We start from the raw sequence: 45108 nt of genomic DNA, 5'->3' as shown, positions 1-45108 counted from the left end.
CCGCCAACGCTTCGGGCAAAGACACCGTAGGCAACCTGGCCCATTGTAGCCACGAGACCCTCATTGGTCACCGTCACCGCGCCGCCGGTCCCACCGGTGCCCCCGGAGCCGCCGACCGCCACCGCGACCGAAACCGTAAGGCCGCCCTGGCTGCCGCCGGAATAGGACGCTGCCGTGCTGTCGCCACCCGTGCCGCCGCCGCCGCCGATCGATTGCGCCATCACCCCGATGGCGCCGTCACCGGCCGTGGTGATCAGCCCCGAATTGTCGAGTGAGACCTTGCCGCCGGTGTTGCCCGTCCCGCCCTGGCCGCCCGTCGCCACCGAGATCGAGATGGCGGGGACATACTTGCTCGGCGAGAGATCGACCGCCCGCGCAGCCGCGGCCCCTCCCGTTCCGCCCCCGCCACCGATGCTCTGAATGAGGATTCCGGTGGCATCCGCGCCGTAGGTCGTGACCTGGCCGCTGTTGTTGACGAACACGTTCCCCGCCGGGCCGCCGCTGCCGCCGCGGCCACCGACCGCGACCGCCACGGCCGGAAGGACGCCGGCGGTAAAGGTGAACGCCGCGCCCCCCTTCCCGCCGCCGCCGCCGATGCTTTGCGCCTGGATGCCGGCCGCATGATCGCCATAGCTGGTGATCAGCGACTTGTTGGCGACGCTGACCAGGCCGCCGACGCCGCCGCCGCCGGCGTCGCCGCCGATCGTCATCGAAAAGAAGCCGACGCCCGTCGAGGCCGCGCTGCCGCCGGCCCCACCGGACCCGCCGATGCTCTGGGCCAGGATGCCCGCGCCGCCGAGCGTGCTGGTGGAGGCGAACACGCCCCCGGCCAGGTCCATACTGACCACTCCGCCGTTGCCGCCGAGACCGCCATTGCCGCCGATGGCAATCTGGGTGCCGATCGAGATGTCGTTGGTGTCGCCGCCCACGCCGCCGCCGCCGCCGACACTTTGCGCCACCATCGCGATGGCGTTCTTGCCGGTGGCGATCACCGAGCCGTTGGGCGCCTTGACCACGGCTGCGCCGCCATTCCCGCCTGCTGCCCCGGCGCCGCCATCGGCGTTGAAACTCGCATTGCCGCCATTGCCGCCGGCACCGCCGACACTCTGCACCAGGGTGCCATGGGCGAAAGCCCCCGAGGTTCGTACGGCGCCCTGGCTCGCGGTGTTGCCCAGGATCAAGGTGGCACCGCCGCCGGCGCCGGCGAATCCGCCGCCGCCCGCCTGGCCGACAATTCCACCCGCATCGGAACCGGCCCCGCCGGCGCCGCCGTTGGACTGAACCAGGACGCCCTGGCCCTGGCCGCCGATCTCGGTGGAATAGGTGACCGAGCCGAGAACGGTGGCGCTGGCATTCCCGCCACCCCCGCCATTCCCGCCGCTGCCGCCGTCCTCCGAAATCCCGGTGCTATCGGTTCCGCCGTTGCCACCATCGCCGCCGATGGTCGAGACATAGAGGCCGGCGCCCGCCGAACGGGGCGGGGCCAGGGTGACGGTGACCGCGCCGCCGGTGAGCAACAGGCTGGCTGCCCCGCCATTGCCGCCCGCACCGCCATCGCCCCCCGTGCTGCCTTCTCCCGAACCTGCATTGCCCCCGGAGCCGCCGGCCCCGCCATCGGCGATGGCAAGCAAACCGAATCCCGAGGTGGTGACGGTGCCGCTCAACCAATTCAGCGTCACTGACCCCGCCTGACCGCCATTGCCGCCATCGCCGCCCAGCGTGGTGTCGAGCTTGTCTTCGGAGTCGGAATCGCCTCCGGTCCCGCCCGAACCGCCGCCGGACTGCGCCAGAACGCCGGCATAATCCGCCCGGATAGAACCGCTTGCCGTGAGCGCGACCGAGCCGCCGGCCCCCCCTGGCCCGCCAGCGCCCGCCTGCTTGTAAAAGGTCCCCGAATAGCCGGACTTTCCGCCGTTGCCGCCAGCGGCGCCGGCGGACGACACGTAGAGCCCGTAAGACGCCGGATCGTTCTGCGAATCCGGAACGAAGGTGCCGTTAAACCCGATGGTAATGTTGCCGCCCACCCCGCCGGCGCCGCCATCGCCGCCCTGAATGCCGTCCGACCAGGTCGAGCCGGCTTGACCGCCATCGCCACCACTTCCGCCCACGCTGGCGATGTACGCGCCGAAGGTCGAAATGCCGCCGACAGACTCGGCGCCACCGATGATGGTCAGGGCAGTGTTGGTGCCGCTGATCTGCCCACCCGCCTGTCCCGGACTGCCATCGACGCCGGATTCGTCGAAGCCTCCATCAGGCCCGACGCAGCCGGTGATACCCTGCGAGATCACCTGATAAGGGTTACTTGGGCCGAAGGTTTGGTTCGAGAAGCTCGCCGTGTGCCCAGGCGCCGGAGGCGGATTGCTGCTCGAGTTGCACTGTGCCTGCGCCGCGGTGGGGACCGCGATCTGGGCGAAGGCGATGCCGCCGAACGCCAGGCCGATGACGTCTCTTCGAGTGCTGCCCATTTGCTTCACCAGGTCCGCCGGAAGACCGCCCTGAGCTGATGGTTGTCGGTGCTGCCACCGACTTCGCCGTCGTAGCCGACCGACAGGGAGGTGTTGTCGGCGATCTCCGTTGCGGCGGAGAAGCCGATCACGGCGCTGTCGCGCGCCGCCGTGGCGCCGGACACCGTGAACCGCGGACCGAATGCCTCGTCGAAGGCCGCCGTGATCGGCCGGTCCGTATCGGCGAATTCGTGCATCCACCCCACCCGCACGCCGACATCCAGCGGCCAGCCGCCGCCGAGATCGAAGCCGGCGGCGAGGTCGGCGCCGAACGTCGTGCGCACCGAGGTGGTGGTCTGCGCCTCGACGTCGAGATTGAAGTCGCTCCGGCCCTTCTCGGTGAAGCCATCCTGATGGACCGAGGCGATCTGCAGGCGGCCGAAGGGGGTGACCGACGTGTCGGCCGGGAAGCCCAGCCCGATCCTGTAACCGGTCTCGATCTGGCCGAGGAACTGGTCGGCGCTGGTGTCGCCGCTGGCGCTGCCACTCTCCATCCCCGGAAGGGAGACTTTGCGCTGCATGTCGTTGGAGGCATTGGCGTAGCCCGCCAGCGCATCGGCATAGAAGGCGCCCTGGGTGAAGGAGCCGTAGAGAGCGACGCTCAGCGCATCGGTGTGGCCGTCGCCCCGGAAGCCGTCGACCGACTGCGAGCCGCCGACGTAGCCGCCGGCGATGCCGAGCAGGAGGCGCGGGTCGAGGCGATAGTCGACGCCGAAGGCGGTGCCGCCCAGCGTGTAGGAGAGGTCGGCGGCATTGCCGTCGCCGTCGACGCCGCCGGTGCTGCCGATGCCGCCCAGCCAGGCGGAGAAGCGCGACGATGTGACGGCATCGGCGTCGCAGGCGACCTCGCACGCCTCGGCCAGCGCCACGCTCGGAGGCGCGCCGAGGCCGGCGCCGCGGTTGGCCGCCATCTGGCGACCGACCGCATTCATGAACAGTCGGCTCGCCTGCACGTTCACCGTGCCGAAATCGGCATAGGGCTGGCCGCTCAGCGCCTGCAATGCCGCCGCGCCCTGTGACGGTTGCAGGTTGGCCATCGTCGTGACGAGGCCGCCGACATCGCCGCCGGCGGCGATGGCATCGAGCGCGCCGCCGACCGCCTGCTGGTTGTCGGTCCGGCCGGCCGAGCGGAAGGCGTCGGACGGCAGCGCCAGGGTGAGGTAGATGCTGTGCAGATCGGGATCGAGCGAAGCCTCCGGCTTCAGGAACCCGACGCCGCCGGCCAGCTCGCCGACCCAGACGTTGCCGCCGGCCTCGGTCGTGATGATCGTGTATTTCGTGCCGGGTGTGTAGGTGCCGGCGTGCGGGACGACCAGCAGCGTGCCGGTATGGATCCTCACCGCGTGGCCGGCGCCGACCACGCTGACGCGGTCGCTGTCGCCCTGGGGATCGACCTCGACCTCGTAGGTGCCGCCGTTGAAGGTGAAGTTGCCGTTGACCGTCAGATGGCCGATCGAGTTGCCCGGGCTGATCGTGCCGCCATTGTTGGTGATGTCGCCGGTGATGTTGCCGGTGCCGCTGAGCGTGCCGCCCTTGTTGAGCGTGACGTTGCTGGCCAGGTGACCGTTGACGGCAAAGCCGCCGGCATTGATGGTCGTGCCGCCGCCGACGCTGCTGGTGCCGGTGAGATTGAGCTTGCCGGTGCCGTTCTTGGTGAGCGTGCCGGAGCCGGTCATGTTGCCGGCGTAAGTGCCGTCGAAGGCTTGGTCGAAGATCACCGCGGCGTTGTTCGCGATGGCGCCCTGCAGGCTCTTGCTCGTGCCCTGCAAGGTCCCTGCCGAGACCGTGGTGCCGGTGCTGTAGCTGTTGTCGCCGCCCAGGATCAGCGTGCCGGTGCCGATCTTGGCCAGGCTGCCGATGCCGATGATGGTGCCGGCAAAGCTGCCGTCCGCGGCCTGGTCGAACGTGACCGATCGCGCGATCGTGTTCTGCGCATTGGCATCGAAGGCGATGTTGCCGAGCAGGGTCGAGGTGTTGCCCTGCAGCGTGCCGCCGTTCTGGAAGACGGTCCCGGTATAGCTGCTGGTGCCCGCCAGGACGAGCGTGCCGGCGCCGATCTTGGTGATGCTGCTTCCTTCGGCGACCTGGAGGGTCCCGCTCAGGGTGAGGGTCTGGCCGGCGTCGACCTGGAACGCGCCGCCCCCGTTCTGCAGCGTGATGGGCCGCGGGGTGGCGAAGGTCCCGGCTGCCCAGAGGTTACCCCCGTTGATCAGGGTGATGGGCGTCCCCGCCAGGCCGAGCTTGTCGTCGGAGGCGATCTGCAGCGTACCCTGCGCCACGAATGTGCCGCCGTTGTAGGTATTGGTCAGTCCCGAGAGCGTCAGCACGCCGAGGCCGCCCTTGATCAACTGGCCATTGCCGGTGATGTTGCCGGCCCAGGTGAGAGGATTGACCCCGAGGGTGATGGCGCCCCGATCGGCCAGGACGATGGGGCGGCCCATCGTGAGGCCCGCGACCGCATCCTTGGTCGGTCCAATCTGCCCGCCATTCTCCAGCGTGATGATCGTGCCGGCCGCGCCCAGATTGGCGTCGGAGGTGAACGACAGGGTGCCGCCGCCGACGACCGTGCCGCCGGAATAGGTGTTGACCCCGGACAGGATCAGCGTGCCAAGGCCGGTCTTGCCCAGCCTGCCGCCGCTGATCTGGCCGCTCCAGGTCACAGGGTTCGACACATTGTCTCCAACGGAGATCCCTCCGGTGTCGGTGATCGTGACGGGTCGGCTGAAGACCTGTCCTCCCTCCCCTGCACCAACCCCGATCGTGCCGTTGTTGAGACTGATGCCATTGCCCGCGGCGCCCAGGTTGGCATCGGAGCTGAACAACAGAGTGCCGCCGTTGCTGACCGTCGTGGTTCCCGAATAGGTGTTGGTTCCACTGAATGTGACGGCACCGGAGCCGCGCACGGTGAGGGCGCCGGTGCCCGACAGGTTGCCGGCATAGGTGCCGGCGCCGGCCTGGTCGAAGACCACGCTGGCGTTGTTCAGGATGTTGCCCTGCAGGCCGGCGGTGCTGCCCTGCAGGACACCGGCCTTGAGCGTGATTCCGCCGGAATAGGCGTTGGCCCCGGTCAGGATCGTTGTCCCCGCGCCGTCCTTCACCAGCGACCAGCTGCCGGCATTGGCGCCGGTGCCGCCGGCGCCGGTCTGATCGACAATGGCGTCGCTGATCACCTGGGACAGCCCGGCACCGGGAGTCAGGTTCAGCGTCCCGTTGCCGCCGAGAAAGAGTCCCGATCCGACGCCTGCGCCGGACTGGCCGCGGGTGTGGCCGGATCCGCCGCTGCCACCGGCGACCGTGTTTCCGGAAACGTTGATCGAGCTGGCCAGGCTCAGGGTTCCGCCTTGCTGGACGAAGATCGCACCGCCAAGTCCACCGCCGCCGCCGCCGCCACCGCCGAGGCCGGATGCGCCGGCGCCGCCCGTGCCGCCCCCGAAGCCACCGGGCATCGTGGTGGCACCGCTGCCGCCACCACCGCCGCCACCGAACCCGCCGGTGCCGCCGAAGACGCTGGCGCTGCCGCCCCCGCCGCCGCCAAATCCGCCGTTGGCTCCGCTTTGATTCTGGAAGCCGTCGCCGCCGCCGCCAGTGCCGCCGCCGCCGCTCGCGAAGAAGCCGGCGTCGCCGCCATCGGATCCGGCGATCCAGTACCCGCCACCGCCACCGCTGGTACTGCCGGTGCCGGTGCCGCTGTTGCCGCCATTGCCGCCGCGCGCCGAGCCGTTCTGCGCGCTGACATTGCTCACCGTCACCTGGGCGCCGGTGGCGACGAACAGCGCGCCACCAAGTCCGCCGCCGCCGCCGCCGGCGCCGCCCTCTTCGCCGTTTCCGCCTCTGCCGCCCTGGGCGACCGCATCCTTGATGGCGAGATCGTTGATCGCGACCGTGCCGGACTGCACGAACAGGCCGCGATACTTGTTGTCGCCCGACAGGGTGAAGAGTCCGCCGTTGACGGTCACGTTCTTGGTCACCGTCGGCAGGTTGCTGCCGAGGGTGATGTTGCCGATGAAGGTGATGGTGTCGCCATTCCCGGCGCTGCTGATGGCGCTCCTCAGCTGGCCGTCATTGGCGACGTTGAAGTTTGCGGCAAATGCGGGGCCGGCCGGCCACGAGACGCCCGCGGCGAGGCCCATGGCGAGCAGCGCGGCCGGCGCCAGGCGCTTGACGGGGGCCGAGAGACAAGTGCCGTCAAGGAGTGCCCGCATCGTTGCGCGGCCGTGACTCTGCAAACCGATAATCAATTCCGCCCCCACTCAGGTGCACTTTCCCAGGCCATATCTGCCGCAGTGCAGGCGGGAACAGCACCCTTCGCGTTTGGAACGCGCCGGAATTCTTTGTCTTTTCCAGGAATATGCCAATATGGCGTCGGAAATCGGCAAGCGTCCCGTCAGCAGGAAACTCGAGTGGCACGAGACATCGATCGGAAGTTTCGTCTCACCGCGGCCGTACTGGGTGTGGCCACGCACAAGGATCTCGCCGCCGCCTTTCGGCGCATCAATCCGGCGACGCCGTTCGATGTCGACCGCGCCTACAAATGGCTGCAGGGCCGTGCCCAGCCGCGCGAGCGGCAGATCTACGAGGACTGGTCCAAGGTGCTCGGCCTGGATCGGCCCGGCCAATGGATCGCGGACTGCGACGCCGAGGCGTTCCTCGACGAGGTCTGTGTCCGCCACGGCCGTGACCGCGAGGATCTGCTGCACCACCTCGAGGAGTCCGCCAGCCGCCGCAACAAATCGGGATCCGTCGAACTGGCCGGCACGTTCGTCTGCTACTCACACGCCTGGTCGCCCTATTTTCGCGGTCGGCTCATCCGGAGCGAGCTGACCGTCGGTGTCGAATCGAGTCCCGATCGGCTGCCGGTCTCCTACACCGAGGTGCTGCCCACCGGCGCTCTGGCGCTCAAGGGCGCCATGTTCGTCTCCAAGCGGGGTTTGCATATCCAGGTCGGCGACGTAGCGGGCGACACGCAAGTCATCACCTTCAGCCTGTTCCCGGCGGCTCCGCCCGCCAGCGTCCTGGGCGGATTGATGTTCGGCACGACCCTGATCAGCCCCGATGCCCAACCCTCGGTGACACGCATCGTCCTGGTGCGGCTGCCCGCGGCGAACCCGCGGCTGCGTTCGATCGATGCCTATCTTCCGCGGCAAGGTTCGGTGGCCGAAGACCTGGCTCAGTTCGGCCTGCACGTCGGCGACGCCAGGGCCGTCGACCTCCGTCTTGCCGAGTTCCTCAACGGAAGCAGCGACGGCTTCGACCAGATTCCCGTGTCGGCGTACCGCGCGCTGGCGGACCTTTTCGATCGCGATTGGCTTACCTTGGCGCGGCGCCCCGGATCGCTGCGCGTCATCGCCGGCGGCGCGTGATTGCGCCGCGCGATTTTCACGCTCAATCCTCGGTCAGGTCCTTTGCCATGTGATGCGCGGCCTGGCTGAAGCGCGCCGTAACGAGACAGACCCGCGGCGATCCGCAACCGGACAACTGCGGTATCGGAAGCGATGAGCACAACACCAAACGTCCACGTCAGCACTATTCTGACCAGCAAGGATTCGATTTAGGCCCGCAGCCGCCGATTCTTACGGTTTATGAAAGTCGCCTTCACCCATAGCGGATGCGCGGATCCAGCCACGCGAGCAGCAGGTCTGACAGCAGCGTCCCGATCACGGTCAGCACGCTCAGCATCATGATGAAGCTGCCGGCGAGATACATGTCCTGCGCGATCAGCGCGCGCAGCAGCAGCGGTCCCGTCATCGGCAGGTTCAGCACCACCGCCGTGATGGTGGCGCCGGAGACCAGGGTCGGCAGGATCCAGCCGACCGTGCTGACGAAGGGGTTGAGCGCGATCCGCACCGGATACTTCAGGAGCAGGCGCCGCTCCGGCAGGCCATAGGCGCGCGCGGTGGTGACATAGGGCTTGCCCAGCTCGTCGATGAGATTGGCCCGCAGGATGCGGATCAGGGCGGCGGTGCCGCCGGTGCCGAGCACGATCGTCGGGATGACGAGATGGCTGGCGAGATCCGCCACCTTGCCCCAGCTCCAGGGCGCGTTCTCGTATTCCGGCGAGAACAGCCCGCCGATGCCCTGCCCGAAATAGCGGAAAGCGACATACATCAGCACCAGCGCGAACAGGAAGTTCGGGATGGCGAGCCCGATCACCCCGATGAAGGTGGCGAGGTAGTCGCCGACCGTCCGGCGCCGCACCGCGGTGTAGACGCCGATCGGGAACGACACCGCCCAGATGAACAGCAGCGTGACGAAGGCGAGGACGAAGGTCAGGCCCAGCCGGTTCCACAGCAGATCGGCGACCGGGCGGCGCCATTCCAGGGAATAGCCGAAATCGCCATGCAGGATGATGTTCGAGATCCATTTCCAGTATTGCACGTAGATCGGATCGTCGAGGCCGTAGCGGGCCCGCATTGCCGCCATCGCCCCGGGGTCGATGGTGGTGCCCTGGAGGTTCAGCTCGCTCACCATCGCGGTGACGAAGTCGCCCGGCGGCAGCTGGATGATGATGAAGGTCATGACCGAGATGGCCGCGACCGTCAGCACCATGTGGACCAGACGATGGGCGATGAACGAGACCATGGCCGTTCCTCCAGATCCGATCAGCCGGCCCTCCCCTCGCCCGCAGGCCGAGGGGAGGGCCGGTCCGGCGGCGCTCTACGGTGCTGTGAAGTAGAACTGTTCCGGGTTCGCCGCGCCGGGATGGGTGTATTCGGTGCTGGCGAGCAGGACCGGCGGCACGTTCTTCAGCCGCTTGTTGATGATCCCGTAATCCGTCGTCGGCTGCATGATGCCGATGGTGTAGAACTGCTCCGCCGTGATCGCCATGAGCTGCTTCATGAGGTCGAGGCGCTTCGCGGGATCGATGGTGGCCATGATCTCGTCGTACAGCGCCATCTGCCGCCTGGCGGGCTCCGGCGGCTCCTCCGGATGCGCGTCCTTCGAATACCACTGGCCCCAGGTCGTGGCGTAGAAGGAGGCCCAGGAGGACGGGAAGAAGTACTTCGGATCGAACAGCGTGTCGGCGCCGCCGGAGGCCGACCACACGGCCGCTTCATGGTCGTTGTTCTCGACCCGCTGGTTCAGCGCCGTGGTGTCCGAGGTGTTGATGAAGAGCTCGACGCCGACCGCCTTCCAATAGCGCTTGATCAGCTCCGCGGTGTCGATCCAGGGTTGGCGCAGCACCGAGATGTCGATGGTGACCTGGATCGGCTTGCCGTCCGGGCCGAGCCGGATGCCGTTCGCATCCTTCTTGTCGAACCCGGCCTTGTCGAGCAGGGCGTTCGCGGCCGCCGGGTCGTACTGCGTGAACTGGGTCGCCATCTTCTCGTCGAACAGCGGCGATTCCGGCCGTTCCACCACCTGGTACGGGCGCCCTTGGCCGAGATAGACGAGCTCGATGATCTCGTCCCGGTTGATCGCCATCGACAGCGCGTGGCGGAAGTCGATGTTGCCGAAGACTTGCCGCTTCACCGGGTCCTTGTCGGTCAGGTTGAGCGAGACGATCATCAGGTTGGCGCGGTTCGGCAGCACGTCGTAGAAATCGTAGTTGCCGCGTTCCTGGTTGTCGTAGAAGACGGCCTTGTTCTCCGGCGTTGTGACGAAGCCGATATAGCTGTCCACCATGTCGAAATCGCCGTTGGCGGCCTTCAGCAGCATGACCTGCGGGTCAGCCACGATGTCGATCGTCGCCTCGTCCATGTAGGGCAGCTGGTTCCCTTCGGGATCGACCTTGAAATAATAGGGGTTGCGGCGGGCGACCACCTTGTTGCCGCTGCCCTGGCCGATGCCGGCCGAGACGATCCAGGGGTTCAGCCGTGGCAGGTCCGGGTTGCGCCAGGCATCGGCCTTGGAATGGAAGAAGCCGACCCAGTTCTGCTGCCCGGCCGCCTGCGCCGCCTGCTCCACATCCGGGGCGTATTTCTTGTGGAACTGCTGCAGGTAGTGCCGCGGATAGGCCGTCGGCACATTGGCCTCCTCGTCATTGGCCGGCGTCGCCAGCCATTGCAGCAGAAGCCCGTTCGGCTCGGCGAACTTGAAGGCGACGGTAGTGTCGTCGATCTTCTCGACGACGAGCGGCTTGCCGCCGCGCACCGACCAGGTGGGCTTGGTCGGCAGCAGTTCCTGGTTCGAGTACACGTCCTCGTACCAGAACATGACGTCGTCGGCGGTGTAGGGCTGGCCGTCGGACCATTTCATCCCCGGCCGGAGGTGGAAGGTGTAGACCTTGCCGTCCTCGCTGATGTCGACCGATTTGGCGACGTTCATCTCGACCTCGGGCACGATGTCCTTCTGCGCGACATCCGGCGACCAGGTCTTCCAGCGGGTGAAGTTCTCGTAGCCGATGGTGCGGACGAGACTGCTGATGTCGCTGGCGCTGGCCATCGACAGCCGCCAGGTCCCGCCGTAACGGCCGATGTCCTTGTAGGGCTTCACCACCATCGGCTCGGCCGGCAGCCGTTCGGCGACGGGCGGCAGCGTGCCGGCCTTCACCTGTTCGGCCAGGATCGGCGCCTCCTTGTAGGCTTGCGCCGCCGCCGGGCCGGCGGCCAGCAGCAGGACGGCCAGGCCGGCGGCGCAGGACAGGCGCCATGCGGCCCTCAACGTCGCGAAGATCGTCATCTCACGTCTCCCTGGGGCTTCCCTCGTTGCTGTCGATGGCAAGACCGTCCTCCCTCCCTGTCTTGGCCCCCGGACGCGCCGGGCGGCGCGTCCGGGGGCGGCTTCATTCCGAAACCTCGATCGAGATCGCTTCGAAGGCGCCGAGCGGCGGCAGCGCGAGCCAGATCCGATCCGCCTCCCCGGTCGCCGCCTCCGGCGCCAGTTCGCGATCCACGCCCAGCGCCCGGACCCGGCCGACCGTCCCGGTCCGTATGCCGAGGCGGAGGCCGTGGATCGCCGCCGGGTCCTCGTAGAGGTTGTTCCGCTGGCCGCTGAAATTGACGAGATGCACCAGCCAACGGCCGGTGGTCGCCTGCCGGTGGACCGTCAGCTCCACCGGCCCGGCCCCGTCCAGCACGACGGGCGCCGGCGGCGCGTTCCGGCGGATCAGATCGGCGATCAGCTCGCGGTGATCGGGCAGGCTGTCGCGGTGGTAGAGCCAGTCCGGCAGCCAGGGCAGATAGACGCCCCGGCCCCGGCCATGGGGAGCGCTGACGACCCCGGGCAGGTCGGACTCGATGTCGGGGAAGCACAGCTCCGGCGGCCCGAAGCGCTGCGGCGGGACCAGCCGGAGCATGGTCTCGGCCCCGTCCCTGACGGTCGGGTGGAGGTAGCGGCCGTCGAGATAAAGCAACCCGGTGTCCGGCAGCGACGGCAGCTCGCCCGCGCCGATCCGGAAATAGGCGCCCCGCATGTCGCGGCGCCGGGCGCGTAGATCCGAGACCGGCAGCGCGGCCAGCGCCTGTCCCGGCCGCGCCACGCCGCGCTCGTCATAGAAGCCGGTCTCGCCGGTGGCGACGAGCACGCCGCCCGCCTCGACATAGGCGTCGAGCGCGGCGGCCTCGGCATCGCCGATGCAGGCGACGTTCGGCATCAGGATCACGTCGTAGCGCGCGAGGAGAGCCTGGCCGCCGGCGACGCGCTCGTCGGAGACCATGTCGAACGGGATCCGCGCCTCCAGCAGCGCCCGGTAGGCGCCGCGGAACGGCGCGTTGCCGAGATCCGCCGTCTCGGTGGCGCCGCGATGGAGCCCGGTCTTGAAGGTGTGATAGAGCCCGACCCGCGCGGCCGACTTCAGATCCGCGTAGTGGCTCTCGTTCTTGCGGTGCCAGTGGAACAGGCGGCTGATGGCCGGGAACGACTTCCGGTCGTCCTGGTCGAAGGTCCCGACAAGGTAGTGGTCGAGCGAGGCGCCGTTCGCCAGCTGCTGGGCGAAGCGGAGCTCGTGGCAGGCGCCGGTCTCGGAGACGAAGCGCCAGGCGAAGTCGATGAAGGCGGCCGAGGTCGAGGAGAAGGTCTTGCCCTGCCCGTGGGCCGCCGCCCACCGCGCCTGCTCGCCGGCCTGGTAGGGCCATTCCGGCTGCGGCCGGTCGACCGCGCGCTGCACCTCCATCCGGATGAGGTCGGAGGCGTTGCGGTGCCCGGTCATGGCGACCGCGGGATTCACCGCCTTGATCGTGCGGTAGATGTCGTCGGCGAGGGCCGCGGTGGTCCGGTCCTGGAACTCCAGATAGTCGCGATAGGCCGGGTCGGCGAAGCTCTCCTCCATCGGCAGGTCCCGGCCATGCATCTCCCGGAACCGGTCGCGGCAGTTCCGGCAGACGCAGATGCCGTGATAGTGACCGCTGTAGTCGACGCTGCGATAGCCGAACATGTTGAAGAAGACGCCGTCGACCTCGTAGCGGCCGAGCGCCTCGCGCAGGATCCGGTGCGCGTAGTCCTGGTACCAGCCGCCATTGACGCAGGCCTGGTAGGTGCCGTTGTAGACGATCGCCTTGCCGGCGCGGTTGTGGACGAACCAGTCGGGATGCGCCTCGTAGGCCCGGCGGGTGGCCTTCGACATGTCGAAGCGGCCGACCAGCTTCAGCCCCTCCGCCCGCACCGCCGCCAGCATCTCGCCGAGCAGGTCGCCGCGGAGATAGGGGTTGCGCTCCTGCAGCTCGAGATCGGTCGGGTAGAAGGCGTAGATGCCGCCGATGTTGAACAGCAGGATGTCGGCGCCGAACTCGCGGGTCTGCCGGGCGACCGCCTTCGGATCAAGCGCCGCGTCCGTCTGGCGCAGATTGGTCTGCACCATCCGGTAGGGCTTCCGCCACCACGGCCTATCGCCCGCCGGCGACGTCGCGACCTGGGGAAAATCCTCGTTCTTGTCGGGCCGCATCGGCCATCACTCCCTTGTGATCCAGCGTTTCCGCGTGGTGACAGGCGACCTGATGCCCCGAGACGACCCGCGGGGCGGGATCCTCGACGCGGCAGAGATCGGTGGCGAAGGGGCAGCGCGGATGGAACGCGCAGCCGGTGGGGCGGTTGGCCGGGTCGGCCACCTCGCCGCCGAGCCGCAGGCGGCGCGGGGCGCGGGCCATGCGCGGATCGGGCCGCGGCACCGCGGCGAGCAGCGCGGCGGTGTAGGGGTGGCGGGGCCGGGCGAACAGCGGCTCGGTCTCGGCGAGCTCGACGATCCGGCCGGCATACATCACCGCCACCCGGTCGGAGATGTATTCGACGACGCTGAGGTCGTGCGAGATGAAGAGGTAGGTAAGGTCGAACTCCTCCTGCAGGTCCTGCAGCAGGTTCAGCGTCTGCGCCCGGACCGAGACGTCCAGCGCCGAGACGCATTCATCCGCGACCACCAGCTTCGGCCGTGGCGCCAGCGCCCGGGCGATGCCGATCCGCTGCCGTTCGCCGCCGGAGAAGGCATAGGGGTAGCGCGACATGTATTCCGGGCGGAGGCCGACCTTGCCGAGCAGGGCCGCGACGCGCGCCTCGACCTCCGCCTCGTCGGTCACGCCGAAATTGCGCAGGCCCTCGCCGATGATGTCGATCACCCGCCGGCGCGGATTGAGCGAGGCGAAGGGGTCCTGGAAGATCATCCGGATCTCGGAGCGATAGGGCCGCAGCGCGGCCTCGCCGAGATGTGCGAGATCGACCGGGTCGCCCGCGCCGCGGTGGTAGAGGATCCGGCCGTCCGTCGGTTCGATGACGCGGACGAGCGCCTGGCCCAGCGTGGTCTTGCCGCAGCCGGATTCGCCGACCAGGCTCAGCGTCTCCCCCGGCCGGATCGCGAGCGAGATGCCGTCCACCGCGCGGACATGCCCGACGACGCGCTTCAGGAAGCCCTTGCGGATCGGGAAATGCACCCGGACGTTCTGGGCCTGCAGCAGGGAGGACCGACTGCCGGTCGTCGCCAAATCCGCCATCATCCCGCCTGCCCCGCCGGCCCGCGCAGATGGCAGGCGCCGAAATGGCCCGGCGACAGCTCCCGCATCTCGGGGTCGACCCGATCGCAGAGGCCCGCCACCGCTTCCGGGCACCGCGTGTTGAAGGGGCAGCCGGGCGGCCGGTTCAGCGGATGCGGCACCATGCCGGCGATGGCGTCGAGCCGCCGGCCCCGTTCCCGCCGGCCGCCAAGCTTCGGGATCGAGCGCAGCAGCGCCAGCGTGTAGGGGTGCTGCGGGTCGGCGAAGATCCGGTCGGCGCTGCCCCGCTCGACCACCCGGCCCAGATACATCACCGCCACCTCGTCGGCGATCTCGGCGACGACGCCGAGATCATGGGTGATGAACATGACGGCCATCCCCGTCTCGTCCTGCAGCGCCTTGATCAGCTCGAGAATGTTGGCCTGGGTCGTGACGTCGAGCGCGGTCGTCGGCTCGTCGGCGATCAGCAGCGCGGGGCGGCAGGCCAGCGCCATCGCGATCATCACCCGCTGGCGCATGCCGCCCGACAGCTCGAACGGATAGCTGGACAGTCGGCGGCGCGGATCGGGAATGCCGACCCGGTCGAGCGCCTGGGCCGCGCGGTCGACCGCGGCCTTCCGGCCGATCCGATGGTGCAGCAGGATCTTCTCGATCAGCTGGTTGCCGATCGAATGCACGGGGCTCAGCGAATTCATCGGCTCCTGGAAGATCATCGCGATGTCGCGGCCGCGGATGGCGCGGATCTCGGCGCCCCTGGGATCGAGCGGCGCGATGTCGACCGCGGGGCGCCCGTCGCGGGCGAAGCGGATCGAGCCGGCAACGATCCGGCCGGGGCGCGAGACGATCTGCAGGATCGATCGCGCCATCATCGACTTGCCGGAGCCGGACTCGCCGACGACGCAGAGGGTGCTTCCCCTGTGCACCTCGAGATCGATGCCGTCGACGGCGCGAACGACGCCCTCAGGGGTGCCGAAATGGGTCTTGAGCCCCTGGATGCTGAGCAGCGCTGCCATCGCCTCAGTCCGAATAGGGGTCGGCGGCGTCGCGCAGCCCGTCGCCGAGGAAGTTGAGCGCGAGCACGGTGACGATCACCGCGACGCCGGGCGCGAGCAGCCACGGCGCCTCCGCCAGCGAGCGGATGTTCTGGGCCTCCTGCAGCAGCACGCCCCAGCTCACCACCGGCGGGCGCAGCCCGATGCCGAGGAAGCTCAGCGAGGTCTCGGCGATGATCATCGCCGGGATGGCGAGCGTCACCGAGGCGATGATGTGGCTGGTGAAGCCCGGCACCAGGTGGCGGGTGATGATCCTCATCTGGCGCGTCCCGTCGAGCCGCGCGGCGATCACGAAGGGCTCGTTGCGCCAGGACATGAACCGCCCGCGCACCTCGCGCGCCAGCGCGGTCCAGCCGATGAGAGAGATGATCAGCGTGATCATAAAATAGACCAGCACCGGCGACCAGGTGACCGGGATGGCCGCCGCCAGGCCCATCCAGAGCGGGATCGTCGGCACCGACATGATGAACTCGATCACGCGCTGGATCACCGCGTCGGCCGTGCCGCCGAAATAACCGGAGATGCCGCCGAGCAGGACGCCGAGGACGAGGCTCGCCGTCACCCCGACGAGGCCGATCGACATCGAGACCCGGGTGCCGTAGACGAGCCGGCTGAGGACGTCGCGGCCGAGGCGGTCGGAGCCGAGGAGATAGAAGGGCTGGCCCTGGTCGAGCGGGCCGATGAGGTGCCGGTCGGTCGGGATCAGGCCCCAGAGGCGATAGGGTTCGCCCCGGACGAGGAGCCCGACCGGCACGCGCACGGTCTCGTCCATGGCGAAGACCCGGCGCAGCGTCTTCGGATCGCGCTTCGAGGTGAAGCCGTAGACATGCGGCTGGATGCGGAGCGCGCCGTCGCCGTCGCGATAGAAGAAATGGATGCCCTGGGGCGGCACCATGGTGAAGCGCGGGTCGTAGGCGTCCGGCGTCTTCGGCGCGATGAATTCGGCCAGGATCGCGACGGCATAGATCAGGAGGAGGAGCACGCCACTCCAGAAGGCGAGCCTGTGCCCCCGGAACTTCAGCCAGACGAGCCGGGACTGGCTCGACAGCCCGACAGCCACCTCGCCGCGGCGTTCCGGACCGGCCGCGGCGGGGACCTCCTGGTTGAGTCCGAGGGTCATGGCCGCCGTGGGCCCGGCCCGCGCCGATCGCCCCGCCCGGTGTGCGCGACCCCGGCAGAATGGGAAAACCAGGACGCAAAGACCGGCGCACGCCGCGGCATGGACATCCTCCCAACAACATCGCGGCCGGCCTCTGGCGCAGTCGCTGTTATCTTTGTTATCCTAACAAAACACAGCGCTTTCTTGCCGTCAAGGTGGCCAGATCGGCAACAGAAGGCATATTCCGGCGGGAGATCCGGCGAACTCGATTTCCAAAGCTGGATTTTTGTGTGTCGGGACAGAGCTCAACCGAGCCCTCATATTCCAAGATGTTATTCTGTTTTCCTAACTTTAGGGTATGTTGCGGCTCTTGCTCTGGTCATCGAGCCGCCGTCGGTTGACAGGGCGCGGGCTCGGTCACAAAGGTTATCGACCATTCGAAGACGCATCCGGCATCTTCCGATCGAAGTGAAACCTCGCCGCATATGAACCGCGTCACCCTCCAATCCATCGCCGACCATCTGGGGCTGTCGAAATTCGCCGTTTCCCGCGCCCTTGCAGGAAAGTCCGGCGTCAGCGAGGACACGCGGCGGGCCATCCTGACGACGGCCGAGCAGTTCGGCTATCTGGCGCGGAAGCGGGCCGGGCCGGCCTTGGGGTCGATCGAGATCATCTTCCACGACCGGGACATCGCGAACAGCGAGTTGTGGATCAATGTGCAGCAGGGTGCGCAGGCCGAAGCGGCCCGGTCGGCCCATCCGACGGCAGTCCGCTGGACGCAGCAGCACGGCATCATCGCGGAGCTGGAGCCGTCCGCGGTCGGCTTCGTGCTGGTCGGCCCCCAGGAGCCGTCGATGGTCGAGGCGGCGCGCGAGAGCGGCCTGCCCTGCGTGATGGTCGGCGGCTTCGTCGAGCCGCTCGACACCATGGACCGCATCGGGGCCGCCGACGCCGAGGCCGGGGCCTTCGTCGGCAAGTATCTCGCCGGCCTGGGCCACCGGCGCCTCCTGTACGCCCATGGCCGTCCGGGGCTTCCGGGCCGGCTGGAGCGGCTGCGGGGCTTCCGCGACGTGCTGTCGCTGGTCGAAGGCGCAGAGGATCGCGAAATGGCCTTCGACGAGGAGCATGGCGATGTCAGCTTCCGCCAGGCCTTCCTCGACCTGGTCAAGGGCGGCTTCGAGCCGACCGCAATCTTCTGCGGCAATGACGGCGTCGCGGTCACCGTGGTGTCGGAGCTGGCCCGGCTTGGCCTCCGCGTGCCGGAGGACATCTCGGTCGTCGGCTTCGCCGACTACGCCTGCGCCACCCAGATCGTGCCGAAGCTGACGACGATCCGCATGCCGGGCCAGGAGATGGGCATCGCCGCCGTCCGCCTGCTGCTGGCCCGCGCCGGCCATCGCGGCCCGCCCGACGACCAGCCCCCGCAGCGGGTGATGCTGGTGCAGCGCCTGGTCGAGCGCGAATCCACCGCCGCCCCGAAGCCCAGGTCCTGGCGGCCTCGGCTGCGCGGCTAGAGACCCTTCGACCAGGAGGCCCCATGACCGCACGCCATCCCGATCTTTCCGTGTTCCTGACCGGGGACATCGACGACGACCGCATGGCCGAGCTCAGGCGGATCGCCCCCGCCGCCCGCCTCTGCTTCTTCGATCGCCAGGAGGCGATGGAGGCCGTGGTCGAGGAGGCCGACATCGTCGCCGGCCCCCTGTCACCCGCCGCGTTCGCGCGCGCCGGACGCCTGAAATGGGTGCACAGCTGGGCGGCAGGGCCGAACACCCAGCTGTTCCCGGCCTTCGTCGACAGCCCGGTGGTGCTGACCTGCAGCAAGGGCAACGGCGCGATCCCGCTGGCGGAACACGCCGTGATGCTGATGCTGCTCCTGAACCGCAACACCCTGCGCTGGCTCGAGGGTCAGCGCGAGCACCGGTGGGAGTCCTTCGTCCATGGCGAGCTGAACGGGTTGACGGTCGGCATCATCGGGACGGGCTATTCCGGACAGGATCTGGCGCTGAAGGCCAGGGCCTTCCACATGCGCGTCCTCGGCCTCCGGCGGCAGGACCGGCCGGCGGAGCATTTCGACCGGATGTACCGCCATGCCGAGCTTCATGCCTTCCTGGCCGAATGCGACTTCGTGGTGGTGACGGCGCCGCTGACGCCGGAGACGGAAGGCATGCTCGGCGAGGCGGAGTTCCGGGCGATGAAGCCGACGGCCCACTACATCTGCTTCTCCCGCGGCGGCGTCGCGGATGACGACGCGCTGCTGCGGGCGCTGCGGGAGGGGTGGATCGCCGGTGCCGGGCTCGACGCCCATTTCGTGGAGCCGCTGCTGGCCGACAGCCCCTTCTGGGACGCCCCGAACACCATCGTGACGCCGCACAACGGCGCGACCACGAAGGCGACCAGGACCCGCGGCTATCGCATCTTCGTCGAGAATTTCGGGCGCTATGTCGCCGGCGACCCGTTGATTAACGTCGTCGATAAATCTGCCGGCTATTGACCCGCGTGCGCGTCGGTCGCTGGACCATCAGCTTCCATGGCTGGGTGCGGCCCCGCTTCACATCGCTAGACTGCTCTGCACCGCGATCCTTGAAGGTCGGTTATCGACGTCGATTCTATGCAGTTCCACGACCGCATTCGGCAATTCCAGCTTTCGCTTGCAGACCTTCACCTTCCGCCGTCCCTGTCGGTGGGGCGTGGCTGAAGGGCGCCGCAACCGGACATGGCACAATGGCACCGCAGAAGCGGACATCGCTCAAAGCGGGCATGGGCGCTTCGTTGGGTGAGCACACATGCGCGTATGGTGAGCGACCACCCTTCTGATCGTGAGGCATCGATGCGGACCATAGTCATGACGGGAGGCACCTCCGGCTTCGGTCGACTCGCGCTGTCGCAGCTGCAGAGGCCAGACCGTCGGATCGTGGTCGGAGCCCGCGGTGCGGGCTCGGACGGAGTCACGATGCTCTCGCTCGACCTGTCGAGCCTGGCGAATGTCCGGCAGTTCGTGAGTCGGGTGATCGAGGAGATCGCAGAGGCACCAATCGACGCCTTGATCCTCAACGCCGGACTCCACAGCACGGACCCGACGGCGCGCAGCGCCGACGGCCATGAGCTCAGCTTCGCGACCAACCACCTGGGGCACTACCTGCTGCTCCGTCTGCTGATGCCCCGGTTTGCCGACGACGCCAGGGTGGTGATCACGACGAGCGGCACGCACGACCCCGCCGAGCGATCGGGATTCCCGCCTCCGCGACACGCCGATGCCCGGCTCCTCGCCCATCCCGAACGGGATTCCGGCGTCGACCGCTCATCGCCGGTGACCGCCGGCCGCGCCTTCTACGCCGCATCGAAGCTGGCAAACCTGCTCACCGCCCGCCGGCTGGCGCGGTTGGCCGTGGAAGAGGGACGCGGATGGACGGTCCTGGCCTTCTGCCCCGGACAGGTGCCGGGCACAGGCCTCGTCCGTAACTACCCGGCGCCGATGCGCCTGGGCTGGTGGCTGGCCGGCAGGCTGGCGGGCGCCCCGTTCGCGGCCCGCCTGATGGGCGTGAACACGGCACGGGCGGCAGCGGCAGCGCTCACCGGCCTGGCGCAAGGCGACGTACGCCCGCCCCGGGGCCGTCTCTACGCCGCGCTGCGGCGAGGGAAGATCACCTGGCCGGACCTCTCGGAACTGGCCCGCCGCGACGACGTCGCCGACGCGATGTGGCGTGACAGCGAGGTGCTGGTCGGCCTGTCCGACGCCCCCGTGCCGGGATGAGCGAAGGCGGCGACCTGACGTTGCTGGTCGGCGGTGGAGCCGCGCACCGCTTCGACCCAACCTGTCGGGCGGGTCTGGCGGGAGGGCGCCATTGGAGACATCGCGTCGGCCTCTCGATAGCGGACGTCCTCAGATGAGGCGCCGCCGGCCCTTCTAGGCTGGCTCAACTCGACTGAGGCACGCCGAAAGCGGACGATGTGCTGGGATCGCAGGACCGGACATTGATTGATTGCCAGAGCAGGACGTCGGTCGAGGCGATGCCACCGTTCAGCGGAGCACCGCATCAGCTATGATCGTCCCGCCACGTCGACGAGAACGCTGTAGACCCAATCGGTCCCCTGGTCGAGGGCAGCGATCTCGATCCGCTCGTCATTGCCGTGCATCCGCACCATGGTCTCGTTGTCGAGCGGATACGGGTATACACCGTAGACAGGCACGCCGCGCAAGCGCCAGGCGGTGGCGTCCGTGCCGGCCTCGAACAGCGCCGGCGTCACCTCCGCCTCGGGCCAGATACGCTCGGCATGGGCCTTCAGCGACCGGTAGAGGGCCGTCTCGGTCGAGGAGGCCGGCCGATTGGTCCGGACATGGAGGTCGGCGCGCGCCTCGTCGAGCGAGGCGAAGGCCGGCGCATCGATCCGGATGCCGTCATCGGCGATCACCTCCCGGACATACGCCATCGCTTCGTCCAGCCCCTGGCCGGGCAGCAGCCGGATGTTGAGCTTTGCCTCGGCCGAGCCCGGGATCACATTCTCCTTGATCCCGCCGTTCAGCATGGTGATGGCGAGGGTGTTGCGCATCAGCGCGTGCCACAGCATCGGATAGGCCCCCTCCTCCACGATCCGGCGGCCGGCCGCCTCGCGGGCGGCGGCATCGGGGCTGGTCGCTAGGGTGTGGAACCAGCCGGCCAGCGGCGGCTCGGTGGTCCGCGACAGGGCCGCGAAATAGCCCTGCGTCAGCTCCGTCATCATCGGCTGCGGCTCACGCGCCACCAGTCTGGCGAGGGCGATGATCAAACGGCCGATGGCGGTGTGCGGCGCCAGGCCGGGCCAGGCGGAATGCGTCGGCGCCCCGCGGGCCGTCAGGCGCAGCACGATCGTGTTCTTGTCGCGGACCGTAATGTTCACCTGGCGGGCCGTGCCGCGGCCGTCGCGGAAGATCCAGCCGCCCTCGTTCAGCGCGAATTCCGCCTCGATCAGGTCCCAGCGCTGGTCGGCGAGCCATCTTGCGCCATGCGGGCCGCTCTCCTCGTCCCCCTCCGACAGCAGGATGACGTCGCGCGCCAGCGGCACCTTGTTCTCGGCCAGCATCATCACCGCGCGGGCGAAGACGGCCAGCCCGCCCTTGAAGTCCATGGCGCCGCGGCCGAGGACATAGCCGTCCCGGATCACCCCGGCGAAGGGGTCGACGCTCCAGCGGTCGGGCTCGACCGGGACCACGTCGGAATGGGCGGCCAGCAGCACCGGCTTCTTCGAGCCGTCGCCCCTGAGCCGGGCGACGAAATGCACCGGACCGTCCGCCCGGGGCGCCTGGACGAGATCGATCTTCGCCCCCAGCGGCTCGAACTGCTGCTTCAGGAACCGGGCGATGGCGGCCGTGTCGCCCGGCGGGTTCACGGTCTTGAACTGCAGCAGCTTCTGCAGGAGGGCGGCGGTCTTGCTGGACGTGTCCATGGCAGGCTTCCGGGAATGACGGGATGGGGCTGGATCAGGCGGCTGCGGCGCCGGACGCCGGCTCGAGCGCGCACAGCATGCGCTCCAGGTCGCGCCAGAGGTCGTCGGGATCCTCCAGGCCGATGCTCAGGCGCAGCACCACCCCCGGATGCGTCCAGGGGGTGGCCGTGCGGTCGCCGGCGATCGCCTGCGGGGCGATCAGGCTGCGGGTCCCGCCCCAGGACGCGCCGATGGCAAACACCTGCAGCGCGGTCAGCGCCGGCGCCAGCGCGGCCTCGGCACCGGGCTTGAGCACGATGCTGAAGACGCCGGTCGATCCTTTGAAGTCGCGGGCCCAGACCGCATGGCCCGGGCAGGAGGGCAAGGCCGGATGCAGCACCGTGTCCACCACCGGCGAATGCAGCAGCCGGCGGGCGAACGCCTCGGACACCCGCCCCATATGGGCGACGCGGACCCCCATCGTCTCCAGTCCGCGCAGCGCCAGCGCCGCCTCGTCGGGCGAGACGCCGATGCCGAGATCGCGCAGCACCAGCTTGATCCGCTCGCGCAGCCCGAGCTCGGCCACGGTGATCGACCCCATCAGCAGGTCGGAATGCCCGCCGACATATTTGGTCAGCGCCTCGATCGCGAAGTCGGCGCCATGCGCCAGCGGCTTGAACAGCAGCGGCGTGGCCCAAGTGTTGTCGCAGCCGACCAGCGCACCCTTCGCCTTCGCCGCCTTGACGATGGCCGGTACGTCCTGCACCTCCATCGTGTTGGATCCGGGCGATTCCACCCAGACCAGCCTGGTCCGGCGGTCGATCAGCTCGGCGATGCCGCCGCCGATCAGCGGGTCGTAGACCAGATGCTCGATTCCCCGCGGCGCCAGGTAGTCGGTGCAGAAAGAACGCACCGGGCCGTAGACGTGGTCGGGGATCAGCACCCGGTCTCCCGGCATCAGGATCGACAGCATGACCGCCGTCACCGCAGCCTGGCCGGACGGCACCAGGATCGTCCGCACGCCGCCGTGGAGGCCGGTCAGCTGGGCTTCCAGGGTGCGCGTCGTCGGCGTTCCGTGCAGGCCGTAGGTATAGCCGTCGAAGCCGCGATGTCCGCGCTGCGCGAAGGTCTCCGCATCGTCATAGACGATGGTCGAGGCACGGTAGGTCGGCACCGCCAGGCTGGCGAAGCCGTCATGGGACACCGCGGGATGGTGTACGCACCGGGTCAGGTCGTGCATGAGCGTCTCCTGTGGATGGGTCTGGTTGTAGGCGGTCCGGCGGCCGCGGCCCACTGAGCGGGGGGCATGACTTGATGCGCCCGGCTGATGGTCCGGCAGGCGCCGGCGGTGCGGGCTGCTACCGCTTGACCGAGAGCGCGAGCCGCATCTCGAGCAGCCTGATGAGGAACGACATGACGAGTGCGATGGCGAGGAAGATCGCCCCCACCACCAGCATCGGCTCGGTGTAGCGGAAGGTGTCCGAAGCGACGTCGATCGCCGATCCGAACGCCTCCGGCACGGCGATGATCGCGAGATATGGCGTCGACTTGAAGATCGAGATGAAGTAGCCGCCGGCCGGGGCGGCGACGTTCCGCAGCATCTGCGGGGCGATCACCAGGAGGATGGTCGGAGCCGTGCCGAGGCCGAGCGCCTTTGCCGCCTCCCATTGCCCGCGGGCGATGCTGTCGATGCCCGCCTTGAACACTTCGGCGAGGTAGCCGCTGTAGTAGATGCTCAGCGCCGCCACGCCGATGATCAGAGCCGGCAGCCGGACGCCGTAGACGGGCAGGACGTAGTACAGGAAGTAGAGTTGCACCAGCAACGGCGTCGACCGGATGACGTCGATCAGGAAGCGCAGTCCCAGGCGGGTCGCCATGTTCCGGCGCCGCACGACCTCCAGCACGAAGCCGAGCATCGCGGCCAGCAGGCAGCTCAGCACGGTGACGCCCAGGGTGGTGCCGATCGAGGCCAGAACCTTCGGGACGATCGAAGCGGCGAAGGCCGGGTCAAATCCCATGGCCCGCGCCCCCTGCCCCCACGGCGACGCGCCGTTCCAGCCAGCGGCCGGCGATCGTCGCGGGGTAGCAGATGAGAAAGTAGGAGGTCAGCAGCGCCACGTAGATCTTCACCGGGTTGTAGTAGGTCTGCGAGATCTCGTGCGCCCGGAAGGTCATGTCGGTCAGGGTGATGAGCGACACCAGCGCCGTGCCCTTCACCAGTTGGATGAACTGATTGACGAAGGTCGGCATCATCGCGCCGATCGCCTGCGGCAGTTCGATCAGGACCAGGACCTGCCAGCGCCGCAGGCCCAGCGCGAGCCCTGCCTCGGACTGGCCGCGAGCGAGCGATTGCAGCGCGGCCCGGACCGCCTGGCTGCCATAACCGCCGATGTTGAGGCCCAGCACCATGCCCCCGACCATCAGGCCCGAGAGGCGGATGCCGTAGGCCGGCAGCGAATAATAGAAGGCATAGAGCAGGATCAGCACCGGCGTGCTGCGCCAGAACTCGATCAGGGCGGTGACGGCGGCCCGAGGGAGCCCCCGGGAATAATGCTGGGCCACGCCGCAGAGGAACGCGAAGGGCACGGCGAAGGCCATGCCCAGCGCGGTGACCGCGGCGGTGATCCTGAACCCCTCGAAGATACCGGCCAGAACGTCGAGGAAGGTCATGCCTGGCGTTCCCGAGCGGGATCAGCCATTGCCGGCACAGATGTCCGCGGTGCTGATCGGCGGAGCGACGTCGTCGTCGGAGAAGCCGTAGCGCGCCAGGATCTGCCGCAGGGTGCCGTCCTGCTTGATCGCCGCCAGTCGGCCATTATAGGCGTCGCGCAGCGCCGTCTCGTCCTGGCGGAAGACCATGGCGGTGTACAGCAACGCCGGCTTGCCGTTCGGCTTGATCAGCCCTTGGAAGGGCAAGGCGCGCTCGATCCCCTCGATATGCTTGTCGGCCATGATGCCGGCCACGCTGGGGGCGGAGAGCGTGGCCGCATCGACCCGCCCGGCGAGCATCGCGCTGACCACCGCCTCGTTGTTCGGGAAGTACAGCACCTGGCCTTCCGGCACGCCGGCGGCCAGCGCGTTCTTCATGTTCTCGGTGCCGCGGCCGCCACCGAGGCGCGCATCCGGATTCCGGGTGATGTCGGCGTAGCTGTGGAGGTTCAGCGGGTTGCCCTTCATCACCAGCAGGCCGTCGCCGACGGCGACGTCGGGCTCGCTGAAGATCACCTGCGCGCACCGGGCCGGAGTGATCGCCACGCCCGACGCGACCATGTCGAACCGCTGGGCCAGCAGCCCGGGGATCAGGGCGCCGAAATCAGCGACGACGAAGTCGAACCCGGCGGCGCCGAGCGGCGTCAGTGCGGCCCGCACGATGTCCGGGTGCAGGCCGATGACATTTCCGTCGGTGTCGCGGAAGCCCCAGGGGGCCCGGTTGTGGATCCCGACGGTGAAGGTCCGGCCCTGCAGCGGCGGCGTCTCCGCATGCGCCACGGATGCGCCCTGCCGCAGCGCCGAGACGCCGAAAAGACCCAGTGCGCCCAGAAGGGCGACGGCTTCGCGTCGGCCGAAGAGACGATGCATTGCTTTCCCCGTTTGTGCCTGTTGTCGATTTCTGTTTGCTGTTCCGGAGGGACCGTGCGCTCTTCGGCGCTTCCGGCATCCTCCGGGCATCGGCACTCCATGGGATAACGGCCACCTCCCCGGCGCAACTGGCGCTGGTGAATAGGTTGATGACCAGACCTGATACCAGCCGGGCCGCGATGGGGCTGAGCGGGGCTGTCTCTAGCGGGCCGCCATGAGGGCGCCGATGAAGTCCCGGACAAGCTGCGACTTCGGCCGGTCCGCGGGCAGGATCAGCAGCGACTTGATGTGGATGGCGGGCTCGAACGGCCGCAGCACGATCCGGCTTCGGTCCAGCCCGGCGACCGAGTAGGGGTTGACGAAGCCGATGCCGACGCCTTCCGCCACCAGTGCGTAGACGGTCGAGGCGTAGATGGTCTCGACCGCGACGCGCGGCACCGACCCCGCCGCCTCCAGGACCCGGTCGAGCTGCTGGCGGCCGCGATCCTCGGGCACATAGGCGACAAGGGCTTCGCCGTGAATGTCGGCCGGCGTGATCACCTCCCGCGCAGCCAGCGGGTGCCCGACCGGCAAGGCGCAGAGCGCGTCCCGGGACAGAAACAGCTGGTGGGAGATGCCGGTCGTGTCGATCTCGTCGGCGGCGAGGCCGATATCGAATTCCCCTGATGCGATGAGGTCGCGGACCTCCCGTGACAGCAGCACATGCAGCGTGACCCGGACGGACGGATGTGTGTCCCGGAAGATCCGGATCGCCTTCGGCACCAGCGACAGGCTGAGCGCCGACAGCGACGCCACCCGGATCTCCCCCGACCCGCGGTCGCGGATGCGGGCGGCGGAAGCGCGGATCGTATCGATGCCCAGGAACGCCGCCTCGACGTCGCGGTACAGCAACCGCGCCTCGGGCGTGGGCACAAGGCGGTTGCGGATCCGCGCGAACAGGGCGAAGCCGACCACCCGTTCCAGCTCGGCGAGCGATCGGCTGACGGCAGGCTGGGTGACGCCCAGCAACTCGGCGGCGCGCGAGGCGGTGCCCGCCTTCATCACGGCGGCAAAGGTCTCGATCTGGCGAATGTTCACTCTGAGCTCCGGCCGAAGCACCAGTTTCGGAGTGTGGGCTCAGTCACGGCTGCCGTGAACGGTCGTCGTTGTCCGCGTCCTCCTGATCGACGCTTCTGTTCCGCGCCAGAACCGGACAGGTCATTTGGCTATCGACGTTAGCCGATGCGAGACAGAGGGCCGTCGGCTGCCCGAAGCGCGCGCTCCGGTGCCGTCGTGCTGCGGTCCAGCTGATCGAGAAACCGATCGATGTCGGCCGCAAGATCCTCTTCGGATTCAAGGCCGATGTTGAGGCGCAGTACGAGATCGGCTTCTCGCCATTGGGTCGCCGTGCGGTGGGGTTTCACCGGCATCGGCGCGGCAAGGCTGCGCGTGCCGCCCCAGGAGGCGCCGATCGCAAAGATCCGAAACGTGTTCATTGCCTCGGCGACATGGGCGGCGGCCTCCGGCTTGAAGAGGATGCCGAACACGCCGCTGCCACCCAGGAAATCCCGTTTCCAGAACTCATGCCCGGGACAAGCGGCGCGAGCGGGATGGAGAACGGCGGCGACGAGGGGGTGCCTGGCGATGCGGTCCATCAGACGGTGGGCGACGTCCGAAGAATGCTTCAGCCGCACACCAAGCGTCTCGAACCCCCTGAGCACCAGCGACGCATCGTCGGATGAAACGCCGATGCCATAGCGGCCGAACAATCCGCGGATCGGCTCGATCAGCGTCTCGTTCCCGACGGTGATGGACCCCATCAGCACGTCGGAATGGCCCGACACATATTTCGTCAGCGCCTCGGTGACGATATCGGCCCCATGCACCAGCGGCTTGAAGTTGAGTGGCGTCGCCCAGGTGTTGTCGAAGCCGACCAGGGCACCGGCTTTCTTGGCCAGTGCCGATATGCGCGGCAGATCCTGCACCTCCATCGTGGTCGAGCCCGGCGATTCACACCAGACGATCCTGGTCCGGCTGTCGAGCCGGCTTTCCAGATCATCGATGGAGAGCGGGTCGTAGAAATCGACCAGGACCCCCATTCGGGCAAGATCGCGCAACGCGAAGTCGCGCATCGGCGGGTAGGCCGTGTCGACGATCAGAATCTTGTCTCCGGCCGAGAGAAACGGCAGCACGCCCAAGGCGTTCGCCGACTGGCCGGAGGGGGCCAGGAAGGTCCTCGTTCCCTGTTCCAACAGGGTCAGTTTCTCTTCCAGGGTCCGCGTCGTCGGCGTGCCGTACAGGCCATAGGAGTAGCCGTTGTGGCCGCGTTGACCGCGCGCTTCGTAGGCCGCCGCATCCTCGAAGACGATCGTCGAGGCGCGATGCACCGCAACGCCCAGCGGGTCGAATCCTTCGATGCTCACCCGTGGGGTGACGACGCATGCGGTGAGATCATTCATCTGCTTCTGGCCTTCATGGATTCGTCGCGTGAAGGAAACTATTACTTGTGCCGAGAGGAGAGGCGTGGATCATTCTATCTGGTTATCGATTGAGAGGCCTGCAGACCAAGATGAACATCCGCCATGTCGAGATTTTCCGTGCCGTCATGACCAACGGAACGGCGTCGCGAGCGGCAGAGGTGCTGCGCGTCTCCCAACCCGCGGTCAGCAAGGCGATCCAGGAGCTGGAACGGTTCATCGGCTTCAGCCTGTTCCATCGGATCAAGGGCCGGATCATTCCGACGGCGGAGGCGCAGCTCTTCTTCAGGGAGGTGGAGCAGACCTTCGCCGGCCTGGCCCAACTCCGGAACGCCGCGGCGCGCATCCGCGACTTCGGGTCGGGCGAGCTTCGCATCGCCTGCCTGTCTGCGCTGAGCACCAATGTGATGCCGAAAGCCCTGCAGGCGTTCCTCGCACGACATCCGAACGTTGCGATCACCTTCCAGGCGCGGATGTCGTCCCTGGTGCGCGACCTTGTTGCGTCCGGACAGTTCGACCTCGGTCTCGCGGCCGACGAGATCGACCAGACAGGCGTCGAGGCCCGACCGTTCGCCCGCTACCGCGTGGAGGTCGCCCTTCCGGCAGGCCATCGGCTGGAGCAGCTGACCGTGATCCGCCCGAGCGATCTGCACGGCGAGAACTTCATTGCCCTCGCCCCGGAGGACACCACCCGCCAGGAGGCCGATCGCCTGTTCGCGGAAGCCGGAGCCAGGCCGAAGGTCGTGCTCGAGACGCCCTATTCCACGACGATCTGTGCCATGGTCCAGGCGGGTATCGGCGTCGGCCTGGTCAATCGCATCACGGCTGAGGTCTATCTCAACCAGGGGCTGAGCCTGCGGCCGTTCGAGCCGGCGCTCCATTTCCGTACCCTGTTGCTGTTGCCGCCGAACCGGCAGCCATCGCTCATCCTTCAGGATTTCATCGATGAACTGGTCAAGCTCGCGGCGTGACGCCCCGGCGCGCATTGCCACGGTCACTCCGTCAGCGCCATCTTGGCGACGGTGGACAGCCAGGTCACAGCAGGCGCGATGATCTCGTCGTTGAAGTCGTAGCGCTCGTTGTGCAGCTTTCCACCGTCAATGACGGGGCCGTTGCCGATCAGGACATAGGCGCCGCCGCGATTCTCCACCAGGAAGGCGAAATCGTCGCCGCCCATGGCCGGCCTGATATCTCTCGTCACCCGGAGCCCACCGGTTTCGGCGGCAAGAATCGCGAGGCGGGATTCCTCCGGCGTGTCGGCCATGACGCGGCCGGTGGAGTTGATCTTGTAATCGGCTTCGACGCCGAAGGACTTCGCCGTTCCCTCGATGACGTCGCTCATGCGCTGGATGACCATCTTGCGAATTTCGGCATTGAAGGTCCGAAGCGTTCCGACCAGCTCCACGATCTCCGGGATCTGGTTGCTGACCAGCCCGCCATTGACGGAGCTGACGGTCAGCACCACCGTGTCGAGCGGATCGACATTCCTCGAAACGATGCTGTGAAGCGCGACGATCAGGTGGCCCGCGGCCAGGACCGGGTCCCGGGTCGCATGCGGCATAGCGGCATGGCCCGCGATGCCCCTCAGCGTCACGCGCCAGTCCCCGCCGGCGGCCATGGACGGGCCGTTGTGGACGGCGACCACGCCGGCCTCCAGCCCCGGCCAGTTGTGGCAGGCGAAGAGCCTCTCCATCGGAAACCGCTCGAACAGCTGGTCGGCGATCATCGCCTTCGCACCTTCGCCGTTTTCCTCGGCGGGCTGGAACACGAAGTGGACGGTGCCCGACCAGCTCTCGTCACGCGCCAGCGCGGCGGCCGCGCCGAGCAGGCATGCGGTATGCCCGTCATGCCCGCAGGCATGCATGACGCCGGGGTTTCTGGACGCATGGGCGAAGGCATTGGCCTCCGCGATCGGCAGGGCGTCCATGTCGGCCCTGAGGCCGACCGACCGATTCGACTCGCCCCGCTTGAGCGTGGCGACCACGCCCGTCCCGCCGACGCCACCGACATGCGGTATGCCGAGTTCGATCAGCCGCTCGCGGACGAAGGCGCTGGTTCCCATCTCCTTGCCGGAGACTTCCGGGTGTTCGTGCAGATGACGGCGCCACCACTTCAGCCTGGCCAGCAGCTCATGGTCGATATGGGTCATGTCGTGCCTGATTGTCTCGGGAACGGTTCATCGTTCGGGCGCTACAGCACCTTGGAGAGGAAAGCCTGCGTGCGCGGATTGCGGGGACGGCTCAGCACCTCGCGCGGATCCCCTTCCTCGACGACGACGCCTTCATCCATGAACACCAGATGGTTCGCGACTTCCCGTGCGAACCCGATCTCGTGCGTGACGAGCATCATGGTCATGCCGGAGCCGGCGAGATCCTTGATGACGTCCAGCACTTCGCCCACCAGCTCGGGATCGAGCGCGGACGTCGGCTCGTCGAACAGCATGACCTCGGGCTCCATGGCCAGGGCCCGGGCGATGGCGACGCGTTGCTGCTGCCCGCCGGAAAGCTGGCTCGGATAACGCTCGGCGAGCGGCGCCAGGCCCACGCGTTGGAGCAGGGCCATCGCCCGCTGACGCGCCAGAGCCTTCGGAACGCCCTTCGCCTGGATCGGTCCCTCCATGACGTTTCCGATCGCCGTCATGTGCGGAAACAGATTGAACCGCTGAAAGACCATTCCGGTGCGGCGCCGCTGTTCGGCGATGCGCTTGGGCGGCAGCACATGCATGCGGCCGTCGATCTCGTCATAGCCTGCCAGTTCGCCAAGAACGAAAACCCGGCCGGCCGAAATCTGCTCGAGCTGGTTGATGCAACGCAGCAGCGTCGATTTGCCGGAGCCGGACGGCCCGATCGCCACGCAGACTTCACCGCGGCGGATCGCAAGATCGACGCCGCGCAGGGCATGCACCGCGCCATAGAACTTGTGGATGCCCTGCAGCTGGACGCAGATCCGGCCCTCTTCGGTCCGGGTTTCGGTGGTTGCGGTCGTGCTCATCCGACTACTCCACCCGCGTCCGGATCGTATCGACGCCCTTGCCGAAATGGCGCTCCAGATAGTGCTGGCCGACCATCAGCACGCTGGTGACGGCGAGGAACCAGAAACCCGCGACGAGCAGCAGCGGCACGGGCAGATAGAGCCGGTTAGCGATGGCGTTGGTGGCGAACATCAGGTCGAGCGTGAACGGTATGGCGAGGACGAGGGACGTCATCTTGAGCATGCCGATCGTCTCGTTGCCCGTCGGCGGGATGATGACCCGCATCGCCTGAGGCATGAGAATTCGCCGCCAGATGCGGCCCTGCCGCATGCCGAGGGCTTGCGCCGCCTCCAGCTGGCCGCGGTCGATCGAATTGAAACCGGCGCGGAAGATCTCGGCCAGATACGCCGATTCATTGAAGCCGAGGCCCACGATGGCGGCGACGGCCGGCGTGATCAGGAACTTGGTCTGGAACCCGAAGAGTTCCGGTCCGAAGGGAATCGACAGCGATATCCGGGGAAACAGCACGGCGAACAGCCCCCAGAACAGGAGCTGCGTATAGACCGGCGTGCCCCGGAAGAACCAGATCCAGAACCAGGCCCCGCCCGTCAGGATCGGGTTGTCGGAGCCCCGCATCATGATCAGCGCCAGGGCCAGTGCAATGGCGACAGCCATTGCAACGATGGTCAGGAGGATGGTCCAGCCGACGCCACGCAGGACCTGGGGTGCGAAGACGTATCTGGCGAAGACGTCCCAGTGGAAATTCTCGTTGGTGGCGACGTTGTGCGCGAACAGGATTCCCAGCCACAGCAGGACGACGATGGCCACCCAGCGGCCCGGATGGCGCCGCGGCACCACCTTGTTGAGACGAACGGCTTCACTGCCGGAAGGTCCCGCCGATCGAACCGGAGCGCCGATCAGGCGCTCCGGCTCCGTCATTGAGAGGTTTGCTTGCTGGTTCACGTCGGTTGCTCCGCCACCCTCGGCCGCACGATCGCCTAGTAGTCCTTGACCTTCGGATTGATCTCGGCGAGGGGAATGGCGGAATCGTCTACGCCCCAAGTGGCAAAGATCTGTTTGTAGATCCCGTCCTTGATCAGCTTGTTGGTGGTCTCGGCCACCAGATCGGTCAGCGCCGTGTCCTTCTTGGCGATGGCGATGCCGTTCAGGCCGAACTCGCCCAAAGCGCCGGTGGGTCGAAGCGTTTCCAACCGGCCATCGGACTGCTTGGCGGCGTAGCCGATGGTCGAGGAACCCGAAATGGTTGCATCGGCCCCGCCGGCCGCGACACGGGTCAGGGCTTCGGTCTGAGCCGAGAACGGCACCATCTCGATGGTTTTCTTGCCAGCCGCCACGCAGGCTTCGCTTTCCTGCCGAACGAGATCCTCGTGGAACGAACCGCTCTGGATCGCGATCACGCGCCCACAGATGTCCTTCGGATCAAAGCCGGCCGGATTGCCGGCCTTGACTGCCCAGAGACTGCCGGACTGGAAGTAGCTGACGAAGTTCACCGCCTTCATCCGCTCGTTGGTGATCGAGAAGGCGGAAATGCCGAGATCGTATTTGGGGCCCAGTGCCGGCAGGATCGCGTCGAACTGCGCTGTCTGGAAATCCAGCTTCACACCCCAGGTCTTCGCCATCGCCTTGGCGATGTCGACGTCAATGCCCTCCGGCGTCTGGCCGTCCTTCTCGGAAATGTACTCCCAGGGCGCATAGGACGTGTCGGCACCGATGACCAGCACGCCCGCCTTGGCGATGTGTTCCGGCAGCTTGGCAGCCAGAGCCGGATCGGTCGCAACGGTGTCCGAGTTGAAGCCGGCCGGCTCTGCAGCGGCCGCAATTCCGACGGATGCCAGTGCCCAGGTAGCGAATGCCACCCGTACTGCTGTTCGCGAGAGATTCCCAGTCGTCTTCATTCTTCTCGTTCCCTGTTTTGAGCCATGCTTCCGGCCGTTCGGCCGGAGCTGTTTTTGTTTCGGCTGCTGAATTCACCACCTCCAGTGGCCGATCTCGGGCCAGTGGTCCGATGATGTCCCGCCACCGATCGTCGATGCTATTCGAGGGCAGATCATTACGTCCAATATTGATTTTTCCTGTCTTTATTCTTTTTAGTTATGGGAACTCTGATCAACTGCTCGTGCGCATCGGCCGCCACGTCAGGTCGGTGAAACCGAAGCCCGCAGGCCCGACCACGTCGAGAGCCTCGGCCGTTCGCAGGAGCGGATGCGAGGGCAGCGCCAGAACGGCCACGCGCTGTCCGTAGCGCAGCATCTCCGTATTGATCGCCTGGCCCGTGTCGATATCGAGGATGACGATCAGGTCCGGGACGACGACTTCGACCTCGCCGTCGCGCGAGAAGACGAGGTTTTCGTTCTGAATCAGCACCGAGGCCGTGCCGCCGTCGAAATCGTCGAAGCCCGCGAGCGTCGCCTCGCCGGTCACGAAGCCGCCGCCCAGGTGACGCTTGAGGTCACTGATCTTGCCGCGGAAGATGATGATCCCGCCCTCACGGCTGCAAATGGCGGCAACAGGGTCGGCGTGGCTGCGGACGGCTTCGAGGACGGTGTTCCCGAGTGCGATGGCCCTGCTGTAGGAATGCGGGATCGCATGCTGCCTGACGAAGGCGCCGGCCATCGGCGCGCAGGCGAGGACCGACGAGCCGCCCTGTGCGACGACGCAGGCCCGCACCATCCGCTCGTGCCATTTCTCGGAGATGGCGTGGTCGAAGATGACCACGTTGCCGTGTGGGTCGCACATCGCCGATGGGGTCGAGCGATGGCCGTAAATGGAATAGGTCGTCATCTGCATTTCCGGAAAGGCACGGCCCATGCCGTCGCAGTCCACCACGGGAATGCCCGCCATCGACGCCACGATCAGCGGCTCCATGGCGTTCGCGCCGCCGATCTCCTGGCAGGCGATGGCGTCGACGCGAATGCCGAGCCGATCTTCCATCGCCCGCACGCAGCGCAATCCCTCGCGGCCTTCCTTGGTGCGCTCGAAGGAGACGACCGGCGCGCCGACGCCGCCGATCGGCACGACCCTGGCGTCATCCGTCAGCTCCGCCAGCGACAGGATCGTCATTTCGCCACCCTCGCGCAGCACCTGGCGCGCCCGAAGCTTGCCGAGATAGGGGCTGCTGCCGCCGCCGATGCCGAGGATGCCGGCGCCGATCTCCAGCGCGTCGAGCATCGCCTCGTCGAGGCTCCAGGTCTTCGCCTGTCGCTCAGGCATCGAGGTCCCCCATGTCACCGACCACCTTCACATTGATGCGGATCGCGTTGCCCGGCAGATAGGCAAGCGGCACGTCCTCGCGCTCGACCACCTCAATGGTCTCGGCTCGCGCACCCGCCTGCACCGCCTTGGCGCGCGCCTCGTCCTCGGCCTGCTTCAGGCAGAGTTCGCGGGTCAGGCCGTTCTCCAGCGAAAAGATCCGATCCGTCTCGCTGCTGATCTGGGCAATGGCCGCGCCGACGGCATTGGCGACGGCGAAATTCTCCGGGCGGAGCACTTCGAGGTCGCCGATACGATCCGGCATCAGGATCGAGCCGCCGCCGACCGCGATCACCGGCGTCGGCCGTGGCGAGATGCGGCATCGTTCCACTCCGCGCTCCAGGATGGCCGTCATCTCGGCGCGTGCCTTTGCCAGCAGCGCTGGGTCGAGCGATCCGACGGCGTCCTGGTGCGTCCCCACCCGGGCCTCGCCGAGCGCAACCGCGATGTCGGTCGCCGTCAGCGTGCGCCCGCCAAAGACCCGGGCCTCGCTGGTGATGCGGTAACCCACCGACTGCGGACCGACCTTGACCGCGCCATCACTCGCTTCGAACACCAATGAGCCTCCGCCAAGACCGAGGGCCAGCACGTCCGGCATGCGGAAATTGGTTCGGACGCCGCCGATGTCGACGACGGTCGCCGCCTGGCGCGGAAAGCCCCGCTGCAGCGTGCCGATGTCCGAGGTGGTGCCGCCGATATCGACGACGATGGCGTCGTGCAGACCGGTGAGAAACGCCGCGCCGCGCATGGAGTTGGTGGGGCCGGACGCGAAGGTGAGCACGGGAAACGCCTTCACCGTCTCGGCGTTCATCAGCGTGCCGTCGTTCTGGGTGATAAAAAACGGGCAGTCGAGGCCGGCCGTGGTCAGCGCCCGTTCGAACGCCGCCATCGTGCGGTTGCTGAGTGCCAGCAGGCCGGCATTCATGATCGCCGCGTTCTCGCGCTCGAGCAGCCCAAGGCGGCCGATGTCGCTCGACAGCACCACCCGAAGGTGAGGGCACTTCTTCAGCAGCCGCTCGCGGGTCCTCTCCTCCATGGTGCGATTCTCATTGGTTATATAGCCAGAGACGCCAACAAGGGGCAGGAGCCCGTGACCTCCCGGCGAAAATCCAGTGCCTCAATCCGCGATGATCGCAGGGATCGAGTGGCCGTAGCCGAAATGCGGCAACTCATCCAGGGCGGCGCGGGCTGCACCGCCCGGATTGCTCTCGACCGTGCATTCGGTATCCAGCCGCATCATCCGCTTCCGGACCGGGTCGAACGGCAGCCATTGGGGAAGCGTGGCGTTGTCCGGGCTGCCACTCCGCGCAAACGCGGCCCAGCTCGCCATCATCCGCCGTGTCATGGCCGGGATGTCGGCCCCGCCGCCGACGCAGGCAGCCGCGGCCGCTGTCGTACCGAAGATGAAAGGGACCTCGCAGGTGTGAGGCGAACCCATGCGCCCGCCCTCAATGGGGGTCTGCCACTCGAAGTGATAGGCGTAGACCGGCGCGCGGGCCGACCGGGACTGCAGTTCGGCGATCCGGTAGGTACAGCGCTTGAACATGTAGTCCGAAAAGCACAGAAACAGCAGCCGGCTGGGCGAAGCCGTCGGATACACCGACCGATAGACGTCGATGATCTGCTCCACCTTTTGCTCGTCGACGGCCAGGAACCGCGCAAGCCGGCGCCGCACATCGGCGAGCTCGAGAGCGAAGTTCCGGGGGTCGCCGCGCATGTAGTAGGTTCCCTCGGTCATCGTGCATCCCAGCATCAGGGGCACGTCCGCGGCTGTCTCCGGCGCAGCATCGTCGAAGGGATGTCCGTCGAAATTCCGCCCATCGATCATTCCGCGGAACGGCCCCGCGCGTCTGGTCGCTTCAAGGATCACCTCCACAGGCAGACCCTGCATGATCCGCGGATCGAGACGTTGCAGCCCGAGGGCCCGGCTCAACGCGCCCGCCGACGCCTCGGCCCCGGCTGGAGTCGCAAGCGTCATTCCGCTGCCGGTGCTCTGGACGATGGCCCGGTGAAACAGCCCCCTCGCCCGCCGCAGGGACAAGAGCGCTGCGACCTTCGATGCGCCACCGGATTCACCGAATATCGTGACATTCGCCGGATCGCCGCCGAAGGAGTCCGCATTGTCGCGCACCCACTCCAGGGCCGCGACGATGTCGAGCAGGCCGGCATTGCCCGAATTGGCGAACCGTTCGTCGTTTCCGTCGAGAGCCAGGTGACCGAAGACGCCCAGCCTGTGGTTGATCGCGACCACCACGACATCTTCGTTGCGCGCCAGGGCGTTGCCGTCGAACCCCGGAGCAGTGCCGGCAAAACTGTGCCAGCCGCCGCCATGAATCCAGACCATCACCGGCCGGCGGCTGGTGCCGCGTCCCGGTGTGAACACGTTCAGGAAGAGGCAATCCTCCCTCGTCGGTTCGATCTGGGAGTACCAGGCGAAAAAAGGGTCGGTGTTTTCCGGGCACACCAGTTGCGGGGCCGAGGCACCGGGACGTTTTGCGTCCTCGACGCCGGACCATTTTCGCGGCGATTGCGGCGGCCGGAAACGGTTCTCGCCCGCGGTCGTGTCACCGTATCTGACGCCCCGAAAGACCTGGACCCCGCCGACGTTCGTTCCGCGCAGCTTTCCGTGTGTCGTTTCGACGATCGGGTCCATCTGGCATCTCTCCCTTGACCTGATGTCACTCACCGGAACGGCAAATTCCGTGCGGTTGGATCTCCGACGCTATGTTGGATGCTTAGGCGGCTATATATATTCTGTCCAATATTGATTGGGTGACGGCCTATTCGTGGAAGTTATAATGATCTGCGCATCGACAACCAGGTCGACGAAGACTGGCCAGGCTGGCCGGATTGAGGAGGCTCTGGCCACCATGCGGAGAGGCCGCTTTCGGGCGCTGATTGATCGCCGGAAATGTCCGCTCTGGATTAGCCGGGGTGGCTCGCGAATGTCCGCAAAGGGGACGAACCGGCCGGTGGCGAAAGGCGGGTGGTCGGGCCAAACGCGACGGATGATCGCCGCCCGGAGTTTCAACGGCTCATCGACGCTGGCACCGGCAGGCCGTCGGCCTCGATGTCATCGTCGTCCATTCCTTCTCGCGCTTCTTCCGGACCAGTTTCAGCTTGAGTCCCATGTGCGGAAGCTCGCCAAGAGCAACGTCCGGCTCGTCTCGATCACCCAGGAGCTTGGCGACGATCCGATGAGCCACAAGATCCGGCAGATCATGGCGCTGTTCGATGAGTACCAGTCGAAGGAGAACGGCAAACACACCTTCCGGGCGATGAAGGAGAACGCGCGCAAGGGCTATTGGAACGGCGCTCGGCCTCCGATCGGCTACCGCATCATCGCCGCCGAGCAGCGGGGGGCAGCATCCGCACCCGCGGCGGCGGGCGCTGGGGCGTTGCTTCGGTCCACAAGGTTCTCACCAACACGAGCTATGTCGGCCGGCACCGGTTCAACAAGCTCAACTTCAAGACCAGGGTGCCGAAGCCGGAGGGCGAGATTGTCGAGATCGCCGTTCCGCCGCTCGTGACAGAGGAAGAATTCGACACGATCCAGAAGATCCTCCGGTCGCGCAGCCCGCAATGGACGGCGGCGCGAGTGGTCAGCGGGCCGACCCTATTGACCGGCATCTGCTTTTGCGCGATCTGCGGTGGGCCGATGACCCTGCGCACGGGCAAGAGCGGCCGATATCGCCACTACACTTGCTCGACGGCAGCTCGTCAGGGCAATCGGGGCTGCTCGGGCCAGAGCGTGCGGATGGACAAACTCGACCGTGCGGTCATCGATCATCTCGAGTGGCGGCTACTCGATCCGCGGCGCTTCCAGGAGATCCTGAGGCATCTCCTGGAACGATGCGATGAATGTATCACCGAGCTTCGCAAGCGGGCGACAGAGGCCGAGGCGAAGCTGAACCGGCTCTACCAGGCGATCGAGAATGGCATCGCCGACCTGAGCGACCCGGCGTTGAAGGACCGGGTGGCGGAACTCGCCGCGATCCGCGATCAGGCGCGGGCCGATGCTGACCGAGTGTCTTCTCTTGTCACGGGAGCCGGCACCTCGGCAACGCCGGACGCGCTCCACAGATTCGCCCAGGCGGGGCGACGCAAGCTACGGAACGTAGATGGAACATTCCGACGCGACCATCGCCGCGCCCTGGCGCAGCGCGTTGATGTCATTGAAGGCCGGGAAATCCGGATTACAGGCGCGAAAAGCGAGCTTCTGAGGGCACTTACCGCCACTGCCGGAGTGGAGACGGCGGCGTTTGGGGTGCCCAGTTCCATTCCGAAGTGGCGACCCCTACGGGATTCGAACCCGTGTTACCGCCGTGAAAGGGCGGTGTCCTAGGCCTCTAGACGAAGGGGTCGGCGCGGCGCAGAGACCTAACGGCAGCGGCCGTGGAAATCAAGCGCTTTCCGCCCCCCAGACCGGCGCCACGTCCTCGATGAACAGCTGCACCCGGACGTTGCCGTTCCAGCGGTCCAGCCGCAGCGTGCCGGCGACATGCAGCAGCGCGTCGCGGCGCAGCAGCGTCTGGCCCACCGGCTGGTCGGCGCAGCGGAAGGCGATCGCCCGCAGCCGGCCGCCGTCCGGCCCGACCAGGGTGCAGGCGACGTGGCCGCCGCTGCCGACCACCGACGCCGCCACCACCCGCACCCGCGGCAGGGCGAAGCGCGGCTCCGGGTTGCCGGCGCCGTAGGGGCCTAGGCGGCTCAGTGTCTCGGCCAGCTCGACCGTCGCCGCCTCGACCACCAGCGTGCCGTCCAGCTCGACCAGCGGCACCATCGGCTCCCCGGGCTGCGCCGCTACCTGGCCGTCGATATGCTCGGTCAGATAGGCGCGCAGCTCGGCCACCCGCTCCTGCCGCACGGTGAAGCCCGCGGCCATGCGGTGGCCGCCGCCCGACAGCAGCAGCCCGGCCTGGCGCGCCGCGATCACCGCGGCGCCGAGATCGACCCCCGGCAGCGAGCGGCCCGACGCCTTGCCGATGCCGCCCTCGAACCCGACGACGCAGGACGGCCGGCCGTAGCGCTCGCGCAGCCGGCCGGCGACGATGCCGACCACGCCGGGATGCCAGCCCTCGCCCGCCACCACGATCACCGGCCCGGCATCGGCCGCCTCGACCTGGGCGGTCGCCGCCGCCATCACCTCGGCCTCGACCGTCTTGCGGTCGACATTGTGCTCGTCCAGCAGCGCCGCGATCCGCGCCGCCTCGGCCTTGTCCTCGGTGGCCAGCAGCCGGGCGCCGAGATCGGCCCGGCCGATGCGGCCGCCGGCATTGATCCGCGGCCCCAGGATGTAGCCGGCGTGATAGGCGTCGACCGTCTCGGTCACCCGCGCCACATCGGCCAGGGCGGCGAGGCCGGTGTTGCGGCGCTGCGACATCACCTTCAGCCCCTGCCCGACCAGCGCCCGGTTCAGCCCGGTCAGCGGCACCACGTCGCAGATGGTGCCGAGCGCCACCAGGTCGAGCAGCGCCATCAGGTCCGGCTCGGGCCGGCCGGCGAAGACGCCAGCCTGGCGCAGGACGCGATTGAGGGCCACCAGGGCCAGGAAGGTGACGCCGCAGGCGGCGAGCTGGCCGAGACCCGGATCCTGGTCCAGCCGGTTCGGGTTGACCACGGCCGACACCTTGGGCAGCCGCGGCTCCGCCGTGTGGTGGTCGATCACGACGACGTCGAGGCCGGAGGCGGCGGCGCCCTCCAGCGCATCGAAGGCGGTGGTGCCGCAATCGACCGTCACCACCAGCCCGGCGCCGCCGGCGCGCAGCTTCTCCAGCGCCTGGGCGTTCGGGCCGTAGCCCTCGGCAATGCGGTCGGGGATGTGGATCTGCGGTTCGACTCCCACCGCGCGCAGGTAGCGGGTCATCAGCGCGGTCGAGGTGGCGCCGTCGACATCGTAGTCGCCGAACACGGCGATGCCCTCGCCGCCGGTCACCGCCCGGGCGATGCGCTCGGCCGCGCGGTCCATGTCGCGCAGCACCGAAGGGTCGGGCAGCAGCGCCCGCAGCGTCGGATTGAGGAAGGCGGGCGCGTCGTCCAGGCCGATGCCGCGCGCCGCCAGCACCCGGGCGACGATCTCCGGCAAGGCGTGGCGCTGGGAGAGGGCCAGCGCCAGCCGGTCATCCACGGCGCGGCCGATCCAGCGCGCGCCCTTGGCCGAAACCTCGACGCCGAACAGGGCCGGCGCCGAGAATTCGGAAGCGGGCGCGGCCATGGCCGCCGCCTTCAGCCGCCGACGAACTCGAACCCGGTCTTGCGGCGGAAATTGTGCGTCGCCTCGATGGTGCGCACCGTGCCGCTCTTCGACCGCATGATGATCGAATGGGTGATGGCCCCGCCGGGGATCAGGCGGACGCCGCGCAGCATCGGGCCGGTGGTGACGCCGGTGGCGGCGAACATCACGTCACCGCCGGCCAGGTCCATCAGCCCGTAGACGCGGGTGAAGTCCTCGATGCCCTGGCGCTTGGCGCGCTCGCGCTCGTCGTCGTTGCGGAACAGCAGCCGGCCCTGCATCTGGCCGCCGATGCAGCGCAGCGCCGCGGCCGCCAGCACGCCTTCCGGCGCGCCGCCGGTGCCGAGATACAGGTCGACGCCGGTGCCGGCCTCGGCCGTCGCGATCACGCCGGACACGTCGCCGTCGGAGATCAGCATGATCCGGGCGCCGGCTTCGCGGATGCGGGCAATCAGCTCCTGGTGCCGCGGCCGGTCGAGCACGCAGACCACGAGGTCGGCGACGTCGACCCGCTTGGCCAGGGCCAGCGCCTTCAGGTTCTGGGCCGGGGTCGAGTCGATGTCGATCAGGTCCTTCGGCAGGTCGCCGCCGACCGCGATCTTGTCCATGTAGACGTCGGGCGCCTTCAGGAAGCCGCCCTTGTTCGCCATGGCGATGACGGCCAGCGCGTTCGGCCCGCCCTTGGCGGTGATGGTGGTGCCTTCCAGCGGGTCCAGCGCGATGTCGATCTCCGGCCCTTCGCCGGTGCCGACCTTCTCGCCGATATAGAGCATCGGCGCCTCGTCGCGCTCACCCTCGCCGATCACCACCTCGCCGTCGATGGCGAGGCTGTTCAGCGCCTGGCGCATCGCGTCGACCGCGGCCTGGTCGGCCTGGCGCTCGTCGCCGCGACCCATCAGGCGCGAGGCAGAGAGGGCTGCGGCTTCCGTCACCCGCACCACTTCGAGCGCGAGGTTGCGGTCCATCGCCTGGGGCTTCGCTTCCGGCCGTTTCATCGTCTCTCCGATCCTTTCGGTCTCGTCTCCGCCGCATCCGGCCCTTGCGGGCGGCGGCGGATACATCATGCGGAGGGTGTACCGGCTTTCAACCGCAGCCGGTACCGGGAATGATCACAGGTCTTCGATGCGAATGACATGCGGCGGCTCGAGCACGGCGTCCAGCGCGCCCAGCGCCGCCAGCAGCCGGGTCATCGCCGCCTCGTCGGTCTCATGGGTGATGATCACCAGCGGCACCGCGTCGCCGGGCGACCGGCCGCGCTGCAGCAGGCTCTCGACCGAGATCTGCTGGTCGCGCATGGCGGCGGCCACGTCGGCGATCACACCCGGACGGTCGACCACCATCAGCCGCAGATAGTAGGCGCCGCGGCGGTGGTCCATCGGCAGCACGACGGCGCGCTCGAGCCGCGCGGCCGGGATGCCCAGCACCGGCACCTTCAGGCCGCGGGCCAGGTCGACCAGGTCGGCGACCACGGCCGAGGCGGTCGGGCCGGCGCCGGCGCCGCGGCCGGTCATCATCACCTGGCCGACGAAGTCGCCCTGCGCCACCACGGCGTTGAACACGCCCTCGACATGGGCGATCGGCGAGGCCTCGGCCACCATGCAGGGATGGACACGCAGCGACAGCCCCTCATCGGTGCGCCGGGCGATGCCGAGCAGCTTGATGCGGTAGCCCAGCTCCTGCGCATAGGCGATGTCGAGCGCCGAGATCTGGCGGATACCCTCGATGTGCAGATCGTCGAACTCGACCCGGGCGTTGAAGGCCAGGGCCGCCAGCACCGCCAGCTTGTGCGCGGCGTCGACGCCGTCGACATCGAAGCTGGGGTCGGCCTCGGCGTAGCCCAGCTTCTGCGCCTCGGCCAGCACCTCCGAGAACTCGCGGCCCGTGGTCCGCATCTCGGTCAGGATGTAGTTGCAGGTGCCGTTGAGGATGCCGAACACGCCGTCGATGCGGTTGCCGGCCAGGCCCTCGCGCAGCCCCTTGATCGCCGGGATGCCGCCGGCCACCGCCGCCTCGAAGGCCAGGGCCACGCCGGCCTCCTCGGCCCGGACGGCGAGGTCCGCGCCGTGCACCGCCAGCAGCGCCTTGTTGGCGGTGACGACCTGCTTGCCGTGGTCGATCGCGGTCTCGCACACCGCCTTGGCGATACCGTTGGCGCCGCCGATCAGCTCGACCACCACATCGATCTCGGGGTCGGCGGCCAGCGCCACCGCGTCGTCGTACCAGCGGACGCCGTCCAGCGCCACGCCGCGGTCGCGGTGCCGGTCGCGGGCCGAGACGGCGGCGACGACAATGCGCCGGCCGCTGCGCTGGGCCAGCAGCTCGGCATGCGCCTGCAGCAGGCGCAGCACGCCGCCGCCGACCGTGCCGAGGCCGGCGATGCCGATCTTCAGCACCGGCGTCACGACACGGCCGCCTTGAGGCTGACCGGCTCCGGGTCGTTGCGGCGCCGGCTCAGGAAGGTCTTGATGGCCTTGCAGGCCTGGCGGATGCGCTGGTGGTTCTCGACCAGGGCGATGCGGACATGGCCGTCGCCGTATTCGCCGAAGCCGACGCCCGGCGCCACGGCCACCCCGGCCTCCTCCAAGAGCAGCTTGGAGAAGGCGAGCGAGCCCATCGAAGCGAAGGCCTCGGGGATCGGCGCCCAGACGAACATGCTGGCCTCGGGCTTCTCCACCGGCCAGCCGGCGGCGCGCAGTCCCTCGATCAGCGTGTCGCGGCGCAGGCGATAGCGCGCCCGCATCTCGTCGACGAAGTCCTGCGGCCCGTTGATCGCCGCCGTCGCCGCCACCTGCAAGGGCGTGAAGGCGCCGTAATCGACATAGGACTTCACCCGCGCCAGCGCCGCGATCAGGCGCTTGTTGCCGGCGGCGAAGCCGATGCGCCAGCCGGCCATCGAATAGGTCTTGCTCAGCGAGGTGAACTCGACCGCGATGTCGCGCGCCTCGGGGATCGCCAGGATCGAGGGCGGCGGCGCCGTGTCGAAATAGATCTCGGCATAGGCCAGGTCGGACAGGATCCAGATGCCGTGCTGCCGGCAGAACTGGACGATCGGCCGGTAGAACTCGAGATCGACCACCTCGGCGGTCGGGTTCGACGGGTAGTTCAGCACCAGCGCGGTCGGCTTCGGCACGCTGTGCCGCACCGCCCGCTCCAGCACCTCGAGGAAGCTGCCCCCGGGCGTGACCGGCGGCAGCGACCGCACCGACGCGCCGGCGATGATGAAGCCGAACATGTGGATCGGGTAGCTCGGGTTCGGCACCAGGATGATGTCGCCCGGGCTGGTGATCGCCTGGGCCAGGTTGGCCAGGCCTTCCTTCGACCCGATGGTGACGACGATCTCGCTCTCGGGGTCGAGCTCGACGCCGAAGCGGCGCTGGTAGTAGGCAGCCTGGGCCCGGCGCAGCCCAGGGATGCCGCGCGAGGTGGAATAGCCGTGGCTGCGCGGGTTCTGCGCCGCCTCGGTCAGCTTCTCGATGACATGCTTCGGCGGCGGCCCGTCGGGGTTGCCCATGCCGAGATCGATGATGTCTTCGCCCCGAGCTCGCGCCGCCGCCTTCATCGCGTTCACCTCGGCGAACACATAGGGCGGCAGGCGCTTGATTCGGTGGAAGTCCTGATCGGTCATCGACGTATCCCCCCGACGCCCGTCGGGGCGTCCGGTGCTGAGCTTACTGGGCGAGGTAGATTTCGACGCGGGCGGCCTGGCCGTCGGTGATGCCGGCCCGGGTGTCGGCCGACCCGCCGGTGACGATTCGGGCCGGGTCGACGCCGGCGGCCCGCAGCGCCGCCGCCACCGCCTCGGCCCGCGCCTTGGCCTGGGCCGCGCCGTCGCCGGCGCCGAATCCGACCACCCGCAGCTTCGGGCTCTGCGCCGTCTTGGCGACGTTCTCGATGGTGCTGTTGGCCGAGGCCGGCAGGGTGGTGCTGCCGCCGTCGAACTTGACCGTGCCGGCGACCCGGTTGTTGAAGCTGAAGGCCGGCTTCGACTCCGCCGCGGGGGCGGCCGGGGCGGCGGCCGCCGCGGCCTGGCCGGCCGGCTTGTTGCCGAAGCTGAGCGCGCCGGGGGCGCCCGAGGCGGCGCGGTCGGCCTCGAGCTGGCTGCGCACCGCGGCCTGCTGCTCCGGCGTCGGCAGGTCGGTCGGCTTCTCCGGCACCGTGCTGAGAGTGGGGTAGGCCTGCTCCGAGGCCGGGCGCGGCATCGAGTCCATCGCCGGCGGGGCCGCGGTGTTGCGCCGCTGGCCGAAGGTCAACGGCGCCACCGTGCCGGTCGGCTGCTGCTGCTGTGCCTGCTGGGCCGCCGCCTGCTGCTGCGCGGCCTGCTGCTGGCGCTGGAAGGCGGCCTGACGCTGCGCCTCGATCTGCGCCCGGCGCTGCTGCTGCGTCCCGGCCTGCTGCTGCGCCTGCTGCGCCCGGGCCTGCTGCATCGCCGCGCGGTCGGCGTCGGTCTGCGCCATGGCCGGCAGCGAGTAGGTCTTGGTGTCGCCCGCCTGCGCCGTGCCCAGGGGGCCGCCGACGCTGGGCACCGGCGGCTGCTCGGCCACCCCGAGCGGCGAGACCTCGGCGGTCTCGGCCTTGGGCACGGAGGCCTGGACGTCGCCCGCATAGGGCGTGCCGTCGAAGATGCGGCCGCCGCAGCCTGCGAGGACGAGGCCCAGGGCGACGGTGAAAACGGCGCCACGGACCGGAA

32 protein-coding genes, 1 tRNA gene and 1 pseudogene (1 of these 34 cut by a window edge) are annotated in these 45108 nt (G+C 68.3%); 6 read left to right on the top strand and 28 right to left on the bottom strand.

Translation table 11 applies throughout. The annotated features are described in order from the left end of the window. Together ACTOWL_RS13275 and ACTOWL_RS13270 are read right to left on the bottom strand one after the other, a co-directional pair. Positions 1-2465, bottom strand: a 2465-nt coding sequence (locus ACTOWL_RS13275) for a hypothetical protein (protein WP_441321705.1), incomplete at its 3' end; no start/stop codon positions are given. A 5-nt stretch (positions 2466-2470) separates the two neighbouring features. Continuing rightward, positions 2471-6706 (bottom strand): autotransporter domain-containing protein, encoded by a 4236-nt coding sequence (locus ACTOWL_RS13270; RefSeq protein ID WP_441321704.1) that lies wholly within the window; start codon positions 6704-6706, stop codon positions 2471-2473. Positions 6707-6904: 198 nt separating this feature from the next. Between ACTOWL_RS13270 and ACTOWL_RS13265 the strand changes: the two genes are divergently transcribed. After that, positions 6905-7864 carry a hypothetical protein gene (locus tag ACTOWL_RS13265; RefSeq protein WP_441321703.1) on the top strand — a complete coding sequence of 320 codons (960 nt, stop codon included), beginning with the start codon at positions 6905-6907 and terminating at the stop codon, positions 7862-7864. Positions 7865-8096: 232 nt separating this feature from the next. On the opposite strand, the gene ACTOWL_RS13260 is transcribed toward ACTOWL_RS13265, so the two are convergent. The 6 genes from ACTOWL_RS13260 to ACTOWL_RS13235 form a co-directional block, all read right to left on the bottom strand. Continuing rightward, entirely contained in the window at positions 8097-9083 is a 987-nt protein-coding gene (locus ACTOWL_RS13260) for an ABC transporter permease (protein WP_441321702.1), read from the bottom strand. A gap of 75 nt (positions 9084-9158) precedes the next feature. Then, the gene (locus tag ACTOWL_RS13255) at positions 9159-11123 is read right to left on the bottom strand and encodes an ABC transporter substrate-binding protein (protein WP_441321701.1); all 1965 of its coding nucleotides are present in this window, start codon (positions 11121-11123) and stop codon (positions 9159-9161) included. 103 nt (positions 11124-11226) lie between these two features. Beyond that, complete coding sequence (locus ACTOWL_RS13250) at positions 11227-13323, bottom strand: alpha-amylase family protein (protein ID WP_441321700.1); 2097 nt, start codon at positions 13321-13323, stop codon at positions 11227-11229. Then, positions 13265-14359 (bottom strand): ABC transporter ATP-binding protein, encoded by a 1095-nt coding sequence (locus tag ACTOWL_RS13245; protein WP_441321699.1) that lies wholly within the window; start codon positions 14357-14359, stop codon positions 13265-13267. Before ACTOWL_RS13245 ends, ACTOWL_RS13250 begins: the two co-directional genes overlap by 59 nt. After that, positions 14359-15372, bottom strand: coding sequence for an ABC transporter ATP-binding protein (locus ACTOWL_RS13240; protein ID WP_441321698.1), 1014 nt, complete (start codon positions 15370-15372; stop codon positions 14359-14361). Before ACTOWL_RS13240 ends, ACTOWL_RS13245 begins: the two co-directional genes overlap by 1 nt. A gap of 4 nt (positions 15373-15376) precedes the next feature. Further along, positions 15377-16531 (bottom strand): ABC transporter permease, encoded by a 1155-nt coding sequence (locus ACTOWL_RS13235; RefSeq protein ID WP_441321697.1) that lies wholly within the window; start codon positions 16529-16531, stop codon positions 15377-15379. A 464-nt stretch (positions 16532-16995) separates the two neighbouring features. Between ACTOWL_RS13235 and ACTOWL_RS13230 the strand changes: the two genes are divergently transcribed. The 3 genes from ACTOWL_RS13230 (at position 16996) to ACTOWL_RS13220 (ending at position 20264) form a co-directional block, all read left to right on the top strand. Further along, positions 16996-18024, top strand: a complete 1029-nt coding sequence (locus ACTOWL_RS13230) for a LacI family DNA-binding transcriptional regulator (RefSeq protein ID WP_441321696.1) — start codon at positions 16996-16998, stop codon at positions 18022-18024. Positions 18025-18047: 23 nt separating this feature from the next. Beyond that, the gene (locus ACTOWL_RS13225; protein WP_441321695.1) at positions 18048-19004 is read left to right on the top strand and encodes a D-2-hydroxyacid dehydrogenase; all 957 of its coding nucleotides are present in this window, start codon (positions 18048-18050) and stop codon (positions 19002-19004) included. A gap of 222 nt (positions 19005-19226) precedes the next feature. Beyond that, positions 19227-20264: an SDR family NAD(P)-dependent oxidoreductase gene (locus ACTOWL_RS13220; protein WP_441321694.1), complete on the top strand. Its 1038-nt coding sequence runs from the start codon at positions 19227-19229 to the stop codon at positions 20262-20264. Positions 20265-20551: 287 nt separating this feature from the next. On the opposite strand, the gene ACTOWL_RS13215 is transcribed toward ACTOWL_RS13220, so the two are convergent. The 7 genes from ACTOWL_RS13215 to ACTOWL_RS13185 all read right to left on the bottom strand — a co-directional run bounded on the left by ACTOWL_RS13215 (position 20552) and on the right by ACTOWL_RS13185 (position 27930). Then, entirely contained in the window at positions 20552-21934 is a 1383-nt protein-coding gene (locus ACTOWL_RS13215; protein WP_441321693.1) for a M20/M25/M40 family metallo-hydrolase, read from the bottom strand. A 34-nt stretch (positions 21935-21968) separates the two neighbouring features. Then, the gene (metC, locus tag ACTOWL_RS13210; RefSeq protein ID WP_441321692.1) at positions 21969-23153 is read right to left on the bottom strand and encodes a cystathionine beta-lyase; all 1185 of its coding nucleotides are present in this window, start codon (positions 23151-23153) and stop codon (positions 21969-21971) included. Between the two features lie 118 nt (positions 23154-23271). Next, entirely contained in the window at positions 23272-23931 is a 660-nt protein-coding gene (locus ACTOWL_RS13205) for an amino acid ABC transporter permease (protein WP_441321691.1), read from the bottom strand. After that, on the bottom strand, positions 23921-24583 hold the full coding sequence (locus ACTOWL_RS13200; protein ID WP_441321690.1) for an amino acid ABC transporter permease: 663 nt from the start codon (positions 24581-24583) through the stop codon (positions 23921-23923). Before ACTOWL_RS13200 ends, ACTOWL_RS13205 begins: the two co-directional genes overlap by 11 nt. A 21-nt stretch (positions 24584-24604) precedes the next feature. Next, positions 24605-25492 carry an ectoine/hydroxyectoine ABC transporter substrate-binding protein EhuB gene (gene ehuB, locus ACTOWL_RS13195; protein ID WP_441321689.1) on the bottom strand — a complete coding sequence of 296 codons (888 nt, stop codon included), beginning with the start codon at positions 25490-25492 and terminating at the stop codon, positions 24605-24607. A 201-nt stretch (positions 25493-25693) separates the two neighbouring features. Further along, a complete protein-coding gene (locus ACTOWL_RS13190; RefSeq protein ID WP_441321688.1) occupies positions 25694-26569 on the bottom strand; it encodes a LysR substrate-binding domain-containing protein in 876 nt (291 codons plus the stop codon). 137 nt (positions 26570-26706) lie between these two features. Further along, a complete protein-coding gene (locus tag ACTOWL_RS13185; RefSeq protein ID WP_441321687.1) occupies positions 26707-27930 on the bottom strand; it encodes a trans-sulfuration enzyme family protein in 1224 nt (407 codons plus the stop codon). Positions 27931-28040: 110 nt separating this feature from the next. Here ACTOWL_RS13185 and ACTOWL_RS13180 point away from each other — a divergent pair, with 110 nt between their 5' ends. Further along, positions 28041-28919, top strand: coding sequence for a LysR substrate-binding domain-containing protein (locus ACTOWL_RS13180; RefSeq protein WP_441321686.1), 879 nt, complete (start codon positions 28041-28043; stop codon positions 28917-28919). 23 nt (positions 28920-28942) lie between these two features. On the opposite strand, the gene ACTOWL_RS13175 is transcribed toward ACTOWL_RS13180, so the two are convergent. The 7 genes from ACTOWL_RS13175 to ACTOWL_RS13145 form a co-directional block, all read right to left on the bottom strand. Next, entirely contained in the window at positions 28943-30097 is a 1155-nt protein-coding gene (locus ACTOWL_RS13175; protein ID WP_441321685.1) for an amidohydrolase, read from the bottom strand. 41 nt (positions 30098-30138) lie between these two features. Further along, entirely contained in the window at positions 30139-30939 is an 801-nt protein-coding gene (locus ACTOWL_RS13170; RefSeq protein WP_441321684.1) for an amino acid ABC transporter ATP-binding protein, read from the bottom strand. A 4-nt stretch (positions 30940-30943) separates the two neighbouring features. Continuing rightward, entirely contained in the window at positions 30944-31882 is a 939-nt protein-coding gene (locus ACTOWL_RS13165) for an amino acid ABC transporter permease (protein ID WP_441321683.1), read from the bottom strand. Between the two features lie 35 nt (positions 31883-31917). After that, positions 31918-32835: an ABC transporter substrate-binding protein gene (locus ACTOWL_RS13160; RefSeq protein ID WP_441321682.1), complete on the bottom strand. Its 918-nt coding sequence runs from the start codon at positions 32833-32835 to the stop codon at positions 31918-31920. A 211-nt stretch (positions 32836-33046) separates the two neighbouring features. Beyond that, complete coding sequence (locus tag ACTOWL_RS13155; protein ID WP_441321681.1) at positions 33047-34150, bottom strand: DUF917 domain-containing protein; 1104 nt, start codon at positions 34148-34150, stop codon at positions 33047-33049. Further along, the gene (locus ACTOWL_RS13150; RefSeq protein WP_441321680.1) at positions 34143-35225 is read right to left on the bottom strand and encodes a hydantoinase/oxoprolinase family protein; all 1083 of its coding nucleotides are present in this window, start codon (positions 35223-35225) and stop codon (positions 34143-34145) included. Before ACTOWL_RS13150 ends, ACTOWL_RS13155 begins: the two co-directional genes overlap by 8 nt. 81 nt (positions 35226-35306) lie before the next feature. After that, the gene (locus ACTOWL_RS13145; protein ID WP_441321679.1) at positions 35307-36842 is read right to left on the bottom strand and encodes a carboxylesterase/lipase family protein; all 1536 of its coding nucleotides are present in this window, start codon (positions 36840-36842) and stop codon (positions 35307-35309) included. Positions 36843-37493: 651 nt separating this feature from the next. Here ACTOWL_RS13145 and ACTOWL_RS13140 point away from each other — a divergent pair. After that, positions 37494-37970, top strand: a pseudogene (locus tag ACTOWL_RS13140) (recombinase family protein); the annotation flags it as partial. A gap of 507 nt (positions 37971-38477) precedes the next feature. On the opposite strand, the gene ACTOWL_RS13135 reads toward ACTOWL_RS13140, so the two are convergent. The 6 genes from ACTOWL_RS13135 to ACTOWL_RS13110 all read right to left on the bottom strand — a co-directional run. Beyond that, positions 38478-38553, bottom strand: a tRNA-Glu gene (locus ACTOWL_RS13135). Between the two features lie 38 nt (positions 38554-38591). Continuing rightward, on the bottom strand, positions 38592-40403 hold the full coding sequence (gene recJ, locus ACTOWL_RS13130) for a single-stranded-DNA-specific exonuclease RecJ (protein ID WP_441321678.1): 1812 nt from the start codon (positions 40401-40403) through the stop codon (positions 38592-38594). Positions 40404-40414: 11 nt separating this feature from the next. Further along, positions 40415-41386, bottom strand: a complete 972-nt coding sequence (glpX, locus tag ACTOWL_RS13125) for a class II fructose-bisphosphatase (RefSeq protein WP_441321708.1) — start codon at positions 41384-41386, stop codon at positions 40415-40417. Between the two features lie 144 nt (positions 41387-41530). After that, a complete protein-coding gene (locus ACTOWL_RS13120; protein WP_441321677.1) occupies positions 41531-42823 on the bottom strand; it encodes a homoserine dehydrogenase in 1293 nt (430 codons plus the stop codon). Next, positions 42820-44046: an LL-diaminopimelate aminotransferase gene (locus ACTOWL_RS13115; RefSeq protein ID WP_441321676.1), complete on the bottom strand. Its 1227-nt coding sequence runs from the start codon at positions 44044-44046 to the stop codon at positions 42820-42822. Before ACTOWL_RS13115 ends, ACTOWL_RS13120 begins: the two co-directional genes overlap by 4 nt. A gap of 43 nt (positions 44047-44089) precedes the next feature. Next, positions 44090-45108, bottom strand: partial view of an OmpA family protein gene (locus ACTOWL_RS13110; RefSeq protein ID WP_441321675.1) — the 3' portion only. The gene runs 25 nt beyond the window's last position; 1019 of the gene's 1044 nt are visible here — the last part of the coding sequence; the start codon falls outside the window, past its right edge — the gene reads right to left on this strand; it ends in the stop codon at positions 44090-44092.

The sequence above is a fragment of the Inquilinus sp. CA228 genome, assembly GCF_052078665.1.
Classification (GTDB): domain Bacteria; phylum Pseudomonadota; class Alphaproteobacteria; order DSM-16000; family Inquilinaceae; genus Inquilinus.
This window is presented reverse-complemented; position numbering and strand designations above follow the sequence as displayed.

Excerpts from the sequence above, each read along its gene's own strand:
- glpX (WP_441321708.1), bottom strand. The coding sequence starts at position 41,386 with ATGGACCGCAACCTCGCGCTCGAAGTGGTGCGGGTGACGGAAGCCGCA.
- ACTOWL_RS13200 (WP_441321690.1), bottom strand. The coding sequence starts at position 24,583 with ATGACCTTCCTCGACGTTCTGGCCGGTATCTTCGAGGGGTTCAGGATC.
- ACTOWL_RS13180 (WP_441321686.1), top strand. The coding sequence starts at position 28,041 with ATGAACATCCGCCATGTCGAGATTTTCCGTGCCGTCATGACCAACGGA.
- ACTOWL_RS13240 (WP_441321698.1), bottom strand. The coding sequence starts at position 15,372 with ATGGCAGCGCTGCTCAGCATCCAGGGGCTCAAGACCCATTTCGGCACC.
- ACTOWL_RS13225 (WP_441321695.1), top strand. The coding sequence starts at position 18,048 with ATGACCGCACGCCATCCCGATCTTTCCGTGTTCCTGACCGGGGACATC.
- ACTOWL_RS13230 (WP_441321696.1), top strand. The coding sequence starts at position 16,996 with ATGAACCGCGTCACCCTCCAATCCATCGCCGACCATCTGGGGCTGTCG.
- ehuB (WP_441321689.1), bottom strand. The coding sequence starts at position 25,492 with ATGCATCGTCTCTTCGGCCGACGCGAAGCCGTCGCCCTTCTGGGCGCA.
- ACTOWL_RS13160 (WP_441321682.1), bottom strand. The coding sequence starts at position 32,835 with ATGAAGACGACTGGGAATCTCTCGCGAACAGCAGTACGGGTGGCATTC.
- ACTOWL_RS13215 (WP_441321693.1), bottom strand. The coding sequence starts at position 21,934 with ATGGACACGTCCAGCAAGACCGCCGCCCTCCTGCAGAAGCTGCTGCAG.
- ACTOWL_RS13205 (WP_441321691.1), bottom strand. The coding sequence starts at position 23,931 with ATGGGATTTGACCCGGCCTTCGCCGCTTCGATCGTCCCGAAGGTTCTG.
- ACTOWL_RS13255 (WP_441321701.1), bottom strand. The coding sequence starts at position 11,123 with ATGACGATCTTCGCGACGTTGAGGGCCGCATGGCGCCTGTCCTGCGCC.
- ACTOWL_RS13245 (WP_441321699.1), bottom strand. The coding sequence starts at position 14,359 with ATGGCGGATTTGGCGACGACCGGCAGTCGGTCCTCCCTGCTGCAGGCC.
- ACTOWL_RS13260 (WP_441321702.1), bottom strand. The coding sequence starts at position 9,083 with ATGGTCTCGTTCATCGCCCATCGTCTGGTCCACATGGTGCTGACGGTC.
- ACTOWL_RS13115 (WP_441321676.1), bottom strand. The coding sequence starts at position 44,046 with ATGACCGATCAGGACTTCCACCGAATCAAGCGCCTGCCGCCCTATGTG.
- ACTOWL_RS13185 (WP_441321687.1), bottom strand. The coding sequence starts at position 27,930 with ATGAATGATCTCACCGCATGCGTCGTCACCCCACGGGTGAGCATCGAA.
- ACTOWL_RS13250 (WP_441321700.1), bottom strand. The coding sequence starts at position 13,323 with ATGCGGCCCGACAAGAACGAGGATTTTCCCCAGGTCGCGACGTCGCCG.
- ACTOWL_RS13170 (WP_441321684.1), bottom strand. The coding sequence starts at position 30,939 with ATGAGCACGACCGCAACCACCGAAACCCGGACCGAAGAGGGCCGGATC.
- ACTOWL_RS13220 (WP_441321694.1), top strand. The coding sequence starts at position 19,227 with ATGGCACAATGGCACCGCAGAAGCGGACATCGCTCAAAGCGGGCATGG.
- recJ (WP_441321678.1), bottom strand. The coding sequence starts at position 40,403 with ATGGCCGCGCCCGCTTCCGAATTCTCGGCGCCGGCCCTGTTCGGCGTC.
- ACTOWL_RS13145 (WP_441321679.1), bottom strand. The coding sequence starts at position 36,842 with ATGGACCCGATCGTCGAAACGACACACGGAAAGCTGCGCGGAACGAAC.
- ACTOWL_RS13270 (WP_441321704.1), bottom strand. The coding sequence starts at position 6,706 with ATGCGGGCACTCCTTGACGGCACTTGTCTCTCGGCCCCCGTCAAGCGC.
- ACTOWL_RS13155 (WP_441321681.1), bottom strand. The coding sequence starts at position 34,150 with ATGCCTGAGCGACAGGCGAAGACCTGGAGCCTCGACGAGGCGATGCTC.
- ACTOWL_RS13235 (WP_441321697.1), bottom strand. The coding sequence starts at position 16,531 with ATGACCCTCGGACTCAACCAGGAGGTCCCCGCCGCGGCCGGTCCGGAA.
- metC (WP_441321692.1), bottom strand. The coding sequence starts at position 23,153 with ATGCACGACCTGACCCGGTGCGTACACCATCCCGCGGTGTCCCATGAC.
- ACTOWL_RS13175 (WP_441321685.1), bottom strand. The coding sequence starts at position 30,097 with ATGACCCATATCGACCATGAGCTGCTGGCCAGGCTGAAGTGGTGGCGC.
- ACTOWL_RS13150 (WP_441321680.1), bottom strand. The coding sequence starts at position 35,225 with ATGGAGGAGAGGACCCGCGAGCGGCTGCTGAAGAAGTGCCCTCACCTT.